This window comes from Pseudomonas sp. LBUM1678 (assembly GCF_059695575.1).
Genome location: NZ_CP166775.1, coordinates 4693163 through 4750833, shown reverse-complemented (window position 1 = coordinate 4750833; position 57671 = coordinate 4693163). Strand labels below are relative to the sequence as shown.

Below are 57671 nucleotides of genomic sequence, written 5' to 3'. Positions count from 1 at the left end.
CTGATGGCTGTCGAGGTTGCGCTGGCGCGTTTGCTGGAAATGGCTGAGGCATCGAGGATACGTGAGCGTGAGCGCTTGCCGTTGGTGCGGGTTCAAGGTCGCGTACTGGCCGATGACTTGGTCTCGACGCTTGATCTGCCGCCTTGGCCAAACAGTGCCATGGACGGCTATGCCTTGCGCATCGCTGACTGGACGGGAGAACCGTTGGTGGTCAGTCAGAAGATTTTTGCCGGCCAGGCACCCGGACCGTTGAAGCCTGGTACCTGCGCCCGGATCTTTACCGGCGCGCCTGTACCGGCGGGGGCCGATTGCGTCGAGATGCAGGAGAACGCCGAGGTCCAGGCGGATGAGCGCGTCCGTTTTATCGAGACGATGACCACGGGCCAAAACATCCGGCCACAAGGCCAGGAAACCACCGTTGGTGAGCTTGTTTTGCTGGCTGGCACACGCCTCGGACCTATCGAGCAGGGCCTGGCCGCGTCGCTAGGATGTGCTGAGCTGGACGTGGTGCGCAACGTTCGTGTGGCGGTCCTGTCAACCGGGGATGAATTGATAGAGCCGGGCCAGCCCCTTGGGCCAGGGCAGATTTACAACAGTAATCGCGTGCTGCTGTGCAGTTGGTTGCAGCGCTTGGGCTGTGAGGTGATCGATGCCGGAATTCTTCCAGATGATTTAGCCACCACTCGTGCCCGTCTTGGCGAGTTGAAGGATGTCGACTTGATCCTCTCTACCGGCGGTGTGTCTGTGGGGGAAGCCGATTTTCTGGGGATTGCCTTGCGCGAAGAGGGTGAGTTGACCCTGTGGAAACTCGCCATCAAACCAGGCAAGCCGCTGACGTTCGGGCATTTTCGCGGCGTGCCTGTGATCGGATTGCCCGGCAACCCTGCATCGACACTGGTTACTTTTGCCCTGTTGGCCAGGCCCTATCTCTTGCGTCGCCAAGGTGTAAAAGACGTTGAGCCGTTGAGGTTTCAGGTGCCGGCAGGGTTCGACTGGCCCAAGGCTGGCAATCGCCGAGAGTATTTGCGTGGGCGTCTGGAGAATGGTCGGGCAATCATCTACAAAAACCAGAGCTCTGGGGTCCTTCGCAGTGCCGCCTGGGCTGATGGTCTGGTTGAAGTGCTTGAAGACCGCACGTTTATCGAAGGCGATTACGTGAACTTCATTCCGCTGAGCGAAGTCCTGGGCTGATCCTGGCCACAGTCTTGCCACGCAAGCCCGGTTGATCGCTCCGGACTTGCGTGCATGGCGAGCGTTTAACGCGCCAGAAGTGACACGACCTGATCGAAGCGGCTGTTGGCGACCCAGCCCAGCAGCCCCAGGACAACGGCTGTTCCACCCGCAGAATAGGCCAGCCTGTGTTTGATGGATTTCACATCACCACGGACCTCTTCCATGTCTCTTCGGATGCATTTGAGGTGTGTCTCGAGTTCAATGACGCGAGGTTCCATATCAACTCCTCCGGCGGGCTTTGCGCTGTTATTGAATTCAGCCTGATGATTGGCGCGACTTTCTGGCAATGGAGCGACCTGACTGATGGGTAACCTGATGTCATGACTTTGCATGGACTAAAACGCTCCTTGCCTTAAAGCCCTTTGGCTGGCCGACACTATTGTTGATTGCGCTTTGTGCGGCCCTTGAAGAGGGTCTACTCATTGCTTGCACATCCCTGTGTATTTAATGTTGATGACTGATACCGCGGACACCAAGGTGTACCAATCGCCAAGGTTGGTCAATTGAGCCGATTCCTCACATCTTGTAAGAAAATATCCCCCCCTGTAGGACCGCAAGGCTGCGTGCGTCAAAAAAATTCAATTCCTTTCGACTTTTATAGGGGTTGGTGAGGTCAACATTTCCCATACGGATTCCAAACATGGGAGCGACGATAATGACTGAGCGCAAGGCGCTGTTGATTCTGCATGGCAAGCAGGCACTCAACGAGGAGGTCCGAGCGGCCGTCGACGTCAAGCGCCAGCAGGGCTGGGAGTTGGCGGTCCGACTGACCTGGGAGGCGGGGGACGCGCAACGGCTGGTGGAGGAAGCGCTGAATGCAGGCTATACGCACCTGATTGCCGGCGGCGGTGATGGCACTTTGCGTGATATCGCCGAGGCCATGGCAGCGCATTCGACGCAAGCCAGTCTGGTGCTGATGCCACTGGGCACTGCCAACGATTTTGCGCGCGCCGCCGGTGTGCCCCTGGAACCCGATCTGGCGCTGGACCTTCTGGAGGCCACCCCGCACGCGATCGATCTGGGGGAAGTGGGCGGACAGGTCTTCCTGAACATGGCCACCGGCGGTTTCGGTAGCCAGGTGACGGCGAATACGTCGGAAGACTTGAAAAAAGTCCTCGGGGGCGCCGCTTATCTGTTCACCGGGTTATCGCGCTTCAGCGAGTTGCATGCCGCCTACGGCGAGTTGCAAGGCCCCGACTTTCAATGGAGCGGTGAGCTATTGGCGTTGGGGATCGGCAATGGCAGACAGGCTGGCGGCGGTCATGTGCTGTGCCCGGAGGCGCTGGCTGACGATGGTTTGCTGGATATCAGCATTTTGCCTGCGCCGCAGGAGTTGGTCGGTACGTTGAAAACGCTGCTGGCCGATGGATTCGGCATCGACAACATGTTTGTGCGAGCTCGCCTGCCATGGGTCGAGATCAAGGTCGCGGAAGGCCTCTACATCAATCTGGATGGCGAACCTATTGAGGGCGAGAGCCTGCGATTCTCGGCGCGTCCAGCGGCATTGCGCGTGCATTTGCCGCAGAACTCGCCGCTGCTGAGTGCTTCGAAAACGGCTAGTCGTCCAGACTGATAATTTGCTCGCGTACGGCAAACAGAACCAGGCCGGCCACGTCGTAGATCTGCAAGCGCTTCATGATCTGCGAGCGGTGGGTTTCAACGGTTTTGATACTGAGGCCCAGGCCATTGGCAATTTCCCGGGTGGATTTGCCACGAACAATCAGTCGCAGGATTTCCAGCTGACGGGCCGTCAGGTTGTGCGAGTCCTGCGGCTCGGGCCGCTGTTTCTGGTTGCGGATCAGCGCCTGGTTGATGACCGTGTGGGCAATGGCCGGGCTCAGGTAGCGTTCGTTATTGCGCAAGGCGTCCAGGGCATGTTCCAGCTCGGTGGCCGTGGTGTCCTTGAGCAAATATCCATGAGCACCGGACTCGAGCGCCTGCATGATGAGGGCAGGGTCGGTGTGCATCGACAGGATCAGCACCTTGCTTTGCGGGCGTACCCGCTTGAGTCGTTGCAAGGCTTCAAGGCCGCCGGTCTCCTTCATGGAGATATCCAGCAGAACAATATCAGGGGACAGCTTCTCGACCATTTCGAGTAACTGCGAGCCGTCATTGGCCTCACCAATAACCGCGTAGCCGGGAATATCCAGCACCAGAGCGCGCACGCCTGCCCTGATAAGCGAGTGGTCATCCACCAGAAGTAAGTTACAAGTCAATGCATAACCTTATTCGTACTGGCCCGTTCGAGCGCACGGGGCGCCCAGGGAAAGAGTGCTTCGATTTGAGTGCCTTTGCCCGGCTCGCTGGTCACCGCCAGGGTGCCGCCCAGTTGATCGATCCGCTCAACCATCCCGGCCATTCCGCGCTGTCCTTCTCGACCCGGGTCTGCTGCTGGTGCGAACCCCAGGCCATCGTCGCTGATCAATAGCGCCAGGCCCTGGGGCATGCGTTGCAGGCGGATCAACAGGTTTTTCGCGTCGGCGTGACGCAGAATATTGGTCACCGCTTCCTGGGTGATCCGGAAGGCGGCCACCGCCATTTCCTCCGGTATGCCGGTCAAACGTTGATGGCATTCCAGGCTCCAGTGCACCGATGTATTGGCCAGGGTCTTGAGCAGATGCGCTCGCAGACTGGCTTCCAGCCCTAGACTGGCCAACTGCCTGGGATTGAGAATGGCTGAAACATCGCGAACCTTGGCCAGGGTTTCGTCCAGTGTGTCGCAGAGCACCGAGAACTGCCCCTGCATGTCTTCAGGCATCCGGCGTTTGAGCCATTCACTTTGAAGTTTTGCAGCGGTCAGCAACTGGCCGATGTCGTCATGCAGTTCTCGGCTGAGCCGGTGGCGTTCGTTTTCCTGTACTTCCAACAGGCGGTCGGCCAACTCTTGCGGCTGAAACTTTATCGACTTGCGCGAGAGCAAGTGTTGGCCCCAGACGCAGGCGAGCGCCGCAATATTGAGTACTAGCAGGCTCGCGGGCAGTGGAACAGACAGGCTGAAGGCCAGCAGGCTGCCAAGTGCCGAGCTGGTGCACAGTAAAAGCGTGAACCGCCGCGCGTTTTTTTGGGAGGGTGGCCATAGGGTGATTGACTTGAGACTGGCGTACATAGCGGATGGAGCCAATGGATGTTCGCTGCGGGCAGACCGGCCATCGTGGTTGACGGGTCTCTGTCTGAAAATCTGTAGTGACTCGTCTCAAGCAGTGCCGTCCAGGATTGAAACTGCAGCCGTTAACTTATGGGGCTGCTCTCTCATCTGAAGTCACTTTGCCATTAATTGGCGTCAACTAATGGTCGGCATAATACCACTTAAGATACCGTCGGTCGCGTTTGCTATATATGTCTATTCGGTCAGGAATTAAAGTTCTGGACGATAGTTCCACAATGGAAAAAGATTTATGGAGGCGGGATTGTTGTTTGTATCGAGCTGTCGTTGAGAGGTATGAAATATTCAATTGCGACATGTGCTCACTCAAGTTAATGACCGGCAGCATGGCAATAAGAATACGCAACAGGGATTTGTTATCTGGCGAATTAAGCCTGCCGCTCCGAATAGCTGACGAGTGTGAACGGTTTGGAATTAACCGGTAACTGAAAATGGCTTTGCCCGACCTGAAACGCAAAGGCTTCGATCAGGGAAGTCTGTTCACTGTCATCCAGGCTGAGTTGGCCAGTGGTTTGATCGATGAGTTCGAGTTGCCAGGCCATCAGCGTGAAGCAGTCCTTCAGCGCACCCAAGGCCTGGTCGTGCAGGTCCATGTGGCTTTGGGCGTGGTTCAGCAAGCCATGGATGTGCAGAGAAAATTCGGATACCGCTTCCAGTGCCAGAGCATCGGCCTTGCTGGCCAATTTGAGGAGGCTGCTGAGCATGCAATCGATTGCGTCCTTGTCATTGCTGATCAACTGCAGGTGGCTAAGGCACTCCTCCGATTTGGCCAGGAGCGTTTCAGCCTCGACGAGAAACTCCGGAAAGCGCTGAGCCCACTGTTTAGGGTCGTTCGGCATGCTTATCTCCACAACGTCATGTCAAATGAGGGGATGTCGTGTGTGTCGACAAACACGTCCAACGTCCCGACGCTGCCGTGCCAGCATGAGATCGCGCTCCGGCAGGCCTGGGCGCAGGCTGGGGAACTCGAGAGGGTGGATGGCCACTTACCTGCGATCGCACACAAAAGCCTGACTCCGTTCATGCAATGAGAATGGCGTCACATTAATGGCTATTGGATATTGCGAATATCAGGTTGGGCCTGATTGTTACTAGGGGAATCCCTTACACAGGGGAACCTAACGTGCAAACCGAGGTCGCGCCGCAGGGGATGAAGCAGATGAAATCACGGCGCCAGTAAAGCATGATGTTAATGTGACATCAATGCCCGGTCGTGGCATTTTGTCTCAGGGTCAAGGTCTGGCAGAAACAGCCGATAACCCTCTTTAGTGAATTCATCAGTACAAGCCCAGGAGTCATTAATGGCCGGCATTCTCGACACGGTAGACCAACGCACGCAACTGGTGGGTGAGAATCGCCTGGAAATTCTCATGTTCCGACTGGCCGGTCGGCAATTGTTCGCAATCAACGTCTTTAAAGTGCAGGAAGTGTTGCAACTGCCGAAGCTGACCCTGATGCCCCAGCGTCATCCGTTTGTCTGCGGCGTGGTCAACCTGCGTGGGCAGACGTTGCCGGTGATCGACCTGTCCCAGGCCATCGGCATGCGTCCGCTGGTGCCGAGCCCTACCAGTACGATCATCGTCACCGAGTACAACCGTTCGGTGCAGGCGTTCCTGGTCGGCGGCGTGGACCGCATCGTCAACATGAACTGGGAAGCCATTCTGCCACCGCCCACCAGCGCCGGCCGCCAGCATTACCTGACCGCCATCAGCAAGGTCGACGATCAGTTGGTGGAAATCATCGACGTCGAAAAAGTCCTGGCCGAAATCGTGCCGTACAACGCCAAGGTCTCGCGCGAGAAACTCGACGACCCGGTGCTGGAGCGCGCTCGCGGCCGTGAAGTGCTGCTGGTGGACGACTCCAACGTAGCCCTGTCGCAATTGCGCGACACCCTGGGCCAGTTGGGCGTGAAGATGCACATCGCCAGCGACGGCTTGAAGGCGCTGAACATGCTCAAGGCCTGGGCCGATACGGGCGTGTCGATGACCGACAAACTGCTGATGGTGTTTACCGACGCGGAAATGCCGGAAATGGACGGCTATCGCCTGACCACCGAAATCCGAAACGACCCGCGTCTGCGCGGCCTGTACGTGGTGCTGCACACGTCGCTGTCGGGCAGCTTCAACGACTCGATGGTCAAGAAGGTCGGCTGCGACAACTTCCTCTCCAAGTTCCAGCCGGACAAACTCGTCGACGTGGTGCGCCAGCGCCTGATGCTCGATGAAGTGCCTGCCTGATCTGGACCTGAGCAATCAACCTGTGGGAGCGAGCTTGCTCGCGATGGCGGTGTCGCATTCAGCACTCATGTTGACTGTTCCGTCGCTATCGCGAGCAAGCTCGCTCCCACAGGTTTTTTCAGCCTTTGATTCGGCGATCAAGCTCGTATAGGGTGGCTTTTTTTGCCCACCAGGGAGCTGGCCATGTTGCGTTTGAGCGCGCTTTACCGTTATCCGTTGAAATCCGGCAAGGGCGAGACCCTTCAACAGGTCGGCCTCGACAAGCTGGGGCTGGACGGTGATCGACGCTGGATGCTCGTGGACGAGGCCAGTGGGCGCTTCCTGACTCAGCGCGCAGTGGGGCAGATGAGTCAGTTGTCGGCGCTGTGGAATGCCGACGGTGGCTTGACCCTCAGTGCTCCCGGGCGCTCAGCGATTGATATTGCCTTGCCGCCCAGCAACGCTGAGCTACGGGGCGTGACGATCTTCAAAGACAGTCTGCGCGTGCCCGATGCCGGCGATGAGGCCGGCGCCTGGCTCAGTGAGTTCATTGGAAAACCGACGCGACTGGTGCAAATTCCGCTGGATCGCGCGCGCACTACGCAAGCGGGCTACGGCAGGGACGACGATCAGGTGGCGTTCGCCGATGGCTTCCCGCTGTTGCTGATCGGGCAGGCGTCCCTGGAAGACTTGTCGCAAAAGGTCGGGCGCTCGCTGGAAATGCTGCGCTTCCGACCGAATCTGGTGATCGAGGGCAGCGAGGAGTATGCCGAAGACAGTTGGAAGCGTATCCGCATTGGCGATGTCGAGTTCCGCGTGGTCAAGTCCTGTTCGCGTTGCATCCTGACCACCATCGACCCGCAAACCGGTCAGCGCAGCGATGATCGCGAACCTCTGGCCACGTTGCAGAAATACCGTTCCGAGGCCGACGGCGCGATGTTCGGGCAGAACCTGGTCAACGACAGCAACGGCCAACTTGAAGTCGGTATGCCGGTGACGATCCTGGAATAAACAGACTGAATGAAAAATGCCCGCGTCCAAAAAGGACGCGGGCATTTTTTTGTCGCTGTGAAAACCCGGGGGGTTAGCCGCGGTATTCGCACAGGTAAGCGGTGTCGACGGCCACTTTCAACTGGAACTTGCTATTGGCAGGCACGTTGAACTGGCTGCCGGCGGCGAAGGTTTCCCAGTCGCTGCTGTCAGGCAGTTTGACGGTCAGGGCGCCGGTCACCACGTGCATGATTTCGCTCTGGCTGGTGCCGAATTCGTATTCGCCCGGAGCCATGACGCCGATGGTCGCAGGACCTTCAGCGGTGCCAAAGGCGATCGACTTGACGGTGCCGTCGAAGTACTCGTTGACTTTAAACATGGGCGATTCCTCGAAAAGGGCTAAAAAGGGCCAGCCAGTATGCACAAGGCCTCGAATGCCGTCACCTCTCCTGGGGGAAAACCTGTGGCAACAAACGCGCCGTATTGCGCGCGTCCTCCAGTGCCCGATGCTGTTGGCCATTGAACTGCATGCCGACCAGTTGCAGAGCCCCATTGAGTCCCAGCGGGCGCTCCAGGCGTAGGGCCTTGGCAAAGCGCTGTTTGAGATTCATGTGAGGCACGCTACCCAGAATGCTGACCAGTTTTAGTCGCTGCCATTCCTGAAGCAGTTGCTTGCGATCGTAATCGCCCCAACTGGCCCAGCCCTCCAGAACCGATTGATGGCGCCCGAGCCATTGCTCGAAGGACGGCCAGACCTCGCTCAGCGTCTGCGCTGCATCGACGTTAGCCTGAGTGATGTGCGTCAGTTCCCGGCAAAACGGCGTCAGGAGCGGCCGCACCAATGGCCGTACGAAGCACTGGAAAAAATCCACTTCGCATCCTTTTCGGTCCACCAGGGTGGCACCGATTTCGATGATTTCCATTTCCGTTACTGGCCAGCCACCGTCATCGGTGGTGGCTTCCAGATCGATCACCAGCCAGTGAGGCATCGCAGGGTTCCTGGTATCCGCGTCCTGATAGGGCTTGAGCGTAGCCAAAGCCGACGGATCCGCCTAGCGGCTTATTCGACCTCCAACAAAATCTGACGATTTTTCACCTGATCGCCGACCCGGACCTGCAAGCGTTTAAGCACCCCGTCGATGCCTGATTTGAGCGGGTGTTCCATTTTCATCGCTTCGAGCACCACCAGCAGCTGACCTTTGCTGACCGGGCTGCCCTCGCTGACCAGCACGTCGACGATCGCCCCGTCCATGGGCGCCTTGAGCGTGCCCGAGCTGACGCTGGTCTGGCTGCTGACCAACGCTTGGGTGCGATCGACCAGACGCAAGCTGCCGGGGCGGGTGAACAGCCAGAGTTGCCCGGCCGCGAGGCGGTAGGCATGGCGTTGGCGGATGCCGTCAATCACCAGAGTTGCCCAGCGTCCGTCGCACTGGATGACGTTCAATTCGAGGGTTCGGTCGCCGACTTGCGATCGGAAAGGTGCGTCAGGCACTGCGTTCAATTCCACCTGCCAGTCCTGATCCTCCAGGCCGATTCGATAGTGCAGGGGCACGCTGGCGTTGTTTCGCCAACCGGCCAGCGGGGCGGGGTGAGCTTGCGCCGAAGCGTGATAGAACAGCGCAGCAGCGATGGCCAGTTCTTCGGCGCTCGGTACCGACGGATGCAGGCAAGGATGGTCGGCGAAACAGCTCGGGATGAACCCGGTGCTGAATTCGCCGCTGATGAACTGCGGGTGTTGCAGCAGGCTGGCGAGCAAGCGCTGATTGCTTTGCACGCCTAGCAACACGCTGTCCTGCACCGCCCGCAGCAGTTTGCGCCGGGCTTCTTCCCGGGTAGCACCATGGGCGATGATTTTGCCCAGCAGCGGATCGTAAAACGGACTGATGTGCTGACCTTCGATCAAGCCATGATCGATCCGCACACCGTCTTGCAACGCGAGCTCCCAAGCCTCGATTCGACCGGTTTGCGGCAAAAAGCCCTGAGCCGGGTCTTCAGCGTACAAGCGCACTTCCATGGCATGCCCGCTGAGCTGCACCTCTTCCTGTTTTAAAGGCAGCGGCAGGCCCTCGGCGACGTGCAGTTGCCAGGCCACCAGATCGAGGCCGGTGATCAATTCGGTCACCGGGTGTTCCACTTGCAGGCGGGTGTTCATCTCCAGAAAGTAGAACTGCCCCCGCGCATCCAGCAGGAACTCCACGGTGCCGGCGCCCACGTAATTCACCGCGCGCCCGGCCTTGAGCGCCGCTTCACCCATGGCCTGACGCAATTCGCTGGTCATCACCGGGCAGGGCGCCTCCTCGATGACTTTCTGGTGGCGACGCTGGATCGAACAGTCGCGCTCCCCGAGGTAGATCAGGTTGCCGTGCTGGTCGCCAAACACCTGGACCTCGACATGGCGCGGATCGATCAGCGCTTGTTCGAGGATCAGTTCGTCGCTGCCAAACCCGTGCAGGGCTTCGGAGCGCGCGGTTCGCAGCTGTTCCAGCAAATCGTTGGCGCTGTGCACCAGGCGCATGCCGCGTCCGCCACCGCCGGCGCTGGCCTTGATCATCAGCGGGTAGCCAATGCGCTGGGCTTCGCGGCTCAGGGTCGCGTCGTCCTGTTCGGCACTCTGATAGCCTTTGATGCACGGCACGCCGGCCGCGAGCATGGCGAGTTTCGACCGCCGTTTGCTGCCCATCAACTCGATCGCTTCGGGGCTCGGACCGATGAAGGTGATGCCGGCGTGTTGGCAGGCGAGGGCGAATTCTGCGTTTTCCGAGAGGAAGCCGTAGCCAGGGTGAATCGCGTCGGCACCGCTGCGCCGGGCGGCGTCGATGATTGCCGGGATGTTCAGATAGGACTGCTGCACCGGGGCCGGGCCGATGTTCACGGCTTCATCGGCCATTTGTACGTGCAGGGCGTCGGCGTCGGCATCGCTGAATACGGCAACGGTGCGATAGCCCAGGGAGTGGGCGGTGCGCTGGATGCGACAGGCGATTTCACCGCGGTTGGCGATCAGGATTTTGCTGAGTCCGGGCATTGGGTCTTCCCTTTTGTTTTGCGGTGAATGTGATGGCCTCTTCGCGGGCAAGCCTCGCTCCTACAAGGAAATCATCACCCCTGTAGGAGCGAGGCTTGCCCCGGGCGGCGTTCCGACGAAGCTTTTAAATGGCCCACCCCGGTTTACGTTTTTGCACGAAAGCCATCGTCCCCTCGACTCCCTCAGCCCCGGTCACCGCTTCGCTGAACCATTCGGCCGCCTCATCCAGTAGGGCGTCCGACGGTTGTCCCGCACTCGCCAGCAACAGTTTTTTGGTCGTGGCATTCGCCCCCGGCGCGCAGCACAACACATGGGCGAGGATTTCATCGAGGCGCTCGGCCAAGGCTTGCGCGTCATGCTCGACGAAATGCACCAACCCTATGCGCCGCGCCTGGGTGCCATCGAAACGCGCCGCCGTCAGTGCCAGTCGACGTGCCTGGGTCAAGCCGATGCGCTGCACCACGAACGGCGCGATCTGTGCGGGAAGCAGACCGAGGCTGGTCTCCGGCAGACCGAACTGTGCATTATGATCAGCCAGGGCGACGTCACTGACGCAGGCCAGCCCCAATCCACCGCCGAGCACCGCACCTTGCAGCACCGTGATGACCACTTGCGGCGCGTGTTGCACCTCTTGCAGCAATGCGCCGAACGCTCGGTTCAAGTCGCGATAGGCCTGCGAACCTTGAGCCCGGGCATTGGCCATGTCCTTGATGTCGCCGCCGGCACAAAAATGCCCACCGGCACCGCCGATCACCAATGCACGAATCTCTCGATCATCACGCACTGCGGCCAGCACCGCACGCAGCTCGTCGACCATCTGCAAGCTCATGGCGTTGCGGTTTTCCGGTCGATTGAGGGTGATGTGCAGCACGCCGTTATGGGGTTCGAGCAGCAATGTCTGGCAAACCGGCAGGGCGCTCATTTCTTTTTCCCCGGCAGGATGCCCATGAGTTTGCAGATGATCCCCAGCATGATTTCGTCGGCCCCACCGCCGATCGATACCAGCCGCACGTCACGGTAGGCGCGGGCCACCGGGTTGTCCCACATGAAGCCCATGCCGCCCCAATATTGCAGGCAGCTGTCGCTGACTTCCCGGCCCAGGCGCCCGGCCTTGAGTTTGGCCATCGACGCCAGGCGCGTGACGTCCTGGCCTTTGATGTATTGCTCGGTGGCCTGATAGACCAACGCCCGCAAGCATTCGATTTCGGTTTGCAGTTCGGCCAGGCGGAAGTGAATGACCTGGTTGTCGATCAGCGCGTTGCCAAAGGTTTTGCGTTCCTTGCAGTACTCGATGGTGCTGTCGACGCAGTATTCCAGGCCCTTGATCATGTTCGCCGCGCCGAACAATCGTTCTTCCTGGAATTGCAGCATCTGCATCATGAAACCCGCGCCTTCATGGCCGATGCGGTTACGTTGCGGCACGCGCACGTTGTCGAAAAACACTTGGGCGGTTTCCGAACTGCGCATGCCGAGCTTGTCCAGGTGCAAACTGAGGCTGATGCCCGGGTTGTTCATCGGCACCATGATCAGCGACTTGTTGATGTGCGGTTTGTCGTCCGACGTGTTGGCCAGCAGGCAGATGAAGTCGGCGCTTGGCGAGTTGGTGATCCACATTTTGCTGCCGTTGATCACGTAGTCATCGCCGTCCTTGCGCGCGGTGGTTTTCAACCCGGCCACGTCGGAACCTGCACCGACTTCGGAGACGCCGATGCAGCCGACCTGTTCGCCCGTGATCGCCGGACGGAGGAATTCTTCGCGCAGTTCATCAGAGCCGAAGCGGGCGAGGGCAGGCGTGCACATGTCGGTCTGCACGCCGATGGACATCGGGATCCCGCCGCAGTGAATCGTGCCGAATTCTTCGGCGGCGACGATCGAATAGCTGTAGTCCAGCCCCATGCCGCCAAACTGTTCCGGTTTGGAAATCCCCAGCAGGCCGAGGTCGCCAGCCTTGCGGAAGATCTCGTGAATCGGGAAGCGTCCGGCCTTCTCCCATTCCTCGACGTGCGGATTGATCTCGTGATCGACGAATTGCCGGACCGTGCGACGCAATGCTTCGTGTTCCTGGGTGAAGATCATTTTTATTGTTCTCCTGTGATCCGCGATCAGAATCTCGCGACGCCAAAACTGTTGGTTTGCAGCGGCCGCACGTCGGCCTCGTGACAGATGTCCAGCAAGTAGCCGAGCAAGGTCCGGGTATCCCGGGGGTCGATCAGCCCGTCGTCCCACAAATTGGCGCTGCCATACAGCGCGGTGGACTGGCTGTCGAGTTTCTGCGCCGTGACCTGTTCCAGCATGTCGAGCATCTTCGGGTCAGGCACCAGACCGTCCTTGAGCTGTTTGGCCTCAGTGACGATTCGCAGCACCTTGCCGGCCTGAGCGCCGCCCATGACGGCGGTGCGGCTGTTGGGCCAGGCGAAGATGAAACGCGGGTCGAGGCCGCGCCCGCACATTGCGTAGTTGCCGGCGCCATAGGAGCCGCCGACGACGATGGTCAGCTTGGGCACCCGGGCGTTGGCGACCGCCTGGATCATCTTCGCACCGTGTTTGATCACGCCTTGCTGTTCCGATTCGGTGCCGACCATGAACCCGGTGGTGTTGTGGAAAAACAGCAGCGGCGTCCGGCTCTGGTCACAGAGTTGTATGAACTGCGCCGCCTTGCTCGCGCCCTTGGGGGTGATCGGGCCGTTGTTGCCGATGAATCCGCACGCGCGGCCCTGAATGTGCAAATGGCCGCAAAGGGTCTGCTGATCGAACTCGCCCTTGAATTCGAGGAAGCTCGAACCGTCGGCAATCCGCGCGATGATTTCGCGCACGTCATAAGGCTTTTTCGGGTCGTCGGGGATCAGCCCGAGTAACTCGTCGATCGGGTAGAGCGGGTCTTCCCAGTACCGGGCGGGCGCTGCCGGTAACCGCGCATTCCACGACAGCAGGCTGATGATTTCGCGCACCTGACGCACGCCATCGGCATCGTTCTCTGCCAGGTATTCGGCGGTGCCGGCGGTTTGCGCGTGCATCTCGGCGCCGCCCAGTTCTTCATCGGTGGCGACTTCACCGGTGGCGGCCTTGAGCAGCGGCGGGCCGGCCAGAAACAGCTTCGCCTTGCCGCGCACCACCACCACATAATCCGAGAGCCCCGGTTGATAAGCTCCACCCGCTGTGGCCGAGCCGTGGACCACGGTGATCTGCGGCAGCCCCATGGCTGACATTCGCGCCTGATTGGCAAAGCTGCGCGCGCCTTCGACGAAAATCTCTGCTGCGTAATTGAGGTTCGCGCCGCCGCTCTCGGCGAGGGTGATCACCGGCAGTTTGTTCTCCATGGCGATCTGTTGCAGGCGCAGGGACTTTTTCAGGCCGCTGGGGGAAATGGTCCCGCCCTTTATCGCGCTGTTGTTCGCCACCACCAACACCCGCACGCCAGACACGTAGCCGATCCCGGCGATCAAGCCGCCACCGGCCGAGCTGCCGTCCTTGTCATCGTGCAATTTGTAGCCGGCCAGGCTCGCCAGTTCGAGGAACGGCGCGCCAGGGTCGAGCAGCAGATTGAGGCGTTCACGGGGCAGCAACTGGCCGCGCTTGTCGAATTTTGGCTTGGCTTCGGCCGCCTTGTTCAGCAGGTTTTGTTCGAGCTGGCGGACCTGCTCGATGCCGACCAGCATTGCCGTGCGGTTCTGGGCGAACTGTTCGCTGAACGGGTCCACGTGTGACTGGATCACCGGCATGGCTTATTCCTTGTCCTTGAGTACGTCGGGCAAGTACGCTCGATGGAAGCCGTTGTACGACTCGCTGTTCTGCGCCTTGTGAATCGGCCATGCCCGACCGCCAAGGCTCGCCGCACCGTCGATGCGCAGCGTGCTGCCGCTGACGAACCCCGCCGCCGGGCTGAGCAGGAAAACAATTGCCGCGCTGACTTCGGATTCAGTGCCGATGCGCTTGAGCGGCACGTGCTCGCGCAAGGTCGGAATCACCGCTTTGAATGCACCTTCGTAGGTGTCCATGCCGCTCGATGCCACCCAGCCCGGCGCCACCGCGTTGACCCGCACCCCGGCATAACCCCATTCGAAGGCAGCGGTCTTGGTGAGGTTATCCATACCGGAACGCGCAGCGCCCGAGTGGCCCATCCCGGGCATGCCGCCCCACATGTCGGCGAGCATGTTGACGATGGCGCCGCCGTGTTTGCTCATCGACTGATTGAACACTTCCCGGGCCATCAGGAAACCGCCCACCAGGTTGGTGCGCATCACCGTTTCGAAACCCTTCTGATTGATCGAAGCCAGGGGCGACGGGTATTGCCCGCCGGCATTGTTGACCAGGCCGTGAATCGGGCCGTGCTTGCAAATCAACTCGCTGACCAGATGCCTGACCGCTTCCTCTTCACGAATATCGCAGGTGGCCCAATCCGCCTTGCCGCCGTCTTCGGCAATCTCGGCGGCGACGCTTTTCAACTTGTCAGCCTTGCGTCCGATCAGCAGCACGTGGGCACCGAGCGCCGCCAGCTCATGGGCGGTGCACCGGCCGATGCCGCTGCCGCCACCGGTGACGATGATGTTTTGGCCTGCAAACAAATCGGCTTTGAAAATCGAATCGTACGCCATGGCGACAGTCCTCTAGTTGACCTGGTCGGCGATGCGCTGGGGCACCGGAATCTGGATGTCCAGCAACTGCTGGGCGAAGGCTTTGCCTTGCGGATCGATTCGCAGGCTGGCCACGCCACCACCGCCGAGGGCGTTTTCCAGGAGAAAATTGAAGCTGTGAGTGCCGGGCAAATACCAACGCTCGACACGTCCATGTACCGGGTCGAGGACGTGGCTCATCCAGTCGACCATCACCTCGGGCGTCAGGGCCTCGGCGATCCATGGCAGATACTCGGGCGCACGGGCCATGACGCCGATGTTGCTGTGATTGCCCTTGTCACCGGAGCGGGCCACGGCGAGTTTGATCAGGGCCACGCTGGCATCGGCGCGACCTGTGGGTTGCGGCGGGTCGAACGGTACGGGCAAGTCATCCGGGTCGAGCACATCGACGGCGGGCAGGGCGCACGGGTGGCGCTGACCCTGCAGATCAATTTCCAGCGTGCAGGCAGTTTTGTCGATGAGAAACGAGAACAGCCGGATCAGCGGATACACCGTCGGCCGCCCGCCGACAATCCCGGTCAGCCCCGGCGCCATGCCGGTAGCGGCCTGGGCGATTTCCCGGGAGAAGACAATCAATGCCTGTTTGCTCGGATGACGCACCGCGAGTTTGATCACCACTTCACGGCTGTCCTGACGTTGGCCGTGGGGACCGTACGTGGCCTCGCTGCCCAGGAGTTCAATGTTCACTTCGCTGTAGGGCGCCCAGCCGCGCTGGCTGAAGATGTCCGATGTCTTGTTGATGATGGCGTCGCTGACTCGACGCGCCTTGTCGACCGCATCGATCCCCGCGATCAGGCAACTGGCGGTGCAGCGGAAACCGTCCGGATACGTGGCGCTGACCTTGTATTGATCGGTTGGCGGCAAGCCTTTTGCGCCATGTACCTGAACCGCGTTTTTACCCTGTTGCACCAGTTTGACCTGGGTGAAATCGCAGACCACGTCGGGCAGCAGGTAGGCCTGTGGATTGCCGATTTCATAGAGCATTTGTTCGCCGACGGTCAGTGGCGTGACCAGTCCGCCGGAGCCCTCGGGTTTGCTGACGATGAACTGGCTGTCGGCGCTGACTTCGACGATGGGGAAGCCAATGTGTTCGTAATCGGGCACGTCGCGCCAATCGGTGAAATTGCCGCCGGTGCACTGGGCGCCACATTCGATGATGTGCCCGGCCAATGCGGCCTGCGCCAGCTTGTCGTAGTCATGCCAGGACCAGCCGAATTCATGCATCAGCGCGGCACTGACCACCGCACTATCGACAACGCGACCGGTAATGACGATGTCGGCACCCAATCGAAGGGCTTCGACAATGCCCGGTGCGCCGAGGTAGGCATTGGTCGAGACGCACATCGGTGGCAAGGGTGCGCCACTGAACATTTCGTGCAGGCCGCGGCTGCTCAACTGTTTGAACTGCGGTTGCAGGTCGTCGCCCAGCAGCACGGCGATCTTCAGTGCCACCCCGGCCTTGTCGCAGGCCGCTTGCAGCGCGGCGGCGCAGGCCTGTGGATTGACCCCGCCGGCGTTGCTGACGACGCGGATTTTCTGTTCGGCGAGTTGCCCCAGCAATGGGCTGAGGACTTCAATGAAGTCGCCCGCATAGCCCGCCTGCGGATCTTTCATCCGTGCACCGGCCATGATCGACATGGTGATTTCGGCCAAATAGTCGAAGACCAGGTAGTCCAGGCGTCCACCGTCCACCAGTTGCGCGGCGGCGGTCGAGGTGTCGCCCCAGAACGCGCTGGCGCATCCGATGCGAATTGTTTTAGGCGCAGCCAATTCCATAACCACCTCCGACAGAAGTGCATCGAGACTACCAAGCAAGCGCTTGGTTTGTAAACGGCTGAAATATCTTCTGCCCGAGCGCTTGCTTGGTTGCCGTCGCCAGCTTAAATTGCCCGCGCAACCCCGCTGTTTTAGCGGCGGGCGGCGCATTTGATTGATCGACTGTAGGAGAGAACGGGTGGACGAGCAAAAAGCCCTGGGGGTCATGCGCGAATTGGTCGACAACGGCCAATTGACCGACCCTGACAGCGCCCGCGGCAAACTGCTGCAAGTGGCGGCTCACCTGTTCCGCAACAAAGGTTATGAGCGCACCACCGTGCGCGATCTGGCCGGTGCCGTGGGCATTCAGTCGGGCAGCATTTTTCATCACTTCAAAAGCAAGGACGAGATCCTGCGGGCGGTGATGGAAGAGACCATTCGCTACAACACGGCGCTGATGCACGCCGCCCTGGCCGAGGCCGGCAATGTACGCGAGCGGGTGCTGGCGCTGATTCGCTGCGAATTGCAGTCGATTATGGGCGGCAGCGGCGAGGCCATGGCGGTGTTGGTGTATGAATGGCGGTCGCTGTCCGAAGACGGACAGGCGCAGGTGCTGGCGCTGCGCGATATTTATGAAGCGCTTTGGCTGCAAGTGCTGGGTGAAGCCAAGGACGCCGGTTTTATCCGCGGCGATGTGTTCATCACGCGCCGTTTTCTGACGGGTGCATTGTCCTGGACCACCACCTGGTTTCGGGCCGGCGGCAGCATGAGTCTTGATCAATTGGCCGATGAGGCATTGATACTTGTGCTCGAAGAGAAGCAATAAGTTGTCATGAACCGGCAGGAAACTGGCTAAGTGGCCGAAACCGCCTAGCTTGAATGCATTGATGCGTATTTTTTGGGGAGTGGGTTGTTTTGATGTCTTCGCCAATTAGGACGGCCTCGCAGCTTTTGCTGGCGTCGCTTGTGGCAGTCTGGGTGTTGCCATCCCAGGCTGCGCAACTGGTGCGGGTCGGTGCCGCACATTTCCCGCCTTATACCGTGCGCCCGGAATCCGGGGCCGACACTGGGCTGTTGCCGCAATTGGTGGAAGCCTTGAATCAAATGCAGGGTGACTATCAGTTCGTTTTGGTGCCGACTTCGATTCCTCGGCGGTTTGGTGATTTCAAACAAGGCCGGGTCGATATGGCCATTTTCGAGAACCCGGACTGGGGCTGGAAGGACATTCCCCATACCAGCGTCGACATGGGTCTTGAAGACGCCGAGATTTTTGTCGCGCAACGTGAACCCGATCACCAGCAAAGCTATTTTGCCGACCTCGCCGGCAAGCGTCTGGCGCTGTTCAGCGGCTATCACTATGAGTTCGCCAACTTCAATGCCGACCCGAAATTCCTCGCGCAGAACTACAACGCCACGCTGACCTATTCCCATGACAGCAACCTGCTGATGGTGCTGCGCGGGCGTGCAGACATTGCCCTGGTGACGCGCTCCTACCTCAGCGATTACCTGCTGCGCAACGAGCAAGTGGCTGATCAGTTGCTGGTGTCCCAGCGCATCGATCAGGTGTATCACCACTACGCGATCCTGCGCCCGGCCGCACCCATCAGCGGCGAAGCGTTCGGCAAGTTGCTGCAAGGGCTGCGGGACAATGGCCAGATGCTGAAGATTTTCGATCCGTACAAGATCGCAGTGGTGCCGGTGCCCAAACCCTGAATCGCGCCGCAGGTCGCGTCATTCGCGACTTCGCTTAAATTTCCTGCCCCGGCTCACGTCACATCGTTGAACTGTCGACGATTATCGTGAGCCCGACCCATGCCCAATCTGAATGACCTGACTGCCCTGGCTTTGCCCAACGGAAGCCGTCTTGTAGCTGATGAAACCCGGAATCGCCTGCACCTCTGCCTGGAAGGGCAGCCGCTGATCGAGCTGCATCTGACCCGCGAACCCGAGTTGCAGGTACAGGTAGAAAAGCGCTTTGACACGTCTGAAGGTCAGGCGCTCTGGATGGCCTGTTATTGGCTGTTCGCCCGTGATCCGGCGTGCCAGCACCTGACTTTCCAATTACCGCAATCGCCCACCGACGCCTTGTCGAGCGGTTTGCTGATTCCCACCGATACCACCGGCCAATATTGCTGCGAACGCACACTGTTCTGGCAATTGCCCCAGCCTTGGCTGGGTGAGTCGCTGGCCGCCAGTTATCCCCAGCGCATGGTCATCAGTGGCGGCAAGCGTCATCCACTGCGCCCGATAAAACCACGGGGTGAAGTCTATCGGCGCTTTGATGCGCGACTGGGTGCCTGGATTTCCCTGCGTACGGTGGACATCGACCTCGACCTGGCACGTTTCAATCGCTGGCAGAACAGCCCGCGGGTGGCGAGTTTCTGGCAGGAGGAGGGCAGCCTTGAGCAGCACCGTGAATACCTGAGCAAACTCGAAGCCGACCCGCACACGGTGACGCTGATCGGTTGTTTCGATGATCAGCCGTTTGCCTATTTCGAAGCCTATTGGGCCAAGGAAGATCGCATTGCGCCGTTCTATGACGCCGGTGATTACGATCGAGGAATCCACATGCTGGTAGGCGAAGAAAATCACCGCGGCCCGCACAAGGTGGCGAGCTGGTTATCGGCGCTGACGCATTACCTGTTTCTCGACGATCCGCGCACTCAGCGAGTGGTCGCCGAGCCTCGCGCCGACAACGCGAAGATGATCGGGTATATGCAGAACCAGGGTTACCACTGCGAGAAAGAGTTCGACTTCCCGCACAAGCGCGCGGCGTTGATGATACTTGGGCGTGAGCGGTTTTTTGATCGGTGTGCGTTGGCGTGATGCGTGAGGCTCAAGATCCTTTGCGGTCTTGAGTCAGCCTTCGCGAGCAGGCTCGCTCCTACAGTTGATCTCGGGCGTACACACATCTTGTGTTCACCGGAGATCCAATGTGGGAGCGAGCCTGCTCGCGATTGGGGGCGACGCGAATGTCAGAGCTTACCGGCGGGCAAAGGTATCCACACGATTGCCCGACACCTTGCGGCAGTGCACCAGGGCATCGCGAATCATGAAGTTCACCAGGGTCGGCGAGACGCCGAGTTCCTTGGCGATGTCCTTTTGCGGCACGCCGTGCAGGCGGTACATCTCGAAGGCGTAACGGGTGCGGCTGGGCAGCTCCGTCAGCGCATCGGCAATGTTTTCCAGGGTCGAGAAATTGATGTGCGAGGTTTCCGGCGAGGCGCCCTGAATCACCACGTTCAGACCTTCCTCTTCCGGCCCGGAATACTTCTGCTCCAGCGCCTGTTTGCGATAGTGGTCGATCGCCAGGTTGCGCACGATCTGGAACAGATAGCTGAGCTGAGCCTTGAAGGACGACGTGATTTGCGGCGCCGATTGCAGCCGGAAAAACGCATCCTGGACCACGTCTTCAGCACGCGACCGGCAGCCGGTAATTCGTGCTGCAATTTTGACCAGAATCAGTCGGTTGTCGACAAAGGCCTGAAGTAGCGGTGAATCGCACCTGCTTGTGGATACTTGTTCCGTCATGGAAATCACCTTGCTGCCAATAGGTTGGTGGGACGGCGAGGGGGGCCGGCCTACACATCGAGCGACAAATTATGCTGAATGATAATGATTGTCAATTGAGAAAGAGAATTAATGCATCGCGATGGTGCAGAGTGAGAACTGCGACACGCTGCCGCACCTGCTTGCGCTCTCCAAACCCGTTGACGATCAAGCCTGCCGACTAATTATTTCAAGACGTCATCCGTTCTCATTGGTGAAAGGTGCAGGGTAAATCCCGGCCAAAACAGCATTCCCAATGCCTTGCGCAGTCGGCGAAGACCGCGTCCTGCATGCCCTCCACCGGGCGTGACGTAAGAAACCCGATTCCATTTGCAAGCCGAATTCAGGCAGGAAACCTCATGACCGACGCGTTCGAACTCCCAAGCAATCTGGTCCAAGCCCTCCAGCGCCGCGCGGCCCTGACGCCGGATCGGGTGGCCTTGCGGTTTCTCGCTGACACCCCGGATCAGGCTGTGGTCCTCAGTTATCGCGAGCTGGATCAGCGGGCGCGAACCATTGCCGGTGCGTTGCAGGCCGAGGCTGAATTCGGCGATCGCGCCGTGTTGCTGTTCCCGAGTGGCCCGGATTACGTCGCGGCGTTTTTTGGCTGCCTGTACGCCGGGGTGATCGCGGTGCCGGCTTATCCGCCGGAGTCGGCCAAACGTCATCACCAGGAACGCCTGCTGTCGATCATCAGCGATGCTGAACCGCGCTTGCTGCTGACCAGCGCCGGCCTGCGTGACGCCTTGCAACACATAGAAGGCGCGCCGCCGTTGCTGTGCGTCGACGCCCTTGACGGTGCCTTGGCCGACCGCTGGGTCGCGCCGAACCTGGCCGACGACCACATCGCGTTCCTGCAATACACCTCCGGTTCCACCGCGTTGCCCAAAGGCGTGCAAGTCAGCCACGGCAACCTGGTGGCCAACGAAATGCTGATCCGTCATGGTTTCGGCATCGACTTGAACCCGGATGACGTGATCGTCAGCTGGCTGCCGCTCTACCACGACATGGGCCTGATCGGCGGTCTGTTGCAGCCGATTTTCAGCGGTGTGCCGTGCGTGTTGATGTCGCCGGCGTACTTCCTCGGTCGGCCGTTGCGCTGGCTGGAAGCGATCAGTGAATACGGCGGCACCATCAGCGGCGGGCCGGATTTCGCCTATCGCCTGTGCAGTGAGCGCGTCAGCGAATCGGCGCTGGAGCGCCTCGACCTGAGCGGCTGGCGCGTGGCGTATTCCGGCTCCGAACCGATTCGTCTCGACACCCTCGAGCGCTTCGGCGAGAAGTTCGCGGCGTGCGGTTTCACCACCGACAGCTTCATGGCGTCTTACGGCTTGGCCGAAGCCACCTTGTTCGTCGCCGGAACCCCGCGTGGTCAGGGCATCGGCAACCTGCGCGTTAACGATCAGGCTTTGGCACAGAACCGTGCAGAGGCAGGCGTTGGCAGCGCGATCATGAGTTGCGGCATCAGTCAGCCCGATCACGCGGTGCTGATTGTCGATCCGGTCGCGCTCAATGAGCTCGCCGACAACGCGGTCGGCGAAGTCTGGGCCGCCGGGCCGAGCATTGCCCATGGCTACTGGCGCAACCCTGAGGCCAGCGCCAAGACCTTCGTTCAGCACAACGACCGGACCTGGCTGCGCACCGGTGACCTGGGCTTCATGCGTGACGGTGAACTGTTCATCACCGGGCGCCTGAAAGACATGCTGATCGTTCGCGGCCACAATCTTTACCCGCAGGACATCGAGCAGACCGTCGAGCGCGAAGTGGAAGTGGTGCGCAAAGGTCGCGTCGCCGCTTTCGCCGTCAACATCGACGGTCAGGAAGGCATCGGCATCGCCGCGGAAATCAGCCGCAGCGTGCAGAAAATCCTCCTGCCTGACGCCCTGATCAAAGCCATCCGCCAAGCCGTGGCCGAGGCGTATCAGGAAGCGCCGAGCGTGGTGGTGTTGCTCAATCCGGGCGCATTGCCCAAGACCTCCAGCGGCAAACTGCAACGTTCGGCTTGCCGCAATCGTCTGGCGGACGGCAGCCTCGACAGCTATGCGCTGTTCCCGTCGGCAGACGTTCAGGGCGAAGCCAAAACCGAATCAGGTTCCGAGCTGCAAGCCTTGATCGGCCGAATCTGGCGCGAGCAATTGCAGATCAAACAGATCAACGCCGACGATCACTTCTTCCTGCTCGGCGGCAACTCCATCGCCGCGACTCAAGTGGTTGCACGCCTGCGTGAAGCACTCGGTCTGGAGCTGAACCTGCGACTGCTGTTCGAAGCGCCAACCCTTGGCGCGTTCACCGCCGCTGTCGCTCAGTTGCAACAGGACGGCGGCTTGGCCCAAGGCGCGATCACCACGCTGTCGCGCAACGAACCGATGCCGCAATCCCTGGCGCAAAACCGCCTCTGGATCACCTGGCAACTCGACCCGCACAGCAGCGCCTACAACATTCCCGGCGCCTTGCGCCTGCGCGGCGAGCTGGATGAAGACGCCGTGCGCGCCAGTTTCCAACAGCTGATCGAGCGTCATGAATCCCTGCGCACGCGCTTCTTCGAACGTGACGGCGTGGCACTGCAACAGGTCGATGCGGCGGCCGAATTCAACCTGCAATTGATCGACATCAGCGACCTGCCCGCCGCCGAGCGTGAAGCCCGCGCGCTGCAAATCCGTGAGGACGAAGCCCGTACCCTATTCGATCTGGAGAAAGGCCCGCTGCTGTGGGTGACGCTGGTGCGCCTCGACGATGAGGACCATCAATTGCTGGTGACGATGCACCACATCATCGCCGATGGCTGGTCGCTGAACGTGCTGATCGAGGAGTTCTCGCGCCTCTATGCTGCCGCCTCCCAAGGACAAGCCGCAACGCTGCCGGCATTGCCCACGCACTACGCCGATTACGGCAGCTGGCAGCGTCAATGGCTGGCGCAAGGGGAGGGCGAACGCCAACTGGCCTACTGGAAAGCGCAGTTGGGTGATGAGCATCCGACCCTGAACCTGGCCACCGATCACCCACGCTCGGCGCAACATATTCACAGCGCCGCCCGCCACACCGTGCGTTTAAATGCGACCTTGAGCGACGCCATTCGCCAGACCTCCCAGGCGCATGAATCGACACCGTTCATGCTGTTGCTCGCCGCGTTCCAGAGTCTGCTGCACCGCTACAGCGGCCAGCGCGACATCCGCATCGGCGTGCCGAATGCCAACCGTCCGCGCCTGGAAACCCAAGGGCTGATCGGCTTCTTCATCAACACCCAAGTGCTGCGCGCCGAGGTGGACTCGCGTCTGCCATTCGTTGAGCTCCTGGGGCAAACCCGTCAGGCCGCATTGGGTGCGCAAGCGCATCAGGATCTGCCGTTCGAACAACTGCTGGAAGCGTTCCCGCAGGCTCGCGAGCAAGGCCTGTTCCAGGTGATGTTCAACCACCAGCAACGGGATTTGAGCGCACTGCGCCGGCTGCCTGGATTGCTCGCCGAAGAACTGCCGTGGCACAGCCGCGAAGCCAAGTTCGACCTGCAACTGCACAGCGAAGAAGACCAGAAAGGTCGCCTGAGCCTGTCCTTCGACTACGCCAGCGAACGGTTCGACGCGACGACCATCGAGCGTCTGGCCGAGCACTTCAGTAACCTGCTGCGAGCCATTTGCGAACAGCCGTCCACCGCCATCGGCGACCTGCAACTGCTGACCCCAGGTGAACACGGCCAACACACTGCCTGGAGCGCCGCACCGTGCACGCCGGCCAGCCAATGGCTGCCGGAGTTGCTCAACGAACAAGCGCGCCTGACCCCGGAACGCACCGCGCTGATGTGGGACGGCGGCAGCTTCGATTTTGCTGAACTGCACACCCAAGCCAACCGCCTGGCCCATTACCTGCGCGACAAAGGCGTCGGCCCGGACGTCTGCGTGGCCATCGCCGCGGAACGTTCGCCGCAGTTGCTGATCGGCCTGCTGGCGATCATCAAGGCCGGTGGCGCGTACGTGCCGCTGGACCCGGATTACCCGGCCGAGCGCCTGGCGTACATGCTCAGCGACAGCGGCGTGGAGCTGCTGCTGACCCAAACCCAATTGCTGGACCGCCTGCCGGCCACCGACGGCGTCAGCGTGATCGCCATGGACGCGCTGCATCTGGAGAACTGGCCAAGCCAGGCGCCGGGCCTGCACCTGCACGGCGACAACCTGGCCTACGTGATTTACACCTCGGGCTCCACCGGCCAACCGAAGGGTGTCGGCAACACCCACGCAGCCCTCGCCGAGCGCCTGCAATGGATGCAGAACACCTACGGTTTGAACGACACCGACGTGCTGATGCAAAAAGCCCCGATCAGTTTCGACGTGTCGGTGTGGGAGTGCTTCTGGCCGCTGATCACTGGCGCACGCTTGCTGATCGCCGGCCCTGGCGAGCATCGCGATCCGCATCGCATCGCGCAGTTGGTCCAGCAATACGGCGTGACCACGCTGCACTTCGTACCGCCGCTGCTTTCGTTGTTCATTGATGAGCCGCTGACCGCCGAATGCACCAGCCTGCGCCGGGTGTTCTCCGGCGGCGAAGCCTTGCCCGCCGAACTGCGTAACCGCGTGCTGGAACAGCTGCCGGCCGTGCGACTGCACAACCGCTACGGTCCAACCGAAACAGCGATCAACGTCACCCATTGGCACTGCACCCGCGCCGATGGCGAGCGCTCGCCGATTGGCCGTCCGTTGGGCAACGTGGTGTGCCGCGTACTCGACAGCGACCTCAACCCGGTGCCGGCCGGTGTGCCGGGTGAACTGTGCATCAGCGGCATTGGCCTGGCTCGGGGCTATTTGGGCCGTCCGGGCCTGACTGCCGAACGGTTTGTCGTCGATCCACTGGGCGAGCAGGGCGCGCGTCTGTACCGCACCGGCGACCGCGCGCGCTGGACGGCGGATGGCGTGATCGAATACCTCGGTCGTCTCGATCAGCAGGTCAAACTGCGCGGCTTTCGCGTTGAGCCGGAAGAAATCGAAGCCCGTTTGCTGGCCCAGGATGGCGTCGCCCAAGCCGTGGTGCTGGTGCGTGAGACATCGGCCGGTGGGCAGTTGATCGGTTACTACACCGCCACCGACTCAACCGAAACCGAAGACACGCAAACCGCACGCCTTAAAACCGCACTGGCGGCTGAGTTGCCGGAATACATGGTCCCGGCGCAGTTGATGCGTCTGGACGAAATGCCCCTGAGTCCGAGTGGCAAACTCGACCGTCGCGCCTTGCCCGAACCACAGTGGCAAGTGCGCGAACACCTCGAACCGGTCACGGCGCTGGAGCAACAAATCGCCGGCATCTGGCGCGAAGTGCTGGGCCTTGCACAGATCGGCCTGCGCGACGATTTCTTCGCCCTCGGCGGTCATTCGTTGTTGGCCACGCAAATCATCTCCCGTACCCGTCAGGCCTGCGATGTCGAGTTGCCGCTGCGAGCGCTGTTCGAAAACAGCGAACTGGGGGCGTTCGCCGAACAGGTGCAACTGATCCAGGCCAGCGGCAACACCAACCAGCAACCGCCGATTGAAAAAGTCGACCGCAGCCAACCGGTGCCGCTGTCCTATTCCCAGCAGCGCATGTGGTTCCTCTGGCAGATGGAGCCGGACAGCCCGGCCTACAACGTCGGCGGCATGGCGCGCTTGCGCGGTGTACTCGATGTCGGGCGTTTCGAAGCAGCTTTACAGGCACTGATCCTGCGTCACGAAACCCTGCGCACCACGTTCCCGAGCATCGACGGAGTGGCTCGGCAACGGGTGCATGCGCAAACCGGCATGCGCATGGACTGGAAGGATTTCTCGGCGCTGGACGCCGACAGCCGCGAGCAACGCGTACAGCAACTGGCGAACGACGAGGCGCATAAACCGTTCGATCTGGAAACCGGTCCGCTGCTGCGCGCCTGCCTGGTCAAGACCGCCGCGCACGAACACTACCTGGTGCTGACCCTGCACCACATCGTCACCGAAGGCTGGGCGATGGACATTTTCGCTCGGGAACTCAGCGCGCTCTACGAAGCGTTCGTCGATGACCGCGAATCGCCGTTGGCACCGCTGCCGGTGCAGTACCTGGACTACAGCGTCTGGCAGCGTCAATGGCTGGAGTCTGGCGAACGTCAACGCCAGCTCGACTACTGGACCGCACAACTGGGCCGCGAACATCCGCTGCTCGAATTGCCCGCCGACCGTCCGCGTCCGCCGGTACAAAGCCATCAGGGCGAACTGTTCCGTTTCGACCTGAGCGATGACCTCGCCGCACGGGTCCGCGCCTTCAACGCGCAAAATGGTCTGACCCTGTTCATGACCATGACCGCCGCATTGGCCGTGCTGCTTTACCGCTACAGCGGCCAGACTGACCTGCGCATCGGCGCGCCGGTGGCCAACCGGATTCGCCCGGAAAGCGAAGGGCTGATCGGTGCGTTCCTCAATACTCAAGTGCTGCGTTGCCAGCTCGACGGGCAAATGTCCGTGGGTGAGTTGTTCGAGCAGGTTCGCCACACGGTGATCGAAGGCCAGTCCCATCAGGACCTGCCGTTCGATCACTTGGTCGAAGCCTTGCAGCCACCGCGCAGCGCCGCTTACAACCCGCTGTTCCAAGTGATGTGCAACGTGCAGCGTTGGGAATTCCAGCAGAGCCGCACCCTGGCCGGCATGACCGTCGAGTACCTGGCCAACGATGCCCGGGCGACCAAGTTCGACCTCAACCTGGAAGTTACCGACCTCGATCATCGACTGGGTTGCTGCCTGACCTACAGCACCGACTTGTTCGATGAACCGCGCATTGCGCGGATGGCCGGGCACTGGCGCAATCTGCTGGAAGCGCTGCTGAGCGATCCGCAACAGCGCCTCAGCGAACTGCCATTGCTGGAAGCCACGGAACAGCAAAAGCTGCTGGACAGCCTCGGCGTCGAGCCGGGCGAACATCGCCTCGATCAGTGCATTCATCACCTGTTCAGCGAGCAGGCACTGGTCCGCAAGGAGGCTCCGGCGCTGACGTTTGCGGGTGAAACCCTGAGCTACGCCGAACTCGACAGCCGCGCCAATCGCCTCGCCTGGATGCTTCGCGAGCGCGGCGTTGGCCCGCAGGTTCGCGTCGGCCTGGCGCTTGAACGTTCGCTGGAAATGGTCATCGGCCTGCTTGCGATCCTCAAGGCCGGCGGCGCTTATGTGCCGCTGGATCCGGAATACCCGCTCGATCGCCTGCACTACATGATCGAAGACAGCGGCATCGGTTTGCTGCTGAGTGATGCGGCCATGTTCGACGCGCTCGGCAAGTTGCCGGCAACCGTCGCCCGTTGGTGCGTTGAGGAGGACGCTGGCGCACTGGCGAATTACCCGACCTCCGAGCTGCCGTTTATCAGCTTGCCGCAACATCAGGCGTACCTGATTTACACCTCGGGCTCCACCGGCAAGCCGAAAGGCGTGGTGGTGTCCCACGGCGAAATCGCCATGCATTGCCGCGCCGTGATCGAGCGTTTCGGCATGCGCCCGGACGATTGCGAGCTGCATTTCTATTCAATCAACTTCGACGCCGCCACGGAGCGTTTGCTGGTACCGCTGTTGAGTGGCGCTCAAGTTGTGTTGCGCGCCCAAGGCCAGTGGGACGCGGAAGAAATCTGTGGCCTGATCCGTCGCCATCACATCAACATCCTCGGCTTCACCCCAAGTTACGGCAGCCAATTGGCGCAGTGGCTGGCGACCCAGGGCGAAACCCTGCCGGTGCGCATGTGCATCACCGGCGGCGAAGCCCTGACCGGCGAACACCTGGCGCGAATTCGCGCTGCGTTCAAACCGAGCCTGTTCTTCAACGCCTATGGCCCGACCGAAACCGTGGTCATGCCGCTGGCGAGTCTGGCACCGGAACAACTGGAAGAAGGCGTGGGCAGCGTGCCGATCGGCAGCGTGATCGGTGCGCGGGTGGCCTACATCCTCGACGCTGACCTGGCCTTGGTGCCGCAAGGCGCGACCGGCGAGTTGTACGTCGGCGGTGCCGGTCTGGCGCAGGGTTATCACCAGCGTCCAGGCATGACCGCCGAGCGATTTGTGGCCGATCCGTTCGCCACCGATGGCGGGCGTCTGTACCGCACCGGTGATCTGGTGCGCCAGCGTGCCGATGGTTTGGTGGAATACCTTGGGCGCATCGACCATCAAGTGAAGATTCGCGGTTTCCGTATCGAGTTGGGCGAAATCGAAACCCGACTGCTGGAGCATCAGTCGATCCGCGAAGCCGTGGTGCTGGCCCTCGACGCACCGAGCGGCAAACAACTGGTCGGCTACCTGATGACCGACGTCGCCGAGCAGGACGAAACGCAACAAGCGGCACTGCGCGAAGCGCTGAAGACTCACCTCAAATCGCAATTGCCGGATTACATGGTGCCGACGCACCTGATCCTGTTGACCAGCATGCCGCTGACCGCCAACAGCAAACTTGACCGCCGCGCATTGCCGGCGCCGGACCCGGAACTGAACCGTCAGCATTACGTGGCGCCGAGCAACGAGCTGGAACTGACCTTGGCCGGCATCTGGTGCGAAGTGCTGAACGTTGAGCAAGTGGGCCTTAACGACAACTTCTTCGAACTGGGCGGCGATTCGATTCTTTCGATCCAGGTGGTCAGCCGTGCGCGGCAGCAGGGCATTCATTTCAGTCCGCGTGACCTGTTCCAGCACCAGACCGTGCAAACCTTGGCCGCCGTGGCGACCCGCACCGAGCAGGTCACCGCCGAGCAAGGTTTGCTGACCGGCGAATCGCGTTTGACGCCGATCCAGCACTGGTTCTTTGACACCGACATTCCTGAGCGTCAGCACTGGAACCAGGCGTTGCTGCTGGAACCGACCGTCGCGCTGGAACCCCATCGCCTGGAGCAAGCGCTGTTGGCGGTGATCGAGCAGCATGATGCATTGCGTCTGCGCTTTACCCAAACCGATGCGCAATGGCGCGCCGAGCATCAAGCGGTTTCCGACGTGCCGGTGCTGTGGCAAGTGCGCGTTTCGTCCATGGACAAATGCACCGCGCTGTTCGCCGATGCCCAGCGCAGCCTCGACCTCGAACGCGGACCGCTGATGCGCGTGCTGCTGGTCGATGGTCCTGAAGGCCAACAACGGTTGTTCATTGCCATTCACCACTTGGTGGTGGACGGTGTTTCGTGGCGTGTTCTGCTGGACGATCTGCAAACCGTTTACCGTCAATTGGACGCCCAGCAGTCGGTCAAACTGCCGGCGAAAACCAGTGCGTTCAAGGATTGGTCGGCCCGCTTGCAGGCGTATGCCAGTAGCGAATCCTTGCGTGAAGAACTGAGCTGGTGGCAGTCGCAACTGGCCGGGCCAAACGTTGAGTTGCCGTGTGATCGTCCGCAAGGTGATCCGCAGAATCGTCATGCACAAACCGTCAGCGTGCGGTTGGATGCCGAGCGTACCCGGCAATTGCTGCAACAGGCGCCGAGTGCTTATCGCACTCAGGTCAACGACCTGCTGCTCACCGCGTTGGCCCGGGTGCTGTGCAACTGGAGCGGGCAGGAGTCGGCGCTGATTCAACTCGAAGGCCATGGTCGCGAAACCCTGTTCGACGAGATCGACCTGACCCGCACCGTCGGCTGGTTCACCAGCGCTTATCCGCTGCGTTTGGCCCCAACGACGGAGCAGGGCGCTTCGATCAAGGCGATCAAGGAACAACTGCGCGCCGTGCCGCACAAAGGCCTGGGTTATGGCGTGTTGCGTTATCTGGCCGATGATCTGAGCCGCCAGACCCTGGCTGCGTTGCCCGTGGCGCCGATCACCTTCAACTACCTCGGGCAGTTCGACCAGAGTTTCGGCGCGGACGCGTTGTTCCGTCCGCTGGACGAACCCGTCGGCGCGGCCCACGATCCGCACGCGCCGCTGCCCAATGAGCTGAGCGTCGACAGTCAGGTCTATGGCGGTGAATTGGTGCTGCGCTGGACCTTCAGCGCCGAACGCCACGATCCGGAAAACATCACCGACCTGGCAAATGCTTACCTGGGCGAACTGCAAAGTCTGATCGAGCATTGCTTGCAGGACGATGCCGGCGGCCTGACGCCGTCCGACTTCCCGCTGGCCAGACTGACTCAGCCACAACTCGACGCGCTGCCGATTCCGGCCGCCGTCATCGAAGACGTCTACCCGCTGACCCCGATGCAGGAAGGCATGCTGCTGCACACTTTGCTGGAACCGGGCACCGGTCTCTACTACATGCAGGACCGCTACCGCATCAACAGCGAACTCGATCCGCAGCGTTTCGCCCAGGCCTGGCAAGCGGTGATCGCCCGTCACGAAGCCCTGCGCGCATCGTTCTGCTGGAACGTCGGCGAAGACATGCTGCAGGTTATCCACAAGCCCGGCAGCACGCCGATCGAGATCCTTGACTGGACGGCGATTGCCGAAGCCGAGCAGGAGCCGAAACTGCAGGCGCTGCTAAAAATCGAGCGCGAGGCCGGGTTCGATCTGCTCAATCAGGCACCGTTCCACCTGCGCTTGATCAAGGTCGGCGCGGCGCGTTACTGGTTCATGATGAGCAATCACCACATCCTCATCGATGCCTGGTGCCGCTCGCTGTTGATGAACGATTTCTTCGAGATCTACACCGCCCTCGGCGAAGGTCGCGAAGCGCAACTGGCGGTGCCGCCACGTTATCGCGACTACATCGGCTGGCTGCAACGCCAAAGCCTGGCCGAAGCGCGGCAGTGGTGGAAAACCAACCTGCAAGGTTTCGAGCGGACCACACCGATCCCGAGCGACCGGCCGTTCCTGCGTGAACATGCCGGTGAAAGCGGCGGCATGATCGTCGGTGATCGCTACACAAGGCTTGATGCTCGCGACGGTGCTCAACTGCGCGAACTGGCGCAGGCGCATCAGCTGACCATCAACACCTTCGCCCAAGCGGCGTGGGCCTTGGTGCTGCGACGTTTGAGCGGTGATCGCGACGTGCTGTTTGGCGTCACGGTGGCCGGGCGTCCGGTGGAAATGCCGGAGATGCAACGCACCGTCGGGCTGTTCATCAACAGCATTGCGCTGCGGGTGAAGATGCCCGAAGACGATCAACGTTGCAGCGTGCGCCAGTGGCTCAGCGGTTTGCTCGACAGCAACATGCAACTGCGCGAGTACGAATACCTGCCGCTGGTGAGCATCCAGGAACACAGCGAACTGCCCAAGGGCCAGCCGCTGTTTGACAGCCTGTTCGTGTTCGAAAACGCCCCGGTGGAAGTCTCGGTGCTGGACCGGGCGCAGAGCCTCAACGCGACCTCGGATTCGGGCCGCACCCACACCAACTTCCCGCTGACGGCGGTGTGTTATCCGGGCGATGACCTGGGCCTGCACCTGTCTTACGACCAGCGTTATTTCGATGAATCGACCGTCGAGCGCATGCTCAGTGAGTTCAAGCGTTTGCTGTTGGCGCTGGTCGACGGTTTCCATGGCGACATGGCCGATCTGCCGCTGCTGGGCGCCGAGGAACAGGATTTCCTGATCCATGGCTGCAACCAGAGTGAACACGATTACCCGCTGGAGCTGAGCTATGTCGCGTTGTTCGAAGCGCAGGTCGCCCAGCATCCGCAGCGAATTGCCGCGAGTTGCCTGGATCAGCAACACAGTTACGCAGAGCTGAACCAGCGCAGCAACCGCCTCGGTCATGGGTTGATCGCGGCCGGTGTCGGGCTGGATCAACCGGTGGCGTTGCTGGCTGAACGTAACCTCGATCTGCTGGGCATGATCATCGGCAGCTTCAAGGCCGGCGCGGGATATCTGCCGCTGGATCCGGGGCTGCCGAGTCAGCGTCTGAGCCGGATCATCGACCTGAGCCGCACGCCGTTGCTGGTCTGCACCGAGGCCTGTCGTGAACAGGCGGTCGCACTGCTGGATGAGTTCAGTTGCGCCAATCGGCCGAAGTTGCTGGTCTGGGAAGAGGTACAAGCGAGCGATGCATCGGTGGCGAATCCGGGTATTTACAGCGGCCCGGACAACCTCGCCTATGTGATCTACACCTCGGGTTCCACCGGTTTGCCGAAAGGCGTGATGGTCGAGCAGCGTGGGATGCTCAACAATCAGTTGAGTAAAGTGCCGTACCTGAATTTGAGCGATGCCGACGTGATCGCCCAGACCGCGTCGCAAAGCTTCGACATTTCGGTTTGGCAGTTCCTCGCCGCGCCGCTGTTCGGGGCGCGGGTGGACATCGTGCCGAACACCATCGCCCATGATCCGCAAGGGTTGCTGGCGCATGTGTCGGCCCAGGGCATTACCGTGCTGGAAAGCGTGCCGTCGCTGATTCAGGGCATGCTCGCCCAGGAACGCATGAGCCTCAACGGTCTGCGCTGGATGTTGCCGACCGGTGAAGCAATGCCGCCGGAACTGGCGCATCAGTGGCTGTTGCGCTACCCGGATATCGGGCTGGTGAACGCTTATGGCCCGGCGGAATGCTCGGACGACGTGGCGTTCTTCCGCGTTGACATGGCCTCGACCCGGGGCAGTTATCTGCCGATCGGTACGCCGACCGACAACAACCGTTTGTACCTGCTCGATGGCGCGCTGGAACTGGTGCCGTTGGGTGCGGTGGGCGAGTTGTGTGTCGCCGGCACCGGGGTCGGGCGCGGTTATGTCAGCGATCCTTTGCGCACCGCTCAGGTGTTTGTACCGAACCCGTTTGGCGCGCCGGGGGATCGTCTGTATCGCACCGGCGACCTGGCCCGTCGGCGCAGTGATGGTGTGCTGGAGTACGTCGGGCGTATCGACCATCAAGTGAAGATCCGCGGTTACCGCATCGAACTGGGTGAAATCGAAGCGCGCCTGCATGAGCAACCGGAAGTCCGCGAAGCCGCGGTCGGCGTGCAGGAAGGCGCGAACGGCAAGCATCTGGTCGGCTACCTGGTGGCGGCTGACTCGGCGCTGAACCCGACCGAACGCCTGGAGCGCATCAAGCAACGCCTGCGCGCCGAACTGCCGGAATACATGGTGCCGCTGCACTGGTTGTGGCTGGAGCGGATGCCGCTCAATGCCAACGGCAAACTCGATCGCAAGGCGCTGCCGGCGCTGGAGATCGGGCAGTTGCAAAGCCAGGACTATCAGGCGCCGCGCACTGATCTGGAGCAGACGTTGGCGGATATTTGGGCTGAGGTGCTGAAGGTCGAACGGGTAGGCGTTCGCGACAACTTCTTCGAGTTGGGCGGGCATTCGTTGCTGGCGACGCAGATCGCTTCGCGAGTGCAAAAAGCCCTGCAACGTGATGTGCCGCTGCGGGCGATGTTCGAGTGCAGCACGGTGGCGGAGTTGGCCGAGTACATCGACGGGTTGGCGGCGAGTGACATCACCGAGGAGAAGGTGGATCGCCTGAATGACCTGATGGCGGAGTTGGAGGGGCTTTGAATCTCCAGCGTCTGTAAGGGCCTATTCGCCAGCAGGCTGGCTCCCACATTTAAACTGTGTTCGCAGGACAAATGTGGGAGCGAGCCTGCTGGCGATGGCGTCATTGAAATTTGCGCGAATTTGCGCGTTGACTGCCGCTTCGGACCGGCTCAGGCTGCCTCTGCTTTTTTTGGTGAATTCCCTTCACAAAGGAGACAGTCAATGCCCTTCGTAACAGTTGACGGACAACCCCTTCACTACATCGATCAAGGCACCGGCCCGGCCGTGTTGCTGGCCGGCAGCTATCTGTGGGACCAGGCCATGTGGGCACCGCAGATTGCTGTGTTGTCGCAACACCACCGGGTCATTGCCCTGGACCTGTGGGGCCACGGTGACTCCGGGAAACTTCCCGAAGGCACGCAATCGCTGGATGACATCGCCCGTCAGGCCTTGGCGCTGCTCGATCATCTGGACATTGATCGTGTCACGCTGGTCGGTCTGTCGGTCGGTGGCATGTGGGGTGTTCGCCTGGCACTGTCCGCGCCTCAGCGGATCAACGGCCTGGTGCTGATGGACACCTACGTCGGCGTCGAGCCGGAACCGACTCGCCAATACTATTTCTCGCTGTTCAAGCAGATCGAAGACGCCGGCGTGATCGCGCCGCAGCTGCTCGACATTGTGGTGCCGATTTTCTTCCGCCCGGGGATCGATCCGCAGTCGGCGCTGTATCAGGACTTCCGCGCCAAACTGGCTGCGCTGCCGGCCGAGCGTCTGCGTGAAAGCATTGTGCCGATGGGACGGATCACGTTTGGTCGGGATGATCTGTTGCCACGTCTGGGCGAACTGAATCCTGAAACCACGCTGGTGATGTGCGGCGATCAGGACAAACCGCGGCCACCGTCGGAAACGAAGGAAATGGCGGAGTTGATCGGTTGCCCGTATGTGCTGGTGCCGGAGGCGGGGCATATCTCCAATCTGGAGAATCCGCAATTTGTCACTGAGGCGTTGTTGGCGTTTTTAGCTGAAAGAAATTAGTTGGTCTGACCGGCCCCATCGCGAGCAGGCTCGCTCCCACAGGGGAATGCATTCCAATGTGGGAGCGAGCCTGCTCGCGATGGGGCCGGTGTGGTCACCAAGTCTCTGAAGCGAACTACTTGGGCCCGAGAATCTTCACCAACTTGTCCGGCGAAGGCGCGCCTTGCTGTTGTTGCAGCTCGCCCTTGTCGTCCATGTAGAAAATCGCCGGGGTGGCCTGCAGTTCCAGGTCTTCCATCAGTTGCATGTTCGCCGCCAGTTTCGCCTGAATTGCCGGCGGCACGTCTTTCAAGGCTTTCAGCGAGCTGCTCTTGCCTGACTTTTCATGATCTTCCAGCGCCTTGCTTGGGTCCTTGGCGGCCAGCAGCGCGGCGGATTTGCCCGGGCTGTCTTCGCGAATGATCCCGACCATGATGTGGCGCAGCTGCACCTTGCCAGCCTTGACCCATGGCCGCGCCTGTTCCCAGAACATGTTGCAGTAAGGGCAGTTCGGATCGCTGAACAGATACACGACGCGCGGCGCATCCTTGTTGCCGTCACCAATCCAGTTGCTGGCTTCCATCTTGCCCCAGACTTCCTTGGCCATCGGTGCATAAACCAGCTTCTGTAACGGCGCGCTGCTCAGGTCATTGCCCTCGGCGTCGTACAGATTGCCCAGCAGCACGTGCTTGCCGTCCGGGGTCAGGTACAGCGCCATGCCGCGGCTCTGGTACTGCGCGGCATAACCGCGCAGACCGTCGGGTGCGTCGAACTGACCGACGATTTTTGCGCCCTTGGCTTCGATCTTCTTGATCGCCTCAGGCAATTCTTCGGCGGCCTGCACCGACGGCAGGTGCAGCAATGCTGCGCCCAGGGTCAGGGTCAGCAGGTGGCGGAGGCGGGGCATGGCAGTTTCCTTGAAGAAGTGGCCGGTACGGCAGGAGAAGGTGTGTCGAAGTTTTCCAGGGCGCGGGCCAGGCTGGCGTCCGAGAGTTCGCCCAAATGGCTGCCCAGCAATCGACCGTCGGGGCTATAGAACAGCGTAGTCGGCAATGCCATGGAACCCACGGCCTGACCCAATCGTCCGCTGCCGTCGAACAGCACGTTGGTCAGGCTCAGCCCCTGGGTTTCGAGGAAGGTGCTGACGCTTTGCATGCTTTCGGCCTGATTGACGAACAGGAAGGTCAGGTCCGGGCGCTGTTGCTGGGCGTTTTCCAGCACCGGCATTTCCCGGCGGCACGGCGGGCACCAGGTGGCCCAGAGATTGATGACCAACGGCCCGCCCTTGTAGTCCGCCAGTTGCACGGTTTCGCCGGCGGCATTGCGCAGGGTGATTTCCGGCAGGCGCGTGCCTTGTTCGTAAATATTCAGGGAGAAGGTCGCCAGCAGCCAGAACGCCAGGCCGCTGGCCACGCCGAACCCCAGCGGGCGGCGCAAACCCGGTCGACGCCAACCGCGATACAACGCGGTGAGCAACAGCACAATCACCCCGGGCCAGACGAGGAAACCGCCATCGCGCAGGTCGATGATCTGCCACGGATCGTTGTGATAGTGCGCCCAGTAGGCGACCACGAAACCAACCCGCGCCGCCAGCATGCCCAGCAAAAACAGGCTGAACAGCGCCGACTCGGGGTTTTCGCCACCGCGCTTGGCCACCCGCCAGCCGACAAACGTCGCCAGCGCCAGGGCACTGATCAGCAGCAAATGGTTAAGCGCGATGGCAAAGGTGCCGAGGGTAAAGGTCAGCATTAACGGGCGTCTCGGGTGGTGGTCCAGCGTTGCAGGAAGGTGTCGGCATCGACCTCGCCGGTGATGCGCTGGCTGCGGCGCTCCTGGCCGTCTGCGCCGATCCACAGGAAACTCGGTGGCCCCGGCACTTTATAACGGCCGAGCAGTTCGCGGCTGGCGGCATTGTCGGCGGTCACGTCCAGTCGTAGCAAGCGCACATCACTCAGCGCTTCCATCACGTTGGCTTTGCCGAAGACCTGTTTTTCCATGACCTTGCACGACACGCACCAGTCAGCGTAGTAGTCCAGCAGCACCCATTGGCCCTGGGCCTGGGCGGCGTCCAGTTCCCGTTGCAACGTGGCGGGGTCATTGATGGTCGTGAACGCCTCATGGCCTGTCGGGCGAGCGATATTGCCAGAAGCGGAGGCGCTGTAGACCTGCAACGGTTTGAGCAAATCATCAGTGCCACCGGCGGCGCCGATCAGCAGCAGACCGCCCCAAATCCCGAGCAACAGCGAACTGGCGCCGAACAGATGGGCAATGCGGCCGAAACCTTCCGACTGTTTCCAGGCACTGTAGGCGGCAATCAGCAGCAAGGCGCCGCACAAACCGATCCACAGCGATTGATCCAGCACCGGGCGCAGCATCAGCAGGGCGGTGGCGAGGAACAGGAAACCAAAGATTCCTTTGAGCAGGTTCATCCAGGCGCCGGGTTTGGGCAGGAAGCGATTGCCCACGGTCACCAGCAACAGCAGCGGCACACCAATGCCGATGCCCATGCTGAACAGAATCAAACCGCCATGCAGCGCATTGCCGCTTTGCGCGATGTACAGCAGCGCGCCGGCCAATGGCGCGGTCATGCACGGGCCGACCAGCAACCCCGACAAGGCGCCCAGCACACCGGCACCGATCAGGCTGCCGCCGCGTTGATTGCGCGACACATTTTCCAGCCGATCACGCACCGCCACCGGCAGTTGCAGCTCGAAGAAACCGAACATCGGTAACGCCAGCAGGACAAATATCGCCGCGAAGCTGCCCAGCAACCACGGGTTCTGCAACAGTGCCTGAAGGTTGGCACCGAGCAGCGCAGCCAGCACGCCCATTGCCGCATACACCAGCGCCATGCTCACCACGTAGCTGGTGGCCAAGGCGAAACCGCGTTTGGGCGTGGCCCCACTGCCAACAATCAACCCGGCCAGGATCGGCAGCATCGGCAACGAGCAAGGGGTGAAGGCCAGCAACAGGCCCAGACCAAAGAACACCAGCAAGCTCCAGCCCAGCGCCCGTTGTTGCAGGCCGCTGGCCAGGGCCTGGTCCGGTGCTTCGTTGGTGGCGACCGCGACGCTGCCGCCCAGATCCACGACCTGGGTTTGCGGTGGATAACACAAACCGGCATCGGCACAGCCCTGGAAGCCGATTTTGATCTGACCAGTGGCGCCCGCCGGAATCTTCAGCTCCAGGCCTTGGCGATAAATCTGCTGTTCGCCGAAGAACTCATCACTGTGCGATTCGCCTTCAGGCAATACCGGATGCTGCTCCGGGGGCAAACCCTCGAATTTCAGGCGCTTCTGATAAAGGTAATAACCGTCGGTAATCTGCCAATAGAGCTGAGTTTCACCCGATTCAAGGCGCTCGGAGGTAAAGACAAAGGCCTTTTCCACCGGCAGGAATTCAGGTTTGGTATCGAACGGATTGGTCCCTGCCTGGGCCACACCCGAGATCAAGAGAACAAAAAAGAGAAACAGTCGACGCATGGGTAAGCCTTATCCCTGTGCAAGTGAGGTGCACAATGGGAGGCGGCGATTAACCGATGATTAACCGCACCGGGTTCACAGACGAGTCAATGTTCAGCTTGGAAGCAGACCCGGCCATGTCGCTTCGTCGACATTGAGTGGGCCTGTAAATGCGCGCTCATCACAGTCATACCTCAGGTACTGATTGTTGGTCAAAAAGATATAAAAGTAGGTGTCGAGCAGTGGCGCATCGTTCTTTACAGCGGTAATCATGCGGCCTTTGTAATGTTCTAAGTATGCCCAGTAGGAACCTTTGAGGGGCTTGACGTGCAGCTCTTGCGTGTAAGCGTTATAACTAAGATAGTTGCCGTCGTTCAGCAGTACCCAGAAAACATGCTTGCGGCCCACTTCCTCTAACCACATGACACCAATGATCTTGTCAAAGTAGGGTTTTAGCGGCGCCCATATGGATTTTGCAATAGGCGTTTTGGTAACGACACAGTCGTTACCCTGGGAGTACCTGCACACCATCGGAGTATTATCTTCGTAATAGAACAACACGAGAAGATCACCACCCGCCCCGTCCCAATCAAGCCCCGAGGTGGTAAATCCACATCGCACGTCTTTTGCATGCTGAGAAAAGTCGTCCCAGTTGCCGTAGACACTGCGGGGGTAACCCTCTCCGACACAGTTGGCCCCAAGATCGAAGCGAGAATAGGTTTCGTCGTCCTTGAAGAAGAAATGGATGCGGTCGAGCCCGTCGCGCCAGTCGACGGCTACAAAGTTTTTCAGGGTTGTCATTGTTTGATTCCTTTCGGTTATTTAAATGGCGCTACAGTGCAGGAGCGCGATTTTATGAGTGTGTTAATCGTATTGAAGTTGCTGCTGTTCAATAAGTCTAGATTAGCGTTAGTGTTTGATAATTAGAATGGGTGTAGGGTAATTGTATGTTTCTAGTTGAAACCAGGTGTTTGATTTTAAGAAGGGTGCAAAGAGTAAGTTGTCACGCTGGCGCTATAGTGTTTAGTGACTACTCTTTGGTTGAATATTACGAATGTGCTTCTCGTCCGCTGACTCGCTCGTCATAATTCAGCCTTAATCCTCACCTGCTTGACTCGCTTTTTTGCTCAGGGGGCTCCCATGCACGTACTGGTTTGCGAAGACGACGAGCTGATCGCGAGCGGCATTGTCGCTGGCCTCACCGCCCAGGGCTTGACCGTGGAGCATGTGGCGACGGCATCCTCGGCCCGGGCGATGCTCAAGGTGGCTGAGTTCGACGTCATGGTGCTCGACCTTGGCCTTCCCGATGAGGATGGCCTGAAGCTGTTGCAGCAGTTGCGTTCCAGTGGCCTGGAGATTCCGGTGCTGATTCTCACGGCGCGGGACTCGGTCACCGACCGCGTTGACGGCTTGCAGGCCGGCGCCGACGATTACCTGCTCAAGCCGTTCGACCTGCGTGAACTCGCCGCGCGTCTGCACACCTTGTTGCGACGAGTGGCGGGGCGTAGCGTCAATCTGATCGAACACGGCCGTCTGACCTACGACCCGAGCAGCCGCGAAACCATGCTCAGCGGTCAGTCAGTCGACCTTTCGCGGCGTGAACAGTCGCTGCTGCAGGCTTTATTGCATAACCGTGGCCGGGTGCTGTCCACCGAACAGCTGAAAGACAGCGTTTACGGTTTCAACGACGAACTGGAAAGCAACGCCCTCAACGTGCATATCCATCACCTGCGGCGCAAACTCGGCAATGGCATTGTCGAGACCGTGCGCGGCCTGGGGTATCGCCTGGGGCCGGCCGATGGTGGAGAGGAATTGAAAAAGTGATGAGCCTGCGTTTGCGCCTGAGCCTGACGCTCGGCGCCGCCTTCGCGCTGATCTGGGCCCTGGCGGCGGCCTGGATGCTCAGCGACCTGCGCAACCAAATGATGTTTTCCCTCGACCAGCGGCTGGTGGCATCGGCGCGCATGGTCGCCGGCCTGATGGAGCAATTGCCGGCGTTGCCGAGCAAGGGCGAGGGCACCCATTTCAGCGCTGAACAATTGAATATTCCCGGTGGCATGGCCTGCCAGGTCAGCTCGTTGCGCGGCGAAATCCTCGCCCGCAGTCACACCGACCCGCAACAAACCCTGGAAGCCGAGAAAATGGGCTTCCACGATCAGATGATCGACGGCGCGCCGTGGCGCAGCTTCACCTTGGCTCGCGGCGATTTGCGTATCACCACCGCTGACCGGCAGATCGAGCGCGAGGCGCTGAACATGTCGATCCTGCTGGCCGCTTCGGTGCCGGTGGGTGTGGCGTTGCTCGGCTGCCTGTGCCTGTTGTGGCTGGGGATCGGCCAAGGGCTGGCGCCGCTGAACCGGATGCGCGATGCCTTGATGCGGCGCAGTGCCGATTCTCTTGAACCCTTGCAAATTCAGCCGCTGCCCAGCGAACTTCAACCGCTGCTGGACACCCAGAATCAGCTGTTCCAGCGCATCGGCAAGACCATCGAGCGCGAACGCCGCCTGACCGGCGACGCGGCCCACGAGTTACGCAGCCCGCTGACGGCGATCAAAACCCACCTGCAAGTGGCGCGCATGACCGAGGGCGCGGCCCGGGATCAGTCCCTGGCCCGGGCCGAAGAAGGCGCCGACCGCATGCACCGCACGCTGGAACAATTGCTGTTGCTGGCGCGGGTCGAGGGCAGTCTGTCGTTCGATGACGGCGTGCAATGCAGCGCAGAGCAAGTGGCAAAACTGGCGATTCAGGATGCTGCCAGCGGTGATCGGCGGCGGATCAAGCTTTCAATGCCCGCGAAATTCTCCGATGCGCCGGTGCAAATGCCCGCGGTGCTGTCGATCGCTGCGTTGCGCAACCTGCTGGACAACGCCCTGCGCCATACCCCGGGCGATGGGGCGGTGGAACTGAGCCTGGAAACCACCGGCAGTCGTGCGCGCTTTCTGGTCCGCGACCACGGCCCGGGCATTGCCGAAGACGACCTGCAACACCTGACCCAACGCTTCTGGCGCCACGGCCAGAGCACCGGGTGTGGATTGGGTCTGGCGATTGTCCAGGCGATTGTCCAGCGGTGCGGCTGCACCCTGCATTTCGACAGCCGCCCGGATGGGTTGCGGGTTGAATTGACCATGCCCCTGCAACCCATCTAGCCAACACCACAACTCCCCTGTAGGAGCGAGCCTCTGTGGCGAGGGGATTTATCGAAACGTCGCACCGCCCCGTTGGGCTGCGAAGCGGCCCCAAAAAAATGGGACTGCTGCGCAGTCCAACGGGGATAAATCCCCTCGCCACAAAAGCCCGCTCCCACCTGGGGGGTCTGTGTTGCACATCAAATGTAACTTCTCACCATTAGTCACCGACTCCCCACAGCGCTATCGTCCCCGGCAGCTTTTTCTCAATGGATTGAGGTAACAGCGCCATGGATGCATCGATTCACATCTGCAAGGCAACCCCCGCCGACGCCGGCATCATCAGCCGGATCGTCGAGCGCTCCATTCGTGTCGGCTGTGCGCTCGACCACCGCAACGACCCGCGAACCGTCGCCACCTGGACCCACAACAAAACCATCGAACACGTGCAACCCTGGCTGACCGACCAACGGTTGTACCTGAACATTGCCCTGTTGCAGGACAAACCGGTCGGTGTCGCCATGGCGGCGATCAGTGGCAAGGTCGCGTTCTGCTACGTGCAGCCGGAGTGGTTTCGTCGCGGTGCCGGAGAGGCGCTGGTCCAGGACCTCGAAGGCTGGTTGATCAACCGGGGGCTGGCTCAGGCACGACTCAACAGCACCCGCACCAGCGAGGCCTTTTACCGTCATTTGGGCTACCGGCCCTGCGCCGAAATCTTCACCGTCGCCGGGCTCCACGCCATCCCCATGCACAAAGCACTGACACCGCCTTCATAGAAAGCTGATCGAGGGTCTAAATCCTCGGCGCCCTGATGCGTTTCCAGAACAGGAAAACCTTATTGAGGGGTCGAGAGATGTCAGTCGCTACCAGCCTTATGGAAGATCAGTCGGCCCGGATCACTCCGGCGCCGGCCGAGACGCTTTATCAGTTCAACGAATCGCCGCTGCTGGCCCGTCAAAACCAGCAGGAGTCGAATGCCCGCAGCTACCCGCGGCGCATTCCCCTGGCGCTCAAGCGCGCCAAGGGCATTTATGTCGAAGACGTCGAAGGCCGCCGTTTCATCGACTGCCTGGCCGGCGCCGGGACATTGGCCCTGGGGCATAACCATCCGGTGGTGATCGAAGCGATCCAGCAAGTGCTGACCGATGAACTGCCGCTGCACACTCTCGACCTGACCACGCCGGTCAAGGATCAGTTCGTCCAGGACCTGTTCGGTCTGCTGCCAGCGGCCCTGGCTGCGGAAGCGAAGATCCAGTTCTGCGGCCCGACCGGCACCGACGCGGTGGAAGCTGCGCTGAAACTGGTGCGCACCGCCACCGGACGCAGCACCGTGCTGTCGTTCCAGGGCGGTTATCACGGCATGAGCCAGGGCGCGCTGAGCCTGATGGGCAGCCTGGGGCCGAAAAAGCCGTTGGGTGCCTTGCTCAGCAACGGCGTGCAGTTTATGCCGTATCCCTACGATTACCGCTGCCCGTTCGGGCTCGGCGGCGCGCAAGGGGTGAAGGTCAACCTCAGCTACCTGGAAAACCTGTTGAATGATCCGGAGGCCGGCGTGCAACTGCCGGCGGCCGTGATTGTCGAGGCAGTGCAGGGCGAGGGCGGCGTGATCCCGGCCGATCTCGATTGGTTGCGCGGCCTGCGACGCATCACCGAAAAGGCCGGCGTCGCGCTGATCGTCGATGAAATCCAGAGCGGTTTCGCCCGCACCGGCAAGATGTTCGCGTTCGAGCATGCCGGGATCATTCCGGACGTGGTGGTGATGTCCAAAGCCATCGGCGGCAGCCTGCCGCTGGCGGTGGTGGTCTATCGCGACTGGCTCGACACCTGGCTGCCGGGCGCCCATGCCGGGACCTTCCGCGGTAATCAGATGGCCATGGCGGCGGGTTCTGCGGTGATGCGTTACCTGACCGAACACAAAGTCTGCGAGCACGCCGCCGCCATGGGCGAACGCTTGAGCGAACACCTGCGCATCCTGCAGCGGGACTTCCCGCAACTGGGCGACATTCGCGGTCGCGGCTTGATGCTTGGCGTTGAATTGGTCGATCCGACGGGCACGCCCGATGCGCTGGGCCATCCACCGATCTTCGGTCGCCTGGCGCCGTTGGTGCAGCGTGAATGCCTCAAGCGCGGGTTGATTCTTGAACTGGGCGGCCGTCATGGCGGCGTGGTGCGCTTCCTGCCGCCGCTGGTGATTACCGCTGTGGAAATCGATCGGGTGGCCGAGATTTTCGGCCGGTCCATGGCCGCTGCCACCGCCAGCCTCTAAATTTTTCGAACTGCAGAACGTTCCTTCTACATACCGGCTGCGCACGCAGTGCAGCCCACCCTACAGCGATGGAGACACACCATGACGTCAGTATTCGACCGCGAGGACATCCTCTTTCAGGTCGTGGTCAACCACGAAGAGCAATACTCGATCTGGCCCGACTACAAAGCCGTGCCTGCCGGCTGGCGCACCGTCGGCAAGAGCGGTCTGAAAAAGGAATGCCTGGCCTACATCGAAGAAACCTGGACCGATATGCGTCCGTTGAGCTTGCGTCAGAAGATGGACGAGCAGGCGGCAGTGCCGAATTAAGTCACGGCGCAAAAAGAAGCCCGCTGAACTGTTAACAGTCAGCGGGCTTTTTCATGTCTGGAATTTGTATCGCCTGTCAGGCCGCCTTCGCGGGCAAGCCTCGCTCCTACAGGTTCGGTGATCTGTAGGAGCGAGGCTTGCCCGCGAAGAACGATAACGCGGTCCAACTGAGGTTACGCGCCACTCAACCCCTTGATCAGCAAATCCACATTCCCTTCCAGCTCAGCCACCGGATCCGCCGCGTCCACACTCAACACCACCAATCGACTGCCAGACTCGGTAATAACCGCTTTCACCGCCTCCGACGGCTGACGATGATGCAACACCACCGCCACATCATTGTCCTTCAGCGTCGCGCCCAATTGCTTCAGCGCTTCAGGTGTCCACTCGGCATCCGGGCGTGCATCGAGGCCGATCAGTTCCAGATTCAGCCCGCCAATCAAATAGCCAAAGTGATCGCTCAGGCTCATCACACTGAGGTTATCGGCACTGGCCAGGCGTGCCTCGCTGTCCGCGCTGAGTTTGAGCAACCGCTGCTTCAACGCCGCCAGGTTAGCCTCGATCGCAGGCTTGGCCTCGGGCGCCAGGCGCACCAGGTCTGCCGCCATCACATCCGCCATCCGCCCCATGTTGTTGCTGGAAAACCACGGCTGACTGCTCAACCCGTCGACCTTGTTGCCAGGCTGCACGGCGATGCCGGCCAGGGCGCCGTCCACCGGGCGGGCGGCATCGATTTCAATGATGCGGATGTTGCTGCGACGAGCATTCGGGTACAGCGGATCGTCCGGCCACAATGAGCGCAGACCAATCACCGCATCGGCGTCAGTCGCCAGTTTGGCCAGCGCCGGAGCGCCACGCCCGGTGAAGTACGCCGTCTGCCGGCTGCCCGGCAGGTTCGCAGGTGCGGCGCGCTCAAGACTGACTTCGGTGCCCTTGAGCAGGACTTCGCCCAGCCCGTAAGTGATTGGCAAGGACGCCAGCACGCGCAGTGGTTTTATGTCCGCCGCAAAGGTGGTAGTGACCAGCCCGCACAAGGCCACGGCCAGGGTCAATTGACGCAAAGTAAAAGACATTTATCCGAGATTCCCTTTCAGGCTTGGGACGACACCACGCGCAATGGCGGCGAGGGCGAAGGCGATACCGGCCACCAGAATGATTGCGGCACCGGACGGAATCGGCAGGTCGAAGACGATCGGCGCGAGGATCCCGCACAGCGTGCTGACCGTGGCGATCAGCACCGAGCACCAGAAAAAACCCTTGAGCGACTGGCTAAGCAAGCGTGCCGCCGCGGCCGGAATCACCAGCAGCGCACCGACCAGAATCGCGCCGATGACTTTCACTGCGGCCACGGTGATCAGCGTCACCAGAATCACAAACAGATAATCCAGGGTCTTCACCGCCACACCGCGTACCGCCGCCAGCTGCGGATTGAAACTGGCCAGCATGATGCGGTTGTACAGCGGCAAGGCCAGCGCCATGACCAGTGAGCCGACGATGGCCAGCACCAGCAGGTCATTACCGTTGACCGTCAGCACCGAACCGAACAGCACGTTTTCGAGGATGTGTACGTTGATCTTGCCTGCCAGGATCAGCAGCAGGCTGGCACCCAGCGCCAGCGACACCGAGAGAAACACGCCAATCAACGTATCCGGCGCCAGCCCCGTACGGTTGCGCAGGTAGTTGAGCAGGATGCCGAACAGCAGGCAGTAACCGAACAGGCTGCCGTAAGGCCCGGTGTACGGTTCGCCGAGCAGGATGCCGATGGCCACGCCGGTCAATGCCGCGTGACCCACCGCTTCGGAGAAAAACGCGAAGCGCTTGACCACCACCAGCGTGCCCAGACCGCCCAGCACCGGGCCGATCAGCAACCCGGCGAGCAGCGCGTTGACCACAAATCCATAGGCCAGCGCTTCAGGCAGGTAACCCGAAGACGCCCAGCCCTGGACCATCAAACGAAAGGCTTCATAACTCATCAGGCAGGGCTCCGCGGATGGGTGGAGAACAGGGTCAGCAAACGCTCCGGAGTCAACGCGTCCTTGGGCGTGGCATCGAACAGCACCCGGCGATTGAGCCCGGTGACGTGATCCGCCAGACGTCCGACCGCTTCCAGATCATGCTCGATCCACAGCACGGTGATCCCGCTCTGGCGCCAGTCGTCGAGCAGCCGTTCGAACACCTGGATACCGGCCTCATCGAGGGCCGACATCGGTTCGTCGAGCACCAGCAACTGCGGCGCCGGGATCAACCCTTGAGCGAGCAACACGCGCTGACGCTCACCGCCGGACAACGCGCCCATGCGCCGCTTGCGCTTGTCCTGCATGCCGACCCGCTCCAGCGCTTCACCAATCGCGGCCGCGTAATGCTTGCTCAAACCGAGAAACGCCGGACGGCGCTGACACATCGCGGCCATGAAATCGTCGACGGTCATTGGCAGGCCACGATCGAATTCCAGTGCCTGAGGCACGTAGCCGATGGTCCCGGGTGTGCCCGGCCATTGCAGGCTCAAGCGGCCCTGATGCGGCATCTGTCCGAGCAGCGTCTTGATCAACGAGCTCTTGCCACCACCGTTGGGACCGACCAGCGCATGCACGCTGCCGGGCTGGACTTGGAACGTCACGTTGTCGAGGATCGTCGTGCGCCCCAGCGTCAAACTGACCTGCGCAAAATCCAGCGTCGGCCCCGATACCTGTAGGAGTGAGCCTGCTCGCGATTGCGGTGTGTCATTTAGCGATGATGTTGACTGGCCGGACGCCTTCGCGAGCAAGTCGAGTCGTCGCACCGTCGCTCCCACAGGGGATTCGCTGATGGTTTCTTTGGCGGTCATTTCCCCGACTCCTGAATCGCCCGAACCACCGTGTTGAGGTTGCCGGTCATTTCCTTTTCATACTTGTCGGCGGTGTATTCGCCATAGGAAATGTGCGACAGCGGATACAGCTTCACCCCGGATTCACGCTGGATGGTCTCGACGTAGGAAGACGGGAAATCCATCTCCGAGAAGATCACCTTCACGTCCAGTTCCCGCAGTTGATCGATGGTCTTTTTCAGCTGGCTCGGGCTCGGCTCGATACCGTGGGCCGGTTCGACCACAGCGGTCACTTCCAGGCCGAATTCACGCAGCAGGTAGTCATACGCCGCATGCACCGTGGCCACCCGCAGTTCGGCGTTTGGTGCCTGGGTCAGTTTCGCGAGGGCATCGGCGCGCATCTGCCGCAGGCGTTTGCCATAGGCGCGGGCGTTCTGGGTGTAAGTCTTGGCATTGGTCGGGTCGAGTTTGCCCAGCTCACGGGCGATGTTGTTGACCTGGGCAATCGAGGCGCTGATCGACAGGAAGGTGTGCGGGTTCACCACCTTGCCAGCGCCGCGTGCGGCGACCCCGGTGGCGGCCAGCAGCGGCACGTTTTCGTTGGCTTCGATGACCGGGACGTTCGGGGTTTCGCTGGCGGCGATCATGCGGTCGGCGAAATCGTCATGACCGACGCCGTTGAGCACGATCACGTCGAGCCCGCTGATGCGTTTGATGTCCTCGGCGCGGGGCTCGTAGGCGTGCGGGTTGAAACCGGCCGGAATCAGCGGCACCACCTCGGCCTTGTCCCCGACGATGTTGGCCACGTAGCTGTAATAAGGGTGCAGCGTGATGCCGATGCGCAGGCGCTTGGTGTCCTCGGCGCTGGCCAGCGGCGTCAACAGCAAGGCAAGCAGGCCGACCAGCAGCGGGCGCAGAAATGAGCGTTGAGATGAAATAGGCATGGGAAAGCGGTCTTCTCTCGGGTGAAGGCGAGGGTTCAGTGCCGGTGCTGGCGGGTCACGCCGGCATCGAATTGCGCGACGATCTGCTGCCAGCCGGCGCTTTCGAGCGCGGCGTCAGTCAGGTCGGTCGGGGCGGCGAGGGCTTTGCCGCGGTTGAGCCAGACGTCAGGCGCGTCGTCGTCAGCGGTCAAACGCATCAGAAACGAACCGGCTACGGCGGGCGTCTGGCTCTGGCCGAAGTAAGCCTTGGCGTCGAGCAACTGCCAGGCATGGCCGCCACGGCTGACGGAACTGGCGTCCTGGGCAAACGGCGCAAAACCTTCATCGGCAAGATTTTGTGGTGTCGGCAGTGTTTGCTGTTCCTGGCGCAGCAGGTGAATCTCGTCCAGGGTGACCCGCAGGTCGGCGTAGATCCCTTGCTCGGACGCGCTCAGGTCGCGACGGGCATCCAGTTGATGGCTGCCGACGCTGCTGACTTCCTGGGACTCATGGCGCCACGCGACAACCGAACCGGCCACCGCCAGAATCATCAGGCACAACAGCAACACATACAGGGTTTCATGGCCGGCACCGGCCGGGCGGACGACGTGCGTAGTAGGCGTACTCATGGGGCTTGAATGTCCGCTTGGTCGATCTCGACGACGTGGCCGGGGCCGGCGTCGAACAGCACGTAGAATTCGGCACCGGGCTTCTTGAAGGTCAGGGTCGAATCGGCGCCGAGCTTGCCCGGCACCAGGATGGTTTCGTCGTAGCCGATCACATCCAGCGTCACCCCCGGCGCGCCACTGCCGTCGGAGAAACCACCGGTGCACTGGATTTTTTCGTCGTCGATGGCTTTGCATTCGCACATCGGGTTGTGGGCCAGGGCGCTGGCGCTGAAAACGGCGCAGAGCACCAGCAAAGCCGCGTTTAGAGAACGTAGCGTCATGGTTTGCCTCCTTGTTTGTTCAGCCACGCAAGGGTGGCGGGGGATGCCTGGCTCAGGGGGATCGACGCTTGATGCATCGCGCCGTCCCAGCCTTCCATGGTGATCCACAGTTCGGCGTCGGCTTTGGTCTTGTCCGGGATTGGCAGCATGGCGCCCATGCGGTACGGCGTGCCGAAGAAGATCACCCCGGCGGCGCGCAGGCTACGGGGTTTGCCGATGCGCAGGTACGTCGCCTTGACCTGGTCGCGACAGCTGTCGCACAGCGCCGCGTTGAAGTTCTTCATATAGCCGGCCGGGCCATCGAGGGTCGGTGGTTCGTTGCGTAATTCGGCGAGGCGCAGGCTCCAGGGCCCGATCTTCACTTCACCGATTTCCCGCTCGCCGAGCCCGGTGTCCCCGCGAAACAGTGCCGCGTCGGCAAAGTACTTGGGCATGAAGCCCAGCGGCACCAGCAATAGCAGCACGTTGATGTGGAAGCGCCATTTGTGCCAGAAGCGACTCAGCTTCGAGGCCGGTTTGTCAGCGGCGAACAGGCTCATGGGCTGACCTCCGTGGTTTCACGGCTTGTGACGGCGGCGGTGCGTGGACGTTTGTCTTTGCGCTTGAGGGCGTTGGCCGTGGCCAGGGCGGTGCGCTTGGTCCAGATCAACAGGCCGCTGAGGACCATCATGCTCAGGATCAGGCCGAAGAAGAACCAGATCAGCTTGATCCAGATGCCGCCGAAATCCCCGGTGTGCAACGGCCGCATGGATTCGGTCACCAACTCCAGGCCGGAACGGTCCGACAGCAGGCGGGTGGCGGCGATATCGCCGGTGTACGGGGTGATCTCGGCGGTCTGGAACATCAAGGGATACCAACTGCGACCGCCCACCGTGAGGTAGCTGTAGGCATTGGCGGGCATGCTGACGAAGCTGTCTTCCAGGCCGGGAATGCGTTCCTTGGCCTGCGCAATCGCCGCCTCCAGACTGATCATCGGCGCGGGCGAGCCATCGGTGCTCACCGGCACGCCCTCACGCGGGACCACAAGAGCGACCGGCGCAGTGGAAATCGACACCTGGTTATCGAACATGAACGCTTGAATCAGGAACCAGGTGCTGGTGATGGAAATCACCGCGATGAACCAGATCGACCAGATGCCACTGAGGCGGTGAAAGTCGCCCCAGAAAATCCGCGCGCCATGACGGATGCGCAAGGTCGGGCGCAAGAAACCCTTCCAGAAGCGTTTATAGACCACCAGCCCGGTCACCAGGGACGCCAGCAAGGGCAGGCTCAGGAACGACACCAGGTACCAGCCCCAGCTGTAACCGTTAGTGAACGGCACCAGCCACCAGCCATGCAATGCACGGGTGAAGGCCTGAAAATTGAATGGCGGGGCGGTGCCCTGAATCACGCCGGTGTACGGGTTGACGTATACCGTCAACGAGCGACCATCGGGGTAGCTGACACTGACATCGAGCGCGAAGTGCGACTCGTCGGGCCGGCTGATGGCCTCGACCAGCGTGTTCGGTTCCGCCTTCTTGATGGCGGCGATGATCTGGTCATAACTGAGCAGCGGCGCATCGTCCGTGGGTTGGCTGGCGCGCATTTGCGGGTTGGCCAGCCAGACGATTTCCTGACTGACCACCGCCAGCGTGCCGGTGACACAGACGATCAGCACGAAAAACCAGATCGGCAAGGCCAGCCAGCTATGGACCAGAAACCAGAGTTTTGAGCGGGATTTCTTCGACATGATTAAAGGTCTTGTATCGATGAGAGGGCCTCTGCTGCGGGCTTCCCAGCGATGAGGTCCATGAAAGGCCGGCCCGTGGCTTTTGCCTACGCGGACTGACTGCACCTATATAGGACGGATGAGCATCGGAAATCCCGAAGCGGCATATGAAAGTAAATGTTTCGCGTTCCCGCCAACCCAAACCCCCCTGTGGGAGTGAGCCTGCTCGCGATAGCGGTGTGTCAGTCACGTTGATATTGGCTGAACCACCGCTATCGCGAGCAGGCTCGCTCCCACAGGGGATTTGTATGCACGTGGGGCAGCGGGTGTACCGATCCAACACGAACCATGGTTCACGGGATCACTGTCCGGCCATTGATGGCGATGGCCCACTCCCTAAGATGGAACTCAGACACCTTTCACCCGCGAGCCTGAGCGAGCACCTCCATGACTCCAGCAAGAACCCTCTACGACAAACACATCGATTCCCACACGGTGTGTCGCCTCGATGACCAGGGCCACGTCCTGTTGTACATCGATCGCCAGGTCATCAACGAATACACCAGCCCCCAGGCATTCAGCGGATTACGCGAGGCCAAGCGCGGAGTCTGGCGTGCCGGAACCGCGTTGGCGGTAGTCGATCACGTCAACCCCACCGCCCCGGTGCGCATCGCCGCCATGCCGGACCCCGGTGGCGCGCGGCAGGTGTCGTACCTGGCGGAAAACTGCCGGGACTTCGGCATCGAATTGCTCGACATCCTCAACAAACGCCAAGGCATCGAACACGTCATTGCGCCTGAGCAGGGCTTCATTCTGCCGGGCATGGTGATCGCCGCTGGCGACAGCCACACCACCACGTATGGCGCCCTCGGTGCGTTCGGTTTCGGCATCGGCACTTCGGAAATCGAGCACCTGCTGGCGTCCCAGACCCTGGTCTACAAGCGCCTGAAAAGCATGCGGGTGACGGTGGATGGCGCGCTGGCGCCGGGGCTGACGTCCAAGGACGTGATCATGGCGCTGATCGGCCAGATTGGCGCGTCGGGCGCCACTGGCTACGCCATCGAGTTCCGCGGTTCGACCATCGATGCCTTGAGCGTCGAAGCGCGCATGACCATCTGCAACATGGCCGTCGAGGCCGGGGCGCGAGGCGCGTTCATGGCCCCGGACGAGAAAGTTTTCGCCTACCTCAAGGGCAAACCCCGTGCACCCAAAGGCGAATTGTGGGAGCAAGCGCTCGAGAAATGGCGCGCCTTGCACAGCGACACGGACGCGCACTTCGACCGTGAAGTCCGGGTCGACGCAAGCATCCTGGAACCGATGGTGACGTGGGGCACCAGCCCGGACCAGGCGTCACCGATTGGCGCGCGCGTGCCTGACCCGCAAGACATCAGCGACCTGATCCTGCGTCAGGACATGCGCCGTGCCCTGAATTACATGGGCCTTGAAGCGGGCATGCCGCTCAGCGACATCGTCATCAGCCACGCCTTTATCGGCTCCTGCACCAACGCGCGCATCGAAGACCTGCGCGATGCCGCCAGCGTGGTGCGGGGCAAACACGTCGCCGGGCACGTGCGGGCGATGATCGTGCCGGGCTCCACCGAAGTGCGCAATCAGGCTGAAGCCGAAGGCCTGGCGGCGATCTTTATCGAGGCCGGTTTCGAGTGGCGGCAGTCCGGCTGCTCGATGTGCCTGGCGATGAACGATGACGTGCTGGCGCCGGGCGACCGCTGCGCCTCCAGCACCAACCGCAATTTCGAAGGCCGCCAGGGCGCAGGCGCACGCACGCACCTGATGAGCCCGGCCATGGTCGCCGCCGCGGCGATCACCGGCCGCTTGACCGACATCCGTCACTTTGGAGACCGCGCATGAGCCTGCAAGCCTTCACTCAGGTCACCGGCAAGGCCGCGCCGATGCTCGCGGCCAACATCGACACCGACGTGATCATGCCCAAGCAGTTTCTCAAGGGCATCGACCGAGCCGGGCTGGATCGTGGCTTGTTTTTTGACCTGCGGTTTTTGCCGGACGGTTCGCTGAACCCCGAGTTCGTCCTGAATAAACCGGCATGGCAGGGCGCAAGTTTCATGGTGGTCGGGCCGAACTTTGGCTGCGGGTCGAGCCGGGAACATGCGGTCTGGGGTTTGAAACAGATGGGGATTCGGGCGTTGATCGGCAGTAGTTTCGCCGGGATTTTCTATGACAACTGCCAGCGTAATGGGGTGTTGTTGATTACCCTCGATGAGGCAATGTCACAGCGGCTTGGGCAAGTGGTCAGTGAGCCGGACAGCGCGCTGATCAATGTCGATCTGGAGGATCAGGAGATTCGCCTCTACGACGGTCGGGTCATCCCGTTCGAGATCGACACCTTGCGCAAAACCGCATTGCTGCTGGGCCTCGACGCCATCGGCAGTACCCTGCAGCGCAGCGAACAAATCAAAGCCTTCGAACGCAATCACCTGGCCGCCAACCCTTGGTTAAGCTGAAACACAAATCCAATTGTGGGAGCGAGCCTGCTCGCGATAGCGGCATGACAGTCAACATAGATGTTGAATGTAATGGCCTCATCGCGAGCAGGCTCGCTCCCACATTTTTGAATTGTCTTTGCGTGGGCTACACCGACAACCCCTTGAAATGCTCCTGCAAAAACTCCACACACGCCCGCAACTTCCCCGAATACGCCAGGCGCGTCGGGTACACCGCCCAGACGTTAGCGCTCTGGGTGTATTCAGGCAGCAACTGCACCAGCCGCCCTTGTTCCAGCAACGGCTTCACATCCCACAATGAGCGCAGCAACACCCCGCGCCCATCCAGTGCCCACTGCAAGACAATCTCCCCGCTGTTGGACGACAACGGCCCGCTGACCCGCACGCTCTCCAGAACGCCATCGCGTTCCAGGTTCCAGACGCCGAACGCGTTGTCGCGCTCCTTGAGCACCAGGCAGTCGTGTTGCTCCAGATCGCTCAGCAGTTGCGGCGTGCCCCTGCGTTGCAGATAGGCCGGGGCCGCGCACAGCACCCGTCGATTACTCACCAACTGCCGGCCAATGTGCTGACCGGGAATGTCATCGCCGACACGGATCTCCAGGTCAAAGCCTTCACTGACGATGTCCACCACCCGGTCGAACAGATCGAGGCGAATCTCCAGGTCCGGATAGCGCTCGGCCAACAACGACAGGGCCGGCGCCACATGAATGCGGCCGAAACCGAAACTCGTGCACAAATGCAGGCGCCCACGAGGGCTTTCGTGGGCGTCGGAGAGTTCGTCGTGCAGTTGCTGAAAGTCATCGAGAATGCGCAGCGCCCAGCGCTGGACCCGTTCACCGTCCTCGGTCAGGGCGATGCGGCGACTGGTGCGATGGAGCAAGCGGGTGCCGAGGGTGGTTTCGAGAATCTGGATGCGCTTGCTGACATAGGCGGGCGACAGGCCCAGCTCATCGGCCGCGGCGGCGAAACCGCTCTTGCGGATCACGGTGAGGAGTACACGCAGGTCTTCGGGTAGGGGCACGGTGTCTTTCTTGGTGGTCATGGCAGAACGAACACTGGCGGCATGAGCCGCCAGCATAGCAGCGAGACGCTGCGATCAGCGCAGGAAACCCAGCACTTCGGCGAGCAGAAGTTCGGGGGCTTCTTCGGCGATGTAATGGCCGGCGGGCAGGGCCTTGCCACGGACGTCCGTGGCCACGTGTTGCCATTCCTTGAGCGGTGCGAAACAGCGCCCGACCGTCCCTTCTGCGCCCCACAGAACCAGCAATGGCAGGTGCAGATAATGACCGGCCTTGATATCGGCGCGGTCATGTTCCAGATCGATGCTGGCGCTGGCGCGGTAGTCCTCGCAGATGCCGCGTACGGTGCCCGGCAGTTTCAGGCAACGCAGGTATTCACCGAAGGCCTCGGGCGTGAACGGTTGGAGCCCGGCGCTGCGGCTGCCCATCACGCTGCGCAGATAGGCGTCGGGGTCGGCTTCGATAAGGGTTTCCGGCAACGGAGCGGGGCGGATCAGGAAGAACCAGTGCCAGTAGGCGCGGGCAAAGGCTTCGTTGGTTTGCGCGTACATCGACAGGGTCGGTGCGATGTCCAGCAGCACCATGCGTTGCACGGTATCGGGATGATCCAGTGCCAAACGATGGGCCACGCGAGCGCCTCGGTCGTGGGCCAGCACCGAGAACTGTTCGAAGCCCAGGGACTTCATCAGCTCGACGCTGTCCTTGGCCATTTCTCGTTTGGAGTAATGGGTGTGGTGATCATTGGCCGGCGGTTTGCCGCTGTCACCGTAACCGCGCAGGTCGGCGGCGATCACGGTGAAGTGCTCGGCCAGTTGTTCGGCGATCTTGTGCCAGATGACGTGGGTCTGCGGGTGACCGTGCAGCAACAGCAGGCCCGGCCCGCTGCCGCCGATGCGGTAGGCAATGTCCACACCGTTGACGTGGCGCTGGTCTTTCAGGAATCCGGCGAACATGGGGCGAGTCCTTGTTGTAGTTGCCTGCATCCTGAAAGTGTTGCGCGCCGGGGGCAAGGCGCAAAGCGTGGTGCGCTTGTTCATGAAGTGTGTTCGAGGGTTTGTGGTGTTGCTGATGGCCCCATCGCGAGCAGGCTCACTCCCACATTGAACCGTGTACACAAATCCATTGTGGGAGTGAGCCTGCTCGCGATGGGGCCTTAACATTCACCGCAAAACTCAACCCTGCTGAAACATCTCCTTCGCCCGCTGCTCAATCTGTTCCTGAGTCAAATCCTCCTTGCGCGTGGCCAGAAACCAAAGATGCCCATACGGATCTTTTAACGTCCCCGAGCGGTCGCCATAAAACTGGTCCTTGACCTCGGACACCACCGTGCCGCCCGCCGCAATCGCCTGTTTATAAGACTTGTCCACATCGGTCACATACAGGTGCAGCCCCACGGAGGGCGACGTGTCGGGATTGCTCAATGGCCCCTGATCGCACGGTGTGCCCAACATGATCGGGCAATCGCCGATGCGCAGTTCAGCGTGACCAATCCCGCCATCGGGCATCGACAGGCGCATGACTTCGGTGGCGCCAAAGGCTTTCTTGTAGAACTCGATGGCTTCGGCCGCTTTCTGAATGCCCAGATAAGGCGTGATGCTGTGATAACCCTCTGGAATGGGTTTGACGCTCATGACGGTGCTCCCTTGTTGTTGTGAGTTGAAGCTGTTCCTTCGCCGATTTCCGGTCGGATAACTATAGGTCAGCGCCTTTTGCACAACCGAGTGCCCGACGAGCAGCAGCGCCACTGTTCAGCCATCAACCGCGCAGGGTTCTAAGCTTCTGTTGACCATGAGGACGCCATCGCGGGCAAGCCACGCTCCCACAGGTTTTGTGTCGTTTATAAAAATTGCGGACAACACAAAAACCTGTGGGAGCGTGGCTTGCCCGCGAAGGCCGCACCGCTATTTCGGATCTGCCCCCGATTCAAGCAGCTGCGCCCCCGACCCCTGTTCCCCCAGCACATCACCAGAATTGCGCAACGGACACGCCTCCATCGACAAACACCCACAACCAATACAGCCATTGAGCTTGTCCCGCAGTAAGGTCAGTTGATTGATCCGCTCATCCAGATCCCGACTCCACTGCGCCGACAACACCTTCCAGTCCGCCGCCGTCGGCGCGCGGTTATCCGGCAGTGATTTCAACGCCTCGCCAATCTCCGCCAACGGAATCCCCAAGCGCTGGGCCACCTTGATCAACGCCACTCGCCGCAACACTTCCCGTGGATAGCGCCGCTGGTTGCCCTGATTGCGATTGCTTTTGATCAAACCCTTGGATTCATAAAAGTGCAGCGCCGTCACCGCCACGCCGCTGCGCGCAGCCAATTGGCCGACGGTGAGTTCCTTGTGAAAATGTTCCGAGGTGATCATTGAAAATGCCTCTTGACCTCTAGTTAACTTGAGGTTTTACCCTGCAGGCCTTCGGATCGCAAGGTCCGGCTTTCACGTCAGTGGGGACTCTTCATGCCAGCGCCAGAGAAAAATCGCAGCTTCACCCAATTGATCGAATTCGAGATCGAACCCCATCAGCAACCCGCGTTGGTGTCGGCATTATCAAAGCAGACTGAACGTCTGGCCCAAGGCTACAGCGGGTTTTTGAGTGCGAGCATCCAGGCCAGCGACGATGGCCGGCGGGTGCTCAATTACCTGCAATGGCAGACTCGCGAGGCGGGGGAAGCCGCGTTTCAGAGCTTTGAAAGCGGCGAGCAGGATTTCTGGCAGCTGATCCGCGCGCATCAGGCGAAAACCGTGACGTTCGGCTCGTTCCAGGTGTTGCACAGTCTGGAACGCAGCCACGACGATGCGCTGCACTGCAACCTGGTGCATCAGGGGTAAGCGCTTAGATCGACAACTGCATCAAGCGCTCACCCTGAACGTTTTCCGTGGGGCGGCGCTTGTTCACCGCCAGTTCGCCGATCTTGATCAGCCGTGTGCGCGTGACGTTGCGGCTCAAGCCGAGCAGGGCGGCGGTGTGCACCTGGTTGTAATGGCTGAAGCGATAAGCCGCTCGCAACAAAGCGTCTTCGACTTTCTCATGGAGTGCACCGGCCTGTTCTTCGAAGAGCTTTTGAAAGGCCCGATCGAGCAAGGCTTCCGGTGAGTCGTCGATGTTGCTGTGGTGATCGTCCTGACGTTCGATTCGCATGTTCGACAGGCGCAGGTCATCACGTTCGATCACGCCGTTGCGGCAAATCAGCAGGGTGTGGTGAATGACGTTTTCCAGTTCACGGATGTTGCCCGGCCAGCTGTAGCTGCGCAGTTTCAGTTCGGCCTCTTTGCTGATGGTGATGGTGCCGTAACCCAGACGCTGGCTGTAGGCTTCGACGAAATGTCGAGTCAGCGGCAGGATATCGCCGGGGCGGTCGCGCAGCGGGCTCAGTTCCAGGCTGACCACGTCGAGGCGGTAGTACAAATCCTCACGGAAATGCCCGGCGTTGATGGCTTTTTCCAGTTGTACGTTGGTCGCCGCCAGCACCCGCACGTCGATGGGAATGCTCTTGCGTGAACCGAGGCGCACGACTTCACGCTCTTGCAGCACGCGCAGCAACTTGACCTGAATCGCCATCGGCAAATCGCCGATCTCGTCAAGGAACAAGGTGCCGCCATCAGCCTCTTCGAACCAGCCGGCCTTGGCGCTCAGCGCCCCGGTGAATGCACCTTTTTCGTGGCCGAACAACTCGGCTTCCACCAGGGATTCGGAGAACGCGCCGCAGTTCACCGCCACGAACGGCCGG

General features: G+C 61.0%; 47 protein-coding genes (2 of these 47 running past the window's edge). 17 read left to right on the top strand and 30 right to left on the bottom strand.

The window, feature by feature from the left end:
- Positions 1 to 1191, top strand: partial view of a molybdopterin molybdotransferase MoeA gene (locus ACA070_RS21495; RefSeq protein ID WP_497448265.1) — the 3' portion only. Its footprint begins 36 nt before the window's first position; 1191 of the gene's 1227 nt are visible here — the last part of the coding sequence; its start codon lies off the left edge, out of view; the stop codon is at positions 1189 to 1191.
- Positions 1192 to 1256: 65 nt separating this feature from the next.
- On the opposite strand, the gene ACA070_RS21490 is transcribed toward ACA070_RS21495, so the two are convergent.
- The gene (locus ACA070_RS21490) at positions 1257 to 1565 is read right to left on the bottom strand and encodes a hypothetical protein (RefSeq protein WP_497448264.1); all 309 of its coding nucleotides are present in this window, start codon (positions 1563 to 1565) and stop codon (positions 1257 to 1259) included.
- Positions 1566 to 1888: 323 nt separating this feature from the next.
- On the opposite strand from ACA070_RS21490, the gene yegS reads away from it, so the two are divergent.
- Positions 1889 to 2806: a lipid kinase YegS gene (gene yegS / locus ACA070_RS21485; protein ID WP_497448263.1), complete on the top strand. Its 918-nt coding sequence runs from the start codon at positions 1889 to 1891 to the stop codon at positions 2804 to 2806.
- Here yegS and ACA070_RS21480 read toward each other — a convergent pair.
- The 3 genes from ACA070_RS21480 to ACA070_RS21470 form a co-directional block, all read right to left on the bottom strand.
- Entirely contained in the window at positions 2790 to 3449 is a 660-nt protein-coding gene (locus tag ACA070_RS21480) for a response regulator (protein WP_497448262.1), read from the bottom strand. The genes yegS and ACA070_RS21480 overlap by 17 nt on opposite strands.
- Positions 3446 to 4339 (bottom strand): sensor histidine kinase, encoded by an 894-nt coding sequence (locus tag ACA070_RS21475; protein ID WP_497452000.1) that lies wholly within the window; start codon positions 4337 to 4339, stop codon positions 3446 to 3448. The genes ACA070_RS21480 and ACA070_RS21475 overlap by 4 nt, the downstream gene beginning before the upstream one ends.
- Before the next feature lie 425 nt (positions 4340 to 4764).
- Entirely contained in the window at positions 4765 to 5235 is a 471-nt protein-coding gene (locus ACA070_RS21470; protein WP_497448261.1) for a hypothetical protein, read from the bottom strand.
- A gap of 462 nt (positions 5236 to 5697) precedes the next feature.
- Between ACA070_RS21470 and ACA070_RS21465 the strand changes: the two genes are divergently transcribed.
- The gene (locus tag ACA070_RS21465; RefSeq protein ID WP_131060074.1) at positions 5698 to 6633 is read left to right on the top strand and encodes a chemotaxis protein CheV; all 936 of its coding nucleotides are present in this window, start codon (positions 5698 to 5700) and stop codon (positions 6631 to 6633) included.
- A 183-nt stretch (positions 6634 to 6816) separates the two neighbouring features.
- The gene (locus ACA070_RS21460; protein WP_497448260.1) at positions 6817 to 7623 is read left to right on the top strand and encodes an MOSC domain-containing protein; all 807 of its coding nucleotides are present in this window, start codon (positions 6817 to 6819) and stop codon (positions 7621 to 7623) included.
- A gap of 73 nt (positions 7624 to 7696) precedes the next feature.
- Here ACA070_RS21460 and ppnP read toward each other — a convergent pair whose 3' ends face one another.
- From ppnP to ACA070_RS21420, 8 genes are all read right to left on the bottom strand, one after another.
- Positions 7697 to 7981 carry a pyrimidine/purine nucleoside phosphorylase gene (gene ppnP / locus ACA070_RS21455; RefSeq protein ID WP_497448259.1) on the bottom strand — a complete coding sequence of 95 codons (285 nt, stop codon included), beginning with the start codon at positions 7979 to 7981 and terminating at the stop codon, positions 7697 to 7699.
- A gap of 61 nt (positions 7982 to 8042) precedes the next feature.
- Complete coding sequence (locus tag ACA070_RS21450) at positions 8043 to 8591, bottom strand: 3'-5' exonuclease (protein WP_497448258.1); 549 nt, start codon at positions 8589 to 8591, stop codon at positions 8043 to 8045.
- Positions 8592 to 8662: 71 nt separating this feature from the next.
- Positions 8663 to 10624 (bottom strand): acetyl/propionyl/methylcrotonyl-CoA carboxylase subunit alpha, encoded by a 1962-nt coding sequence (locus ACA070_RS21445; protein WP_497448257.1) that lies wholly within the window; start codon positions 10622 to 10624, stop codon positions 8663 to 8665.
- A 124-nt stretch (positions 10625 to 10748) separates the two neighbouring features.
- Complete coding sequence (locus ACA070_RS21440; RefSeq protein WP_497448256.1) at positions 10749 to 11546, bottom strand: enoyl-CoA hydratase/isomerase family protein; 798 nt, start codon at positions 11544 to 11546, stop codon at positions 10749 to 10751.
- Positions 11543 to 12700 (bottom strand): citronellyl-CoA dehydrogenase, encoded by a 1158-nt coding sequence (atuD, locus tag ACA070_RS21435; protein ID WP_497448255.1) that lies wholly within the window; start codon positions 12698 to 12700, stop codon positions 11543 to 11545. The genes ACA070_RS21440 and atuD overlap by 4 nt, the downstream gene beginning before the upstream one ends.
- A gap of 26 nt (positions 12701 to 12726) precedes the next feature.
- Positions 12727 to 14343 carry a geranyl-CoA carboxylase subunit beta gene (atuC, locus tag ACA070_RS21430; protein WP_497448254.1) on the bottom strand — a complete coding sequence of 539 codons (1617 nt, stop codon included), beginning with the start codon at positions 14341 to 14343 and terminating at the stop codon, positions 12727 to 12729.
- A gap of 3 nt (positions 14344 to 14346) precedes the next feature.
- Positions 14347 to 15216: an SDR family oxidoreductase gene (locus ACA070_RS21425; protein ID WP_497448253.1), complete on the bottom strand. Its 870-nt coding sequence runs from the start codon at positions 15214 to 15216 to the stop codon at positions 14347 to 14349.
- A 12-nt stretch (positions 15217 to 15228) separates the two neighbouring features.
- Positions 15229 to 17031, bottom strand: coding sequence for an acyclic terpene utilization AtuA family protein (locus tag ACA070_RS21420; protein ID WP_497448252.1), 1803 nt, complete (start codon positions 17029 to 17031; stop codon positions 15229 to 15231).
- Positions 17032 to 17209: 178 nt separating this feature from the next.
- On the opposite strand from ACA070_RS21420, the gene ACA070_RS21415 reads away from it, so the two are divergent.
- The 3 genes from ACA070_RS21415 (at position 17210) to ACA070_RS21405 (ending at position 19836) form a co-directional block, all read left to right on the top strand.
- A complete protein-coding gene (locus tag ACA070_RS21415) occupies positions 17210 to 17836 on the top strand; it encodes a TetR/AcrR family transcriptional regulator (RefSeq protein ID WP_462028049.1) in 627 nt (208 codons plus the stop codon).
- Positions 17837 to 17928: 92 nt separating this feature from the next.
- On the top strand, positions 17929 to 18723 hold the full coding sequence (locus tag ACA070_RS21410; protein ID WP_497448251.1) for a substrate-binding periplasmic protein: 795 nt from the start codon (positions 17929 to 17931) through the stop codon (positions 18721 to 18723).
- Positions 18724 to 18822: 99 nt separating this feature from the next.
- Positions 18823 to 19836, top strand: coding sequence for a GNAT family N-acetyltransferase (locus tag ACA070_RS21405; protein ID WP_497448250.1), 1014 nt, complete (start codon positions 18823 to 18825; stop codon positions 19834 to 19836).
- A 156-nt stretch (positions 19837 to 19992) separates the two neighbouring features.
- Here ACA070_RS21405 and ACA070_RS21400 read toward each other — a convergent pair whose 3' ends face one another.
- Complete coding sequence (locus tag ACA070_RS21400; RefSeq protein ID WP_010461205.1) at positions 19993 to 20541, bottom strand: RNA polymerase factor sigma-70; 549 nt, start codon at positions 20539 to 20541, stop codon at positions 19993 to 19995.
- A gap of 377 nt (positions 20542 to 20918) precedes the next feature.
- On the opposite strand from ACA070_RS21400, the gene ACA070_RS21395 reads away from it, so the two are divergent.
- Positions 20919 to 33902 carry a non-ribosomal peptide synthetase gene (locus ACA070_RS21395; RefSeq protein WP_497448249.1) on the top strand — a complete coding sequence of 4328 codons (12984 nt, stop codon included), beginning with the start codon at positions 20919 to 20921 and terminating at the stop codon, positions 33900 to 33902.
- Positions 33903 to 34103: 201 nt separating this feature from the next.
- Positions 34104 to 34916 (top strand): alpha/beta fold hydrolase, encoded by an 813-nt coding sequence (locus tag ACA070_RS21390; protein ID WP_497448248.1) that lies wholly within the window; start codon positions 34104 to 34106, stop codon positions 34914 to 34916.
- A 115-nt stretch (positions 34917 to 35031) separates the two neighbouring features.
- Here the strand turns inward: ACA070_RS21390 and dsbG are convergent, their stop codons facing one another.
- From dsbG to ACA070_RS21370, 4 genes are all read right to left on the bottom strand, one after another.
- A complete protein-coding gene (gene dsbG, locus ACA070_RS21385; protein ID WP_497448247.1) occupies positions 35032 to 35802 on the bottom strand; it encodes a thiol:disulfide interchange protein DsbG in 771 nt (256 codons plus the stop codon).
- A complete protein-coding gene (locus ACA070_RS21380) occupies positions 35778 to 36644 on the bottom strand; it encodes a TlpA family protein disulfide reductase (RefSeq protein ID WP_497448246.1) in 867 nt (288 codons plus the stop codon). The genes dsbG and ACA070_RS21380 overlap by 25 nt, the downstream gene beginning before the upstream one ends.
- Complete coding sequence (gene dsbD / locus ACA070_RS21375; RefSeq protein ID WP_497448245.1) at positions 36644 to 38377, bottom strand: protein-disulfide reductase DsbD; 1734 nt, start codon at positions 38375 to 38377, stop codon at positions 36644 to 36646. The genes ACA070_RS21380 and dsbD overlap by 1 nt, the downstream gene beginning before the upstream one ends.
- Before the next feature lie 93 nt (positions 38378 to 38470).
- On the bottom strand, positions 38471 to 39157 hold the full coding sequence (locus ACA070_RS21370; protein ID WP_497448244.1) for a hypothetical protein: 687 nt from the start codon (positions 39155 to 39157) through the stop codon (positions 38471 to 38473).
- 339 nt (positions 39158 to 39496) lie between these two features.
- Here ACA070_RS21370 and ACA070_RS21365 point away from each other — a divergent pair, with 339 nt between their 5' ends.
- From ACA070_RS21365 to ACA070_RS21345, 5 genes are all read left to right on the top strand, one after another.
- Positions 39497 to 40180 (top strand): response regulator, encoded by a 684-nt coding sequence (locus ACA070_RS21365; protein ID WP_497448243.1) that lies wholly within the window; start codon positions 39497 to 39499, stop codon positions 40178 to 40180.
- Positions 40177 to 41502 (top strand): ATP-binding protein, encoded by a 1326-nt coding sequence (locus tag ACA070_RS21360; RefSeq protein ID WP_131060094.1) that lies wholly within the window; start codon positions 40177 to 40179, stop codon positions 41500 to 41502. Before ACA070_RS21365 ends, ACA070_RS21360 begins: the two co-directional genes overlap by 4 nt.
- Before the next feature lie 269 nt (positions 41503 to 41771).
- Complete coding sequence (locus ACA070_RS21355) at positions 41772 to 42257, top strand: GNAT family N-acetyltransferase (RefSeq protein WP_497448242.1); 486 nt, start codon at positions 41772 to 41774, stop codon at positions 42255 to 42257.
- 77 nt (positions 42258 to 42334) lie between these two features.
- Positions 42335 to 43747: an aspartate aminotransferase family protein gene (locus ACA070_RS21350; RefSeq protein WP_497448241.1), complete on the top strand. Its 1413-nt coding sequence runs from the start codon at positions 42335 to 42337 to the stop codon at positions 43745 to 43747.
- A gap of 81 nt (positions 43748 to 43828) precedes the next feature.
- A complete protein-coding gene (locus ACA070_RS21345; protein ID WP_497448240.1) occupies positions 43829 to 44056 on the top strand; it encodes an MbtH family protein in 228 nt (75 codons plus the stop codon).
- Between the two features lie 173 nt (positions 44057 to 44229).
- Here ACA070_RS21345 and ACA070_RS21340 read toward each other — a convergent pair whose 3' ends face one another.
- From ACA070_RS21340 to ACA070_RS21305, 8 genes are read right to left on the bottom strand one after another with little or no spacing between them, the layout of a single operon-like run.
- On the bottom strand, positions 44230 to 45129 hold the full coding sequence (locus ACA070_RS21340) for a metal ABC transporter substrate-binding protein (protein ID WP_497448239.1): 900 nt from the start codon (positions 45127 to 45129) through the stop codon (positions 44230 to 44232).
- Positions 45130 to 46029 carry a metal ABC transporter permease gene (locus ACA070_RS21335; RefSeq protein WP_003226663.1) on the bottom strand — a complete coding sequence of 300 codons (900 nt, stop codon included), beginning with the start codon at positions 46027 to 46029 and terminating at the stop codon, positions 45130 to 45132.
- The gene (locus tag ACA070_RS21330; protein WP_497448238.1) at positions 46029 to 46880 is read right to left on the bottom strand and encodes a metal ABC transporter ATP-binding protein; all 852 of its coding nucleotides are present in this window, start codon (positions 46878 to 46880) and stop codon (positions 46029 to 46031) included. Before ACA070_RS21330 ends, ACA070_RS21335 begins: the two co-directional genes overlap by 1 nt.
- Complete coding sequence (locus ACA070_RS21325; protein ID WP_497448237.1) at positions 46877 to 47803, bottom strand: metal ABC transporter substrate-binding protein; 927 nt, start codon at positions 47801 to 47803, stop codon at positions 46877 to 46879. Before ACA070_RS21325 ends, ACA070_RS21330 begins: the two co-directional genes overlap by 4 nt.
- Positions 47804 to 47838: 35 nt before the next feature.
- Positions 47839 to 48411, bottom strand: a complete 573-nt coding sequence (locus tag ACA070_RS21320) for a DUF6162 family protein (RefSeq protein ID WP_497448236.1) — start codon at positions 48409 to 48411, stop codon at positions 47839 to 47841.
- Entirely contained in the window at positions 48408 to 48731 is a 324-nt protein-coding gene (locus tag ACA070_RS21315; RefSeq protein WP_497448235.1) for a hypothetical protein, read from the bottom strand. The genes ACA070_RS21320 and ACA070_RS21315 overlap by 4 nt, the downstream gene beginning before the upstream one ends.
- Complete coding sequence (locus ACA070_RS21310; protein ID WP_497448234.1) at positions 48728 to 49270, bottom strand: PA2404 family protein; 543 nt, start codon at positions 49268 to 49270, stop codon at positions 48728 to 48730. Before ACA070_RS21310 ends, ACA070_RS21315 begins: the two co-directional genes overlap by 4 nt.
- A complete protein-coding gene (locus tag ACA070_RS21305) occupies positions 49267 to 50460 on the bottom strand; it encodes a PepSY-associated TM helix domain-containing protein (protein WP_497448233.1) in 1194 nt (397 codons plus the stop codon). The genes ACA070_RS21310 and ACA070_RS21305 overlap by 4 nt, the downstream gene beginning before the upstream one ends.
- 426 nt (positions 50461 to 50886) lie before the next feature.
- Here ACA070_RS21305 and leuC point away from each other — a divergent pair, with 426 nt between their 5' ends.
- Both leuC and leuD read left to right on the top strand, forming a co-directional pair.
- On the top strand, positions 50887 to 52308 hold the full coding sequence (gene leuC / locus ACA070_RS21300; RefSeq protein WP_497448232.1) for a 3-isopropylmalate dehydratase large subunit: 1422 nt from the start codon (positions 50887 to 50889) through the stop codon (positions 52306 to 52308).
- Positions 52305 to 52919: a 3-isopropylmalate dehydratase small subunit gene (gene leuD / locus ACA070_RS21295; RefSeq protein ID WP_497448231.1), complete on the top strand. Its 615-nt coding sequence runs from the start codon at positions 52305 to 52307 to the stop codon at positions 52917 to 52919. The genes leuC and leuD overlap by 4 nt, the downstream gene beginning before the upstream one ends.
- 127 nt (positions 52920 to 53046) lie before the next feature.
- On the opposite strand, the gene ACA070_RS21290 is transcribed toward leuD, so the two are convergent.
- From ACA070_RS21290 to soxR, 4 genes are all read right to left on the bottom strand, one after another.
- Positions 53047 to 53997, bottom strand: coding sequence for a LysR substrate-binding domain-containing protein (locus ACA070_RS21290; RefSeq protein ID WP_497448230.1), 951 nt, complete (start codon positions 53995 to 53997; stop codon positions 53047 to 53049).
- Positions 53998 to 54015: 18 nt separating this feature from the next.
- Positions 54016 to 54891 (bottom strand): alpha/beta fold hydrolase, encoded by an 876-nt coding sequence (locus tag ACA070_RS21285; RefSeq protein WP_497448229.1) that lies wholly within the window; start codon positions 54889 to 54891, stop codon positions 54016 to 54018.
- 219 nt (positions 54892 to 55110) lie between these two features.
- Entirely contained in the window at positions 55111 to 55569 is a 459-nt protein-coding gene (locus ACA070_RS21280; protein ID WP_010461157.1) for a VOC family protein, read from the bottom strand.
- Positions 55570 to 55839: 270 nt separating this feature from the next.
- Complete coding sequence (soxR, locus tag ACA070_RS21275; protein WP_497448228.1) at positions 55840 to 56307, bottom strand: redox-sensitive transcriptional activator SoxR; 468 nt, start codon at positions 56305 to 56307, stop codon at positions 55840 to 55842.
- Between the two features lie 93 nt (positions 56308 to 56400).
- On the opposite strand from soxR, the gene ACA070_RS21270 reads away from it, so the two are divergent.
- Positions 56401 to 56772 (top strand): antibiotic biosynthesis monooxygenase, encoded by a 372-nt coding sequence (locus ACA070_RS21270; RefSeq protein WP_497448227.1) that lies wholly within the window; start codon positions 56401 to 56403, stop codon positions 56770 to 56772.
- A 4-nt stretch (positions 56773 to 56776) separates the two neighbouring features.
- Here the strand turns inward: ACA070_RS21270 and ACA070_RS21265 are convergent, their stop codons facing one another.
- Positions 56777 to 57671 carry the 3' portion of a sigma-54 interaction domain-containing protein gene (locus ACA070_RS21265; protein WP_497448226.1) on the bottom strand. Its footprint extends 209 nt past the window's final position, so 895 of the gene's 1104 nt are visible here — the last part of the coding sequence; the start codon falls outside the window, past its right edge — the gene reads right to left on this strand; its stop codon occupies positions 56777 to 56779.

Bases quoted from the DNA above. Each gene is read 5' to 3' on its own strand.
- yegS (WP_497448263.1), top strand. From the start codon at position 1,889: ATGACTGAGCGCAAGGCGCTGTTGATTCTGCATGGCAAGCAGGCACTC.
- atuC (WP_497448254.1), bottom strand. From the start codon at position 14,343: ATGCCGGTGATCCAGTCACACGTGGACCCGTTCAGCGAACAGTTCGCC.
- ACA070_RS21450 (WP_497448258.1), bottom strand. From the start codon at position 8,591: ATGCCTCACTGGCTGGTGATCGATCTGGAAGCCACCACCGATGACGGT.
- ACA070_RS21420 (WP_497448252.1), bottom strand. From the start codon at position 17,031: ATGGAATTGGCTGCGCCTAAAACAATTCGCATCGGATGCGCCAGCGCG.
- ACA070_RS21395 (WP_497448249.1), top strand. From the start codon at position 20,919: ATGACCGACGCGTTCGAACTCCCAAGCAATCTGGTCCAAGCCCTCCAG.
- dsbD (WP_497448245.1), bottom strand. From the start codon at position 38,377: ATGCGTCGACTGTTTCTCTTTTTTGTTCTCTTGATCTCGGGTGTGGCC.
- ACA070_RS21370 (WP_497448244.1), bottom strand. From the start codon at position 39,157: ATGACAACCCTGAAAAACTTTGTAGCCGTCGACTGGCGCGACGGGCTC.
- ACA070_RS21465 (WP_131060074.1), top strand. From the start codon at position 5,698: ATGGCCGGCATTCTCGACACGGTAGACCAACGCACGCAACTGGTGGGT.
- ACA070_RS21490 (WP_497448264.1), bottom strand. From the start codon at position 1,565: ATGCAAAGTCATGACATCAGGTTACCCATCAGTCAGGTCGCTCCATTG.
- ACA070_RS21380 (WP_497448246.1), bottom strand. From the start codon at position 36,644: ATGCTGACCTTTACCCTCGGCACCTTTGCCATCGCGCTTAACCATTTG.
- ACA070_RS21405 (WP_497448250.1), top strand. From the start codon at position 18,823: ATGCCCAATCTGAATGACCTGACTGCCCTGGCTTTGCCCAACGGAAGC.
- ACA070_RS21350 (WP_497448241.1), top strand. From the start codon at position 42,335: ATGTCAGTCGCTACCAGCCTTATGGAAGATCAGTCGGCCCGGATCACT.
- leuC (WP_497448232.1), top strand. From the start codon at position 50,887: ATGACTCCAGCAAGAACCCTCTACGACAAACACATCGATTCCCACACG.
- ppnP (WP_497448259.1), bottom strand. From the start codon at position 7,981: ATGTTTAAAGTCAACGAGTACTTCGACGGCACCGTCAAGTCGATCGCC.
- ACA070_RS21315 (WP_497448235.1), bottom strand. From the start codon at position 48,731: ATGACGCTACGTTCTCTAAACGCGGCTTTGCTGGTGCTCTGCGCCGTT.
- dsbG (WP_497448247.1), bottom strand. From the start codon at position 35,802: ATGCCCCGCCTCCGCCACCTGCTGACCCTGACCCTGGGCGCAGCATTG.
- ACA070_RS21330 (WP_497448238.1), bottom strand. From the start codon at position 46,880: ATGACCGCCAAAGAAACCATCAGCGAATCCCCTGTGGGAGCGACGGTG.
- ACA070_RS21340 (WP_497448239.1), bottom strand. From the start codon at position 45,129: ATGTCTTTTACTTTGCGTCAATTGACCCTGGCCGTGGCCTTGTGCGGG.
- ACA070_RS21355 (WP_497448242.1), top strand. From the start codon at position 41,772: ATGGATGCATCGATTCACATCTGCAAGGCAACCCCCGCCGACGCCGGC.
- ACA070_RS21345 (WP_497448240.1), top strand. From the start codon at position 43,829: ATGACGTCAGTATTCGACCGCGAGGACATCCTCTTTCAGGTCGTGGTC.
- leuD (WP_497448231.1), top strand. From the start codon at position 52,305: ATGAGCCTGCAAGCCTTCACTCAGGTCACCGGCAAGGCCGCGCCGATG.
- ACA070_RS21270 (WP_497448227.1), top strand. From the start codon at position 56,401: ATGCCAGCGCCAGAGAAAAATCGCAGCTTCACCCAATTGATCGAATTC.
- ACA070_RS21335 (WP_003226663.1), bottom strand. From the start codon at position 46,029: ATGAGTTATGAAGCCTTTCGTTTGATGGTCCAGGGCTGGGCGTCTTCG.
- ACA070_RS21460 (WP_497448260.1), top strand. From the start codon at position 6,817: ATGTTGCGTTTGAGCGCGCTTTACCGTTATCCGTTGAAATCCGGCAAG.
- ACA070_RS21365 (WP_497448243.1), top strand. From the start codon at position 39,497: ATGCACGTACTGGTTTGCGAAGACGACGAGCTGATCGCGAGCGGCATT.
- ACA070_RS21425 (WP_497448253.1), bottom strand. From the start codon at position 15,216: ATGGCGTACGATTCGATTTTCAAAGCCGATTTGTTTGCAGGCCAAAAC.
- ACA070_RS21285 (WP_497448229.1), bottom strand. From the start codon at position 54,891: ATGTTCGCCGGATTCCTGAAAGACCAGCGCCACGTCAACGGTGTGGAC.
- ACA070_RS21280 (WP_010461157.1), bottom strand. From the start codon at position 55,569: ATGAGCGTCAAACCCATTCCAGAGGGTTATCACAGCATCACGCCTTAT.
- ACA070_RS21445 (WP_497448257.1), bottom strand. From the start codon at position 10,624: ATGCCCGGACTCAGCAAAATCCTGATCGCCAACCGCGGTGAAATCGCC.
- atuD (WP_497448255.1), bottom strand. From the start codon at position 12,700: ATGATCTTCACCCAGGAACACGAAGCATTGCGTCGCACGGTCCGGCAA.
- ACA070_RS21400 (WP_010461205.1), bottom strand. From the start codon at position 20,541: ATGACGGAACAAGTATCCACAAGCAGGTGCGATTCACCGCTACTTCAG.
- ACA070_RS21325 (WP_497448237.1), bottom strand. From the start codon at position 47,803: ATGCCTATTTCATCTCAACGCTCATTTCTGCGCCCGCTGCTGGTCGGC.
- soxR (WP_497448228.1), bottom strand. From the start codon at position 56,307: ATGATCACCTCGGAACATTTTCACAAGGAACTCACCGTCGGCCAATTG.
- ACA070_RS21305 (WP_497448233.1), bottom strand. From the start codon at position 50,460: ATGTCGAAGAAATCCCGCTCAAAACTCTGGTTTCTGGTCCATAGCTGG.
- ACA070_RS21440 (WP_497448256.1), bottom strand. From the start codon at position 11,546: ATGAGCGCCCTGCCGGTTTGCCAGACATTGCTGCTCGAACCCCATAAC.
- ACA070_RS21390 (WP_497448248.1), top strand. From the start codon at position 34,104: ATGCCCTTCGTAACAGTTGACGGACAACCCCTTCACTACATCGATCAA.
- ACA070_RS21290 (WP_497448230.1), bottom strand. From the start codon at position 53,997: ATGCTGGCGGCTCATGCCGCCAGTGTTCGTTCTGCCATGACCACCAAG.
- ACA070_RS21475 (WP_497452000.1), bottom strand. From the start codon at position 4,339: ATGTACGCCAGTCTCAAGTCAATCACCCTATGGCCACCCTCCCAAAAA.
- ACA070_RS21320 (WP_497448236.1), bottom strand. From the start codon at position 48,411: ATGAGTACGCCTACTACGCACGTCGTCCGCCCGGCCGGTGCCGGCCAT.
- ACA070_RS21410 (WP_497448251.1), top strand. From the start codon at position 17,929: ATGTCTTCGCCAATTAGGACGGCCTCGCAGCTTTTGCTGGCGTCGCTT.
- ACA070_RS21310 (WP_497448234.1), bottom strand. From the start codon at position 49,270: ATGAGCCTGTTCGCCGCTGACAAACCGGCCTCGAAGCTGAGTCGCTTC.
- ACA070_RS21470 (WP_497448261.1), bottom strand. From the start codon at position 5,235: ATGCCGAACGACCCTAAACAGTGGGCTCAGCGCTTTCCGGAGTTTCTC.